The sequence below is a fragment of the Achromobacter sp. genome, from assembly GCF_050285585.1.
Classification (GTDB): Bacteria; Pseudomonadota; Gammaproteobacteria; order Burkholderiales; family Burkholderiaceae_B; genus Achromobacter.
Genome location: NZ_JBLZXF010000021.1, coordinates 1 through 55977, shown reverse-complemented (window position 1 = coordinate 55977; position 55977 = coordinate 1). Strand labels below are relative to the sequence as shown.

The following is a 55977-nucleotide window of genomic DNA, read 5'->3' as shown; positions in this document are numbered from 1 at the left end:
TGATGGCGCGCACGAACAGGCCCAGGCGGGTGTGGTTCAACAGCGCCCAGACGAGGAACACGACGAAGAGCGCGAAGCCGATGATCACGAGGCGGTTGTAGGTCAGCACCAGGCCGTCCAGCACCGTGATGCCGCCGGACATCCAGCCGGGGTTGCCCACTTCCACGTTCTGCGCGCCAAACAGCGTGCGCACGCCCTGCATCAGCATCAGGCTGATTCCCCAGGTGGCCAGCAGCGTTTCCAGCGGCCGGCCGTAGAGCCAGCGGATGACGGTGCGCTCCAGCGCCATGCCCACCAGCGCGGTGACGATGAAGGCCAGCGGCAGCGCGGCCAGCACGTACCAGTCCATCCAGCCCGGCAGCCAGGCGCGGAACAGCGCCTGCGCCACATAGGTCACGTAGGCGCCGATCATCAGCAGTTCGCCGTGCGCCATGTTGATGACGCCCATCAGGCCGAACGTGATGGCCAGGCCGAGGGCGGCAAGCAGCAGGACGCTGCCCAGGCTGATGCCGTAGAAGAGATTTCCGGCCCACGCTATCGTCGCCAGGTGGCGGTCGATCCGCCGCAGCGCGTGGGTCGCTGCCTCGCGCACTGCCGCGTCCGGTTCGGCCTGGGGACCGTCGGATTGCCGCGCGATCGCGGCCAGCGTCGGGCGGAAGGCGGGGTTGCCGGTGCGGCCCAGCAGTTCGACCGCGTGGCGGCGCACCGCGGGGTCGGCGCTCTTGAGTTCCAGGTTGGCGACCGCGATCTCCAGCGCGGCGCGCACCTCGTCGTGCTTTTCGGCCGCCAGCGCCTTTTCCAGCATCGGCAGGCGCGCGGGGTCGCCCGCCTGCTGCAGCCTGCGGGCGGCGGCCAGGCGTTCGCGGGCATCGGCGGAGTACAGGCGCAAACCCGCCAGCGCCGCTTCGATGGCCCGCCGCAGCCGGTTGTTGATGCCGATGGCGCCCGCGTCCGCGGGCAGATCGACGGCGGCGCCCGTGGCGGGGTCGGTGGCGCGCGCGCCGTCGCCGATCAGCACGCGGCCGTCGGCCGTTGCGTAGAGCTGCTCATTGCCCAGCGCCTGCAAGACCGCCGCGCCGCCGGGGTCGGGCAGCAGGCCCAGCGCGGCAATCGCCCGCAGCTTGGCGTCCGTGTCGTCGCCGGCCAGCGGCGCGAGCAGCGCCGGGTCGATGCCGGCCGCAGGCGCCGGCGCGCTCAGCAGCGGCATGGCCAGCAGCCAGCCCAGCAGGAAACGGCGCAGGAAGTGTGCGATTGCCGCGATGCGCATGGCTACAGGCCCTGTTTGCTTTCGTTGCCGGCGATATACGGACTCCAGGGCTGGGCGCGGATCGGGCCCTTGCTCTTCCACACCACGTTGAACTGGCCGTCCGCCCGGATCTCGCCGATGTAGACCGGCTTGTGCAAGTGGTGATTGGTTTTGTCCATTTCGATGGTGTAGCCGTCGGGCGCGTCGAACTTCTGTCCGCCCATGCTGGCGATCACCTTGTCGACGTCGGTGCTCTTGGCCTGTTCGACTGCCTGTTTCCACATATGGATGCCGATGTAGGTGGCTTCCATGGGGTCGTTGGTCACGACCGTGCCGGCATTGGGGAGGTTCTTGGCCTGGGCGTAGGCCTTCCACTTCTTGATGAAGTCCTGGTTCACGGGGTTCTTGATCGATTCGAAATAGTTCCACGCGGCCAGGTGCCCCACCAGCGGCTTGGTGTCGACGCCGCGCAGCTCTTCCTCGCCGACCGAGAACGCCACCACCGGCACGTCGGTGGCCTTCAGGCCGGCATTGCCCAGTTCTTTGTAGAAGGGCACATTGGAATCGCCATTGATGGTGGATACCACCGCCGTCTTGCCGCCCGTGGCGAACTTCTTGATGTTGGCCACGATGGTCTGGTAGTCCGAATGGCCGAAGGGCGTATAGACCTCGTCGATGTCGCTGTCCTTCACGCCCTTGGCGTGCAGGAAGGCGCGCAGGATCTTGTTGGTGGTTCGCGGGTAGACGTAGTCCGTGCCCAGCAGCACGAAGCGCTTCGCGCCGCCGCCGTCCTCGCTCATCAGGTATTCGACGGCGGGAATCGCTTGCTGGTTGGGCGCGGCGCCGGTATAGAACACGTTCTTCTCCAGCTCCTCGCCTTCGTATTGCACGGGATAGAAAAGCAGGCCGTTCAGCTCCTTGAACACGGGCAGCACGGACTTGCGCGATACCGAGGTCCAGCAGCCGAAGACCACCGCGACCTTGTCCTGGGACAGGAGCTGTCGCGATTTTTCGGCGAACAGCGGCCAGTTCGAGGCAGGATCCACCACCACGGGTTCGAGCTTCTTGCCCAGCACGCCGCCGTTGGCGTTGATCTCTTCGATGGCCATCAGGGCAACGTCTTTCAGCGACGTCTCCGAGATGGCCATCGTGCCCGACAGGGAATGCAGGATGCCGACCTTGATGGTGTCTGCGGCGGCGTGTACCTGCGGCATCCAGCCGGACATGGCCAACAGGCTCACGGCGGTCAGTTGCTTGAGGGCTAGTCTGCGTTTCATGATGACTCCTGAATGGAATGCGCCGGCCCGGCCGGCGGGAACGATCTGAGCAACACTCGACAACGCAGGACTTCAAAGCAAAACCCGTGCCAACCGCGGCGCAACGCGCGGTCCACCATATAAAGGGGAGGCAGCGGGGCGCGGGCGGCCATGCGCCGCGCGGGCGGCGGCGAGGATCAAGCTGGTGCCGCACGCACAACATGGGTGCGGGGAATGCCCGCTGTCGGTGCGGGCGTCCGGCCCGCGCGCGGCACGCCGGCGGCGCGCGACGCGGGGTTCAGAGGGAGAGAAGGGGGCGCGGCGGACATGGCACGCCGATTGCTTGGGAATCCGTACTTGTATACAAGAAAGGATTCCAGCATGAACGCCGTGGCAACGCAGAAGGGCCCCAGGGGGTGGACGATCGCGCAGTGGCAGGCCGCCTATCGCGAAGAAGGCGCGACGCCCGAAACGCTATTGGCCGCATGGGCCGAGCGCGGCGACCCCTCGGACCATGCCTGGATCAGCCGCCTGGACGGCGCAGCGCTTGCGCGGCAGCTGGAGGCGCTGAGCGGCCGGCTCGCGTCCGTGGACGGCGACCTGGCGCGCCTGCCGCTGTATGGCGTTCCCTTCGCCATCAAGGACAACATCGATGCCGCCGGCTGGCCCACCACCGCTGCCTGCCCGGAATTCGCCTATGTGCCCGACGAGGACGCCACCGTCGTGCGCCGTCTGCGCGCGGCGGGCGCCATCCTGGTGGGCAAGACCAACCTGGACCAGTTCGCCACCGGGCTGGTGGGCACGCGTTCGCCGCTGGGCGCGGTGGCCAACGCCTTCAAGCCGGAGTACATCAGCGGCGGGTCCAGTTCCGGTTCCGCGTCCGTGGTGGCGCGCGGCCTGGCGGCGTTCTCGCTGGGCACGGATACCGCGGGCTCGGGCCGCGTGCCGGCCGGTTTCAACAATATCGTCGGCCTGAAGCCCACCCGGGGCTGGCTGAGCACGGCGGGCGTGGTGCCGGCATGCCGCACGCTGGATTGCGTGTCGGTATTCGCGCTGACGGTGGACGACGCCGAGCTCGTGGCGGGCATCGCGGGCGGCTACGACGAGCGCGATCCCTATTCGCGGCCGCGGCCGGCCGACGCCGCGCGTCGCTGGCCCGAGGCCCCCAGGCTGGCCGTCCCCGCGCAACTGGAATTCTTCGGCGATGCGCAAGCGGCGGCCGCTTTTGAAGAGGCCGTGCGCGCCTTGCGCGAGGATGGCGCGACCGTGGAGGCGATCGATTTCGCGCCTTTCGGCGAGCTGGCCGCCTTGCTGTATTCGGGGCCCTGGGTGGCCGAGCGCTTCGCCGCGGTGGAAAGCTTGTGGAGCAGGATGCCGGACGCCATACACCCGGTAGTGCGCGGCATCGTCGAGCAGGCGTCGCGCTACAGCGCGCTGGACGCGTTCAAGGCCGAGTACCGGCGCGCGGAGCTGTCGCGGCGGATCCAGCGGTCGCTGGAGGGATTCGACGCGCTGGTCGTGCCGACCGCGCCATCCATCTACACCATCGCCCAATTGCAGGCCGATCCCGTCGAGCTGAACTCGCGGCTGGGCGTCTATACCAACTTCGCCAACCTGGCGGACCTGTCGGCGCTGGCCGTGCCCGCGGGCATGCGCGAGGACGGCCTGCCCGCGGGTATCACGCTGATCGGCCCGGCCTGGCAGGACGCCGCGCTGGCGCGGTTCGGGCGCCGGTGGCAGGCCCGCCGCGGCCTGCCGCTGGGCGCGACCGGCGCGCCCCTGCCCCCGCTGGGCTCCGGGCCTGACGGGACCTCGGATTCCGTGCGGGTGTCGGTCGTGGGCGCGCACCTCACCGGCATGCCGCTGAACCACCAGCTGACTTCGCGCGGCGCCGTGTTCGTCGAGAAGACGCGGACCGCGGGCGATTACCGGCTGTACGCGCTGGCCAATACCGCGCCGCCCAAGCCTGGGCTGGTGAAGTCGGCGGCGGGCGCGCCCATCGAGGTCGAGTTATGGGACGTGCCGCTGTCGGCCTTCGGCGCTTTCGTGGCCGAGATCCCCGCGCCGCTGGGCATAGGCACGCTGGAGCTGGAGGACGGCCGCCTGGTCAAGGGCTTCATCTGCGAACCGCGCGGCCTGGACGGCGCGCGCGACATCACCGCGTTCGGCGGCTGGCGGGCCTACCTGGCCAGCCTCGACGCCTCGCCCCGCTAATCCGCCAGACACCAGACACTCCAGGGAGCCGAACCGTGTTCGATACCGTTCTGATCGCCAACCGCGGCGAAATCGCCGTCCGCGCCATCCGCAGCCTCAAGCGCCTGGGCATCCGCAGCGTGGCCGTCTATTCCGATCCGGACCGCAACGCGGCGCACGTGCGCGCGGCGGACGTGGCCGTGGCGCTGGGCGGCGAAAAAGCGGCCGACAGCTATCTGCGCATGGACCTGCTGCTGGCCGCTGCGCGCGAGCACGGCGCCCAGGCCATCTATCCCGGCTACGGCTTTCTGTCCGAGAGCGCCGAATTCGCCCAGGCGTGCGAGGCGGCGGGCATCGCGTTCGTGGGTCCCACGCCTCTCCAGATCCGCGAATTCGGATTGAAGCACCGTGCCCGCGAACTGGCCGCCGCGGCCGGCGTGCCGATGACGCCCGGCACCGGCCTGCTGTCCAGCCTGGGCGAGGCCCTGTCGCAGGCCGAGCGCATCGGCTATCCGGTGATGCTCAAGAGCACGGCGGGCGGCGGAGGCATAGGTCTGTCGCGCTGCGATAACGAGGCCGAACTGACGGTGGCTTTCGACAGCGTGCAGCGCATGGGCGAGCACTTTTTCCATGATGGCGGCGCCTTCCTGGAACGCTATGTGGACAACGCCCGCCACGTCGAGGTGCAGATCTTCGGCGACGGCGCCGGCCGCGTGCTGGCGCTGGGCGAACGGGACTGCTCGGTGCAGCGACGCAACCAGAAAGTCATCGAGGAAACGCCCGCGCCGTTGCTGCCCGCCGCCACGCGCGCGGCGCTGCACGCGGCGGCCGTGCAGCTGGGAGCTTCGGTCAACTACCGCTCGGCCGGCACGGTGGAGTTCATCTACGACCCCGCGCGCGATAGTTTCTACTTCCTGGAGGTGAACACCCGCCTGCAGGTCGAGCATCCGGTGACGGAGGAAGTCACCGGCCTGGACCTGGTGGAATGCATGCTGCGCGTGGCCGCGGGCGAGCCGCTGGACTTCGCCGCCATGTCGCGCGCGCCGCAGGGCGCTTCGATCGAAGTGCGGCTGTATGCCGAAGATCCGCTGCGCCAGTTCCAGCCGTCGCCGGGTGTGCTGACGGAGGTTTGCTTTCCGGATGGCGTGCGGGTGGACGGCTGGGTCGAGACCGGGACCGAAGTGCCGGCCTTCTACGACCCGCTGCTGGCCAAGCTGATCGTGCGCGCGGACACGCGCGAGGCCGCGCTGGACAAGCTGTCCGACGCGCTGGCCAGGACGCGCTTGCACGGTATCGCCACCAACCTGGACTATCTGCGGCAGATCGCGGCCGACGCGCGTTTTCGCGCCGGCGAGATTTCCACGCGCTTCCTGGAAGGCTTCGCCTATCGGCCTTTGGCGATCGAGGTGCTGGAGGCCGGCACCTATACCAGCGTGCAGGATTATCCGGGGCGCACCGGGTACTGGGACATCGGCGTGCCGCCATCCGGGCCCATGGACGACTATGCGTTCCGCATGGCCAACCGCATCGTCGGCAACGCGCCCGACGCGGCGGGAATCGAGACGACCCTGGCGGGGCCCACCCTGCGTTTCCATGGAGACGCCGTGGTGGCGCTGACGGGCGCGGTATGCGCGGCTACGTTAGACGGCGAACCGGTGCCGATGTGGCAGCCGGTTGCCGTGCGCTCCGGCCAGGTGCTCGCCACCGGCCGGGCGCTGTCGGGCTGCCGCAGCTACCTGGCCGTGCGCAACGGTCTGGACGTGCCCGTCTACCTCGGCAGCCGCTCGACGTTCGCGCTGGGCCAGTTCGGCGGTCATGCAGGCCGCACGCTGCGCGTGGGCGACATGCTGCCCCTGGTGCGCCCGGAGCTGCCGGACGCGAACGCGGCCCCGCCCGCCACGGCGCCGCGGGCCGCGCCGGCGGCGCTGATTCCCGCCTACGGCGACACCTGGGAAATCGGTGTGCTTTACGGACCGCATGGGGCGCCGGACTTCTTCCGGCCCGAAGCCATGGATGCCTTCTTCGCCGCCGATTGGGAAGTGCACTACAACTCCAACCGGCTGGGCGTGCGGTTGATCGGCCCCAAACCCCAATGGGCGCGCGAGGACGGCGGCGAGGCCGGCTTGCATCCGTCCAATATCCACGACTGCGAATACGCCATCGGCAGCATCAACTTTACGGGCGACAGCCCCGTCATCCTGACGCGCGACGGCCCCAGTCTGGGCGGCTTCGTCTGCCCCGCGACCATTGCGCGCGCGGAGCTGTGGAAGGTCGGCCAGGTCAAGCCCGGCGACCGCATCCGTTTCGTGCGCATCGACTACGCGCGGGCCGTGGCGATGGAGCAGGCGCAGGAGCGCAGCGTGGCGGAACTGGCGGCCGTGACGCCCGCGACGACCGGCGCGTCACCGGCGCCCGCGACCGTGTCCGAGGCCATCGTGGCGGCCTTGCCGGCCGAGGGCGGCCGTCCGTCGGTGTCGTACCGGCAAGCGGGCGACGGCTACCTGCTGCTGGAGTACGGAGAGAATGTGCTGGACCTGGCGCTGCGCATGCGCATCCACCTGCTGATGGAGGCGCTGCATGCCGATCCGGTGGCCGGCGTGCTGGAGCTGTCGCCGGGCGTGCGTTCGCTGCAGATCCGCTACGACAGTAGCGTCATCGCCCAGGACCGCCTGATCGGCCGCCTGCTGGAGATCGAGGCGGGCCTGGCCGACGTGGCCAACCTGAAGGTGCCCACGCGGGTCGTGCACCTGCCCATGGCTTTCGAGGATTCGGCCACGTTGGGCGCCGTGCGGCGTTACCAGGAGACCGTGCGCGCGAGCGCGCCCTGGCTGCCGAATAACGTGGACTTCATCCGGCGCATCAACGGCCTGGCCCGGCGCGAGGACGTGCGCCGCATCGTCTTCGACGCCAGCTATCTCGTTATGGGCCTGGGCGACGTCTACCTGGGCGCGCCTTGCGCGGTGCCCATCGATCCGCGCCATCGCCTGCTGACCTCCAAGTACAACCCTGCGCGCACCTACACGGCGGAGGGCACGGTGGGCATAGGCGGGGTCTACATGTGCATCTATGGCATGGATTCTCCCGGCGGCTATCAACTGGTCGGCCGCACCTTGCCGATCTGGAACAAGTTCCTGAAGAATCCGGCATTCCAGGACGGCAAGCCCTGGCTGCTGCGCTTTTTCGATCAGGTGCGCTTCTATCCGGTCGCCGAGGCCGAACTGGAGCGCCTGCGCGAGGATTTCCGCGCGGGCCGCGCCACCGTGCGCATAGAGGAGGAAGTGTTCGACTTCGCGGCCCACCGGCGCTTCCTGGAGGAGCAGGCGGACAGCATTGCCGCGTTCCAGACGCGCCAGAAGTCCGCCTTCGACGCCGAGGCCGCGCTATGGAAAACCGAGGCGCCCGCTGTGGAACCCGAGGCTCCGATGTCAGAGACGGACGCCGAACTGCGCGACGGCGAGCGCCTGATCAGCGCCGATATGTGCGGCAATATCTGGAAGATTCCGGTGCGGGTCGGGCAGAGCGTTTCGGCCGGCGATACGCTGGTGGTCGTCGAGGCCATGAAGATGGAGCTGTCTGTCATCGCGCCCGCGTCGGGCATCGTCACCGCGATCCGCTGCACGCCCGGCAAGCCGGTGAACGCCGGCGATCCATTGATCGTGCTGGCCGAAGACGCTGCCTGCGCCGTGGCCGGATGATGGCCCGGGAATCTGCGCGGATCGGCCCGTCCATCCGGCAGGCGCCGGTCCTCGCCGGCTCGCTGGCGGACCAGGTCTACCTGCGCATGAAGGACGACCTGTTCGATTTCCGCATGCTGCCGGGCGAACGTTTCACCGAGGCTGACCTGGCGGCGCGGCTGGGGGTCAGCCGCACGCCGGTCCGGGTAGGGCTGGCGCGGCTGGAACGCGAGGGCTTCGTGCTGGCGCAGTCGCGCAGCGGCTGGCAGGTGCGGCCCTTCGACCTCGAGCGTTTCGAGGCGTTGTACGACGTGCGCGTGGTGCTGGAGCAGGCGGCCGTGGAAAAGCTGTGCGCGCGCGAGCGGATGGACGAGGTGGGCATGCTGGGCGCGCTCGCGGATGTGTGGCTGGCGCCGCCCGCGCAGCGCATCCTGGACGGCCGCCTGGTGGCGCAATTGGACGAGGCCTTCCATTGCTCGCTCGTCGCCGCCGCGGGCAACCCCGAGATGGCGCAGATCCACCGCGACGTGACCGAGAAAATCCGCATCGTGCGGCGCCTGGATTTCACCAAGGATTTCCGCGTGGACGCCACCTACGAAGAGCACGCGGCCATCCTGCGCGCGGTGCTGGCGCGCCGGGCCGGCGAGGCCTCGCGCATGCTGCGCTCCCACATCGGCATGAGCAAGGCCGAGGTCCGCAGGATCACGCTGCACATGCTGCACGAGGCGAAGGAGCGGGGCAGGCTCCTCCCCCCAACTCACCCCTGCAACTGCCGGTAGACTTCCTGCGAGACGCGCTGCAATTCCTCCCGGCTGACCGCGCCGGACAGCGCGTAGCCGAACGTTCCCTCGACCCAATAGAAGACGCGGACGGGCCCTTCCTGGGTGAACTGGAACGCCGTCTGTTCGCCCGCCGCCTCGCGCGTGACGTACAGCGTCAGCCGCTGTCCGTCGGCGGCGCCATACATGAAGAGCGCGACCGGCCCCGCTCCGCCGGGCAGCAGGCGGCCGCCCATCAGTTCGTAGCCGGCCTGGGACAGGGAAGGCGCGCGCACGGGCGCGCCCATGCGCTTGGTCAGCCAGGTCACCAGGCCTTTTTCGTTGTCGACCCCGACTTCCACGGGGCGGCCCATGTCGGGCGCGTAGACCGCGTGCGCGATGGCGGCGCGCTGCGCATAGCCGCCCGCCGCGCGGTCCGGCGCGGCGGTGGCCAGCACCGCCTGCAGATGGCGCGCGTCCATCGCGCCGCGGACGGTCCAGGCCAGGCTCGCGCTGGCTGCCGCGACCGCCACGCCGGCGGCCAGGGCGCGCCAGGGCCAGCGGCGCGCGGGCGGCGCCAGCGGCAGCCGCAGGGGCAGCGGCTCGTCCAGCACCGGGTCCAGCAGGGCGTGCAGCGCGCGCCGCTGTTCCTTCCAGGCGTCCACGCGTGTCTGGTCATGCGGATGGGAGGCGAGAAATGCCTCGACTTCGGCGTGGCGCGCCGGCGGCAACTGGCCGTCGGCGTAGCCATGCAGGTCGGCTTCGGTAATGGGGGTGCCCGTGGCGGGCGCCGGGTGGAGGCGTATGTCGTTCATGTCATTTCACGCGGTGGAGCCGGTTGCCGGCATCGCGCCCCTGCATCAGCGCGCCCAGTTTTTCGCGGGCGCGCGACAGGCGCGACATAACCGTGCCCATCGGCACGTCCAGTATCTGGGCGGTTTCCTGATAGGACAGGTCTTCCACGCACACCAGCAGCAGGACTTCCCGCTGCTCGGCGGGCAGGGCTTGCAGGCAGCGGTCCAGGTCACGCACCTCCAGGTGGTCCGCCTGGGTGGCGCGAACCGGCACGTCGGGCAGTTCGCCCGCGGCGGTCTGGTCCGCCCGCCGGTTGGCGGAGCGCATCCCGTCGATGAAATGGTTGTGCATGATGCCGAACATCCAGGCGCGCAGTTCTCCGCGCCGCTGCCAGCGCGAATAACGGCTCCATGCGCGCTCCAGCGTGTCCTGTACCAGGTCGTCGGCCCGATGGGGGTCGCCCGTCAGCCCGCGGGCATAGCGCCGCAGGCTGGGGATGCAGGCCAGTATCAGGGCTTCGTCTTCGGCGCGCATGGTGTACGGCGTGGGCGGAGCCGGATCAGGGCTTGGCCACGTGCCAGACTTCCTTGAAGTTGTCGCCGGTCTTGTCGCCAGCCTTGGCGTCCTTGGCATACGTGTACAGCGGCTTGCCCTTGCTGGCCCATTGCTTGGAGCCGTCGTCGCGGGTGATGACGGTCATGTCGCCCATGGGCTTGGCGTCGGCGCCGGCCATGACGGGCGGCCAGATCTTGGCGCACTGGTCGTTGCAGGCGCTCTTGCCGCCCGAGTCCTTGTCGAAGGTATAGAGCGTCATGCCGGCGCTGTTGACCAGGATGCCATTCTGGGTCTTGACTGCCTGGGCGTGGACGCCGGCCGAGAACAGGGCGGCGGAGCTTAGGGCCAGGGCTGCGGCGATGTGTTTGCGCATGGTGTGCCTCGCGGATAGGGAAAGTTTGGGGGACTGCCTCCAACAGACGCTGCCGGCCCTTGAGTTATTCCCGTTCCACGGCAAAAAATTCCGAAGGCGGGAAAACGCCCGGTCAGGCGGCCGGCGGGGCCATGCCGGGCCGGTAACGCATTTCGGTTTCCTGTTCCTTTTCCTCGACGGGGGTGAAACCCAGGGATTCGTAGAGCCGGCGGGCGGGATTGCCCTGCAGCACGCTCAGGGTGACGGACGCTCCCCGCGCGTCGGCTTGCTCCAGCAACGCGGACAGCAGGCGCCGCCCCAGGCCTTGGCCCTGGAAGGCGGGGGCGATCTGGATCTGCACGACGCGCCAGTCGGCGGCCTCCCGCGACGCCTTGAACAGCCCCGCAGGACGGCCATCCGCCCAGACGATGTGCGCGTCCTCGAAGCGGTGACGGATCCGCGCCAGGTGGTGTTCATCGTCGTCCCGCGCGCCGGCGCGCCGCAGGTGTTCGGTCATGGTGGCCTTGCGCAGGGCAAGCAGGAAGGGAAGGTCGTCCTCGGTGGCGGGCCGCAGCGTCAGGGCAGGAGATGTCATGGAAGCATTGCCGGTGGATGGTCGGCGGACGGTCGGATCCGTCCGTCGATCAAGTTTATAGAACCGGCGGGCGGAAGTCGCAAAGGGGGAACATCGCCATTGGCGGTCTTGCCAGGCGCGATAGGTGGAATGGGGCCAGTCCTCCGGCCGATCTGCGTAGCCGTGCTTGACCGGATTGAAGTGGACATAGTTGATGCAGGCGGCCAGTTCTGCTTCGCCGCGCACGGCATGTTCCCAATACCGTCTTTGCCAGATTCCGCGTTCGCCGCGACCCGCCCGGCCGGCGGCCGCAAAGGGCCCGAGCCGGGGTAGCGCGCGCGAGAACCGGGTCTTGATGCGGCGCCAGCGGTTCGGGTAGTCGCTATCGCCTTCCGGCAAGCGCCAGACCATGTGGAGATGGTCCGGCATGATGACGGCGGCCAGAATGGAAAACGGCGCGAGCCGCTGCTCGGCGCGCACGCAGGCCTTCAGCAGCGCGGCGCGCTGCACCAAATGCTGGCTTCCGCGCTCGTGCACCGCCACGGTAAAAAATAAGTGCCGCCTGGCAGGTAAAGGCGCCTGTACGCAGTCATCCCGACTCCTCCATGAATCAGGCAGCATAGGTTTCCGCGCGCGACGTCGGTACCGGCTGATGACGCAAAGGTCCACCGTGGATGACCGAGGGGATTGATGGGTTACGCGCGCTTGGGGGTTGGGTGCTTCTTTAGCGTGTCTCGCGCTGCACCCATCCTACGGTTCGTCGGGTACTGCGCGGAAACAGGGTGGCAAGAATCGCGGCGTCGAATGTGCGTAAGCCATCATGTCTTTCGCGATTCCTGACATGGCTGCATTGCCAGATGGGTTGCGCGCGCTTGGGGGTTGGGTGCTTCTTTAGCGTGTCTCGCGCTGCACCCATCCTACGGTTCGTCGGGTACTGCGCGGAAACAGGGTGGCAAGAATCGCGGCGTCGAATGTGCGTAAGCCATCATGTCTTTCGCGATTCCTGACATGGCTGCATTGCCAGATGGGTTACGCGCGCTTGGGGGCTGGGTGCTTCTTTAGCGTGTCTTGCGCCATATCCATCCCACGATCTGTAGGATGGGTGTAGCGCGAAAAGATCGTGGCAAGAACCAGCCGTCGAACGCGCGCAACCCATCAGCCCTCGAACAAGGCCAGCGGTTCAGGGCCGAAATGCTTGAGGTTGGGGAAGACCAGGGCCAGGTCGCTGCGGCTGGCGCCGAACCAACCGCCCAGCGCCGCGCCGAGCTGGTCCACGGCAAGCGTGGGCAGCAGCCGCCCGTTGTCGACGAAGCCGGGACCGTCCCGGGCGATCTCGGGATGCTGGCCGTAATAGCGGCCGCCCTTGACCGCGCCGCCCAGTACGAAATGATGCGAGCCCCAGCCGTGATCGGACCCGTTTCCGTTCGATCCGAGCGTGCGGCCGAATTCCGACGCGGTGAATGTCGTGACGCGGTCCGCCACGCCCATCGCGGACAGCGCATGCTGGAAGGCGGCCAGCGACTGGCCCAGTTCGCGCAGCAGCGCCGGGTGGGTGTCGTTCAGGCCGGCGTGGTTGTCGTAGCCGTTCTGCGAGACGAAGAACACCTGGCGCCGCGCCCCGAGCGCCTGCCGGGCGCCGATGATGCGGGCCACGATCTTCAGTTGCTGGGCCAGGGGCGACGAAAAGTCCCCGGGCACCGCCACGTCGGCCAGGGCGGCCCGCAGCTTCGCGTCGGCGTCGATGGACTGCGCGGCGATGCGCGACAGCTCGCGCTCCATCAGGTGCTCGCGCGGCTGGGTGATCAGCTTGCGCAGCAGCGCGGTGCAGTCGCTGGAGCCATACATATCGCGCGTCAGCAGTTCCATGCGGGTCGACCCGTGGATGCCGACGCGGTAGCCCGCGACCTGGCGGCCGGCGAGCAGCACGGTGCTGCCGCCCGCCGTGATGCCCGTGAACGTGCGTTGCGCATTGGCGCTGGCGAACAGATCCGTCAGCCGGCCCGCCCAGCCGGATGACGCGCCCTCCGGCGCCAGCGCCTGCCAGTACGATTGCTGGTCGTTGTGCGAGAACAGCTTGGGTGGCAGGGGCACGCGGGCGCCGATGTATTCGGCCTTCGTCGTCGGCACGACCAGCGGGCCGATATTCAGCAGCACCGCCATGTCGCCGGCCTCGTACAGGGGCTTGAGCGGCGCCAGGGACGGCGCCAGCGCGAATTGCGCTCCGCCCGCGGCGGCCTCCTTGCCGCGCAGGACCGTCGCCTGCAAGGCATCGCGCGCGAGCGCGATGTCGCCGCGCGCCTGGGCATAGGCCCGGTACGCCGCGGCATCGTAGGGGACCACGGAGTTGTAGGGATCGTTGCCGCCATACAGGAACACGCAGACCAGCGCCTTGTAGTCGCCCGGCGCGGACTGCGCCGCCGCGGCGCCCAGCGCCGCCAGGTTCAGCGCCAGCGGCGCAGCCGCGTGGCTCGCGCCCAGCGCGCACGCGCGCAGCAGGAATTCGCGACGGGAGGAGCCTTTCATCGTCGGGCCGCGGTTCATTTCTGCACCAGGTATTCGGGGCTGGCGGCGACCAGCGTGATGGCGGCGCGCACCCGGTCGCGGGGGCGTTCGGGCGGGATCGAGGACACGGCTTGGGCGATCGCGGCGGCGGTCTGGCCGGAGAACGCGTCGCCCGCCAACAGCAGCGCAACCCGCGCCACCAGCGCCGCCGGGTCGCGCGCCAGGGCGATCTCGGCCGTATACGGGGTCTGCAGGTCTTCCCAGCCGCGGTCGACATAGATCGCCAGGAAGTTCAGGTAGCCGGCAACGCTGGTTTCGTCGGTGATCTGCAGTTCGGGCGCCACCAGGTTCCGGCGCGCCAGCTCCGTCACCGGGGGCACGTAGCGCGGACGGAAGAAGTTGAAGACGCTGGCCGAGCGCATGGGGCTCTGGGCCAGCCGTATCGTGTTGTCGGTGGTGTCGGGCATGGCCCAGGCGCCGTTGACGGACCGGGCGCCGAAAGCCCTGGCCCATCCCGAAAAGCGCAGGATGGGCTCGCGCACCTTGCCCCAGTCCGGCGCGGCCAGGTCCGGATTGCGCGCCTCGGGATCCAGCAGGATGGCGCGCACCACGGCCTTCAGGTTGCCGCGCCTGCCCGCGCCGTCGTCGTCGAAGGCGGCCGCTACGCGTCCGACGTAGGCAGGGCTGGGGTTGCTGGTGACGAGCCGCTGGATCAGTTGCGTGCCGATGAAGGGCCCCACGTTCGGATGCGCGCTGATGACTTCGACGGCGCGCTTGAGCGAGAGGTGGCCGTCGGTACCCGCGGGAATGACGGCGCCCAGGAAGCGCTTCTCGGCCATCGAGTGCAGCGCGTTGTTCAGCGCCATCGGCCGGCGATGGAACTCCACATCCGTTTCCGGGCCGTTGATGTCCCAGCCGGTGAAGACCTTGGCCAGCCCCTGCACGTCCGCGTTGGAATAGGTTTCCACGGGCGCGCCGTTGACCATCCTGACCGAGCCGTCCGGCTCCAGCTCCAGCAGGCCGATGCTGAACAGCTGCATGATTTCGCGGGCGTAGTTCTCGTCGGGATGGCGGCCCGTCTTGGGGTCTTCCTTGCGATTGCCGCGGTAGGTCAGCATGCAGCCCATGGACAGGTTCTGGCTGACCGCCGCCAGCAACTCCTCGTAGTTGCCCAGGGCGTGCTCGGCCAGCAGGTCCATGAATCCCGCCGCGCCGAAAAGCGGCCACGATGCGGTGATCGAGGACACCCCCACCACGAAGATCTCCGACAGCGAGAACGCCACCCGCGTGCGCACCTGGTCCGGGGCGCTGATGAACTTGCGCCACAGGGTGGATTCCAGCGGCGCGTTGATGCCGTTGCCCTTGAACTCCTCGGTGTTCTTCCCTTGCTGCAGCAGCCAGTCGAAGTGCGTCTGCGACGGCGCGAGCGCCAGCTGCGCGTCCAGCCATGCCGCGTATCCGTCGCGCACCACGGCGTCGATGTCGGCGGGCGTGGGGCCGAAGGTCGCCTGCGCCAGGAAGCGCGAGGCCTGGCCCGGGGTGGGGCGGCCTAAGGTGGAAGCAGAAGGAGCAGCGGACTGCGGCGCAGCCGCTGACGGCGTAGCGGACATGCGCAGGCACCTCGTCGAATGCGAAAACCTACGGTACTGAAGCCCCGGGCGGGCTTCAATACCGTCATTCGGATGAGGGACTAGTCCGAAAGCGTGAGCGTCAGACCGAGCGCGTGATGCCGCCGTCGATGCGGATGTTCTGGCCGGTGATGTAGGAAGAGGCGTCGGACGCCAGGAAGGCGATCAGATCCGCGACTTCCTCGGCCGTGCCGTAGCGGCCCATCGGGATCCGGACGCGGCGGTCCTCCTTTTCGGGCAGGCTGTCGATGAAGCCCGGCAGCACGTTGTTGATCCGCACATTGTGTTCGGCGTACTCGTCCGCGAAGACTTTCGTGAAGGCGGCCAGCCCGGCGCGGAACACGCCCGAGGTGGGGAACAGCGCCTCGGGCTCGAAGGTGGCGTAGGTGGAAATATTGACGATGGCGCCGTGCTTCTGCTGCTTCATGACCGGCGCCACCAGGCGCGCGATGCGCACGACGTTCAGCAGGTAGAACTCCATGCCCAGGTGCCAATCGTCGTCGCTGATGTCGAGCAGCGGACCCTTGGGGCCGTGGCCGGCGCTGTTGACCACCGCGTCCACGCGGCCCCATTTCTGCAGGGTGGCGTCCACCAGCCGGGACAGGTCGTCGGGAGAGCGGTTGGAGCCCGTGATGCCCAACCCGCCCAGCTCCCGGGCCAGGGCCTCGCCCTTGCCGGAGGACGACAATATGGCCACGTGGAAGCCGTCGGCCGCCAGCTTGCGCGCCGCCGCCGCACCCATGCCGCTGCCGCCAGCGGTGACGATCGCCACTTTTTCCGTGCTCATGCTCGCTCCTGTGTCTGATGCTCTGGATCGGCCATTGTAGGGGCGCGTCCCGAGCGCGGCGGCGGTTCCCGAGCCGCAGGCAGGGCTTCCGGAGGGGGACTAGGGCGCGGCGCCGACGCGCCAGACCACGTTGCCCACGTCGTCGGCCACCAGCAGGCCGCCCTGGCGGTCGATGGCCACGCCGACCGGCCGGCCCTGGGCCTCCCCGCTTTCGTTCAGGAAGCCCGTCAGCACGTCGCGCGCGGGGCCGTTGGGAGCCTCCTTGCCGAAGGGCACGAAGATGACCTTGTAGCCGCTGCGCGGATCGCGGTTCCAGGAGCCGTGCTGGCCCACGAACATGCCGTGGACGAAGGGCTCGGGCAGCTTGGCGCCGTCCGACCAGGCCAGCCCCAGCGACGCGGTATGCGGCCCCAGCGCGTAATCGGGCACGATGGCGCGCGCCACGAGGTCGGGCCGTTGCGGCTTGACGCGCGTATCGACGTGCTGGCCGAAGTAGCTGTAGGGCCAGCCGTAGAAACCGCCGTCGCGCACCGACGTCATGTAGTCGGGCACGAGGTCGCTGCCCAGTTCGTCGCGCTCGTTCACCGCGGTCCAGAGCGTTTTGCCGTCCGGCGCCCAGGCCATGCCCACGGGATTGCGCAGCCCCGTTGCGTACAGCCGCTTGGCGCCGGTGGATACGTCGATTTCCCAGATGGCGGCCCGGCCTTCTTCGATCTCCATGCCGTTTTCGGCCACGTTGCTGTTGGATCCCACGGACACGTACAACTTGCCGCCGTCCGGGCTGGCAAGCAGGTTCTTGGTCCAATGGTGGTTGATGCCGGCGGGCAGGTCCGTGACCTTCTCGCCGGGCGAGTCGATGCGGGTCTGCCCGGCTTCATAGGGGAAGCGCAGCACGGCGTCCGCATTGGCCACATAAAGGCGGTTGCCGATGAGCGCCATGCCGAAGGGCGAATTCAGGCCGTCCAGCAGCACGTGGCGGGTTTCCGCGACGCCGTCGTGATCGGCGTCGCGCAGCAGCGTAATTCGGTTCGCGCTGGCCGTCCTGGCGCCGGCCCGCTTCATCGCCAGGCCGGCGACCCATGCCTTCAGCCCGCCCGAGGCCGATTCCGGCTTGGGCGGCGCATTCGTCTCGGCCACCAGCACGTCGCCATTGGGCAGCACGTACAGCCAGCGCGGGTGATCCAGGCCGGCGGCAAACGCGGTCACCTCCATGCCGCCAGCGGCCACCGGGTGAGCGCCGGCGGGCCAGCCGACCGCCTTGGCAGTCTTGACGGTGGGGATCAGGGTGGGGGTGGGAGCGGGGATCTGCGGCGAGGGGCCCATGCCCGCCTCGACGGGCAGCCTGGCCATTTCGCCGCAGGCGCTGAGCGTGGCCAGCGCAAGGCCGGCCGCGGCCGCGATACGTAGGATCTGCATGATGCGACTCCGGGACGATGTCCCATCATACCTACTCACGCGGGCCGGAGCCCGTCCGGGCTCAATCGTCGAAGCGGCTGCGGGTCACGGCGCCGGTTTGCGGGTCGACGTAAAGCTTGACGCGCTGGCCTTGCGGATCGTAGGCCTTGACCTCGTAGCCATGCTTGCTGGAACGTTCGATCTCGGAGATGTTGCGGTAGCCGGCCGCTTCCATCTTGTCGTAGACCTGGCGGATCGTCAGCATCGGGGCGGCGGGGGCAGTGGCGGCAGGAGCCGGGGCCTGGGGCGCCGTGGCCTGCGCGAAGGCCGGAGCGCCCATGGCCAGGGCCGAGCCGCCGACCGCCAGGATTGCCAGGGTTTTCTGAATGCGCGTCATCATGGATATCTCCTAGGGTTTGACTGAGTGGACAAGGCCGCTTTCACGACCCTGGGGCCATTATTGGGGCCGGCGCATGAACTGATTCTGAAGCCGCCGTTCATGCCGGGTTCATCCGTTGCGCGGTATAAAACGTGTTCGATCCATCCCCGTTTAAAGAGAGGCCCGGCCTTGCGCGACCGTGGAAAACGAATATCTTGGCATGGGCGGCGCGGCTTCATCCTGCCGGCCTGCGCGCTGGCGTTCGCGCTGGCAGCGGGGCCGGTGGCCGGCCTGGCCGGCGAAAGCGACCACGAGCGCGCGCGCCAGGCGCTAGAGGCGGGCAAGGTGCTGCCGCTGGGGGCGGTGCTGGATATCGTCGAGCGCGATTTCCCCGGCCAGGTGGTCAAAGTCGAATTCGAAGAGGATGACGACGAGTTCATCTACGAGATCCGGGTGCTGCAAAGCGGCGGCAGCATCCTCAAGCTGAAGATAGACGCGCGCGACGGCACGTTGCTGGGGATCAAGGGCCGCGACATCAAATTCAAGGGCAAGCCCTGATGCGCATACTCGTGGTTGAAGACGAACCCACGCTGGCCGGCCAGCTCGCCGAGGCGCTGCGCGCCGCCGGCTACACCGTGGACGCCGCCGCCGACGGCGAATCGGCGCGATACCTGGGGGATGTGGAAACGTTCGACGCGGTGGTGCTGGACCTGGGCCTGCCCGTGATGGACGGCCTGACCGTCCTGAAGGCCTGGCGGGCCGGCGGGCGCAACATGCCCGTGCTGATTCTCACCGCGCGCGACAACTGGCACGAGAAGGTGGCGGGCATCGACGCCGGCGCGGACGATTACCTGACCAAGCCGTTCCACATGGAAGAGCTGTTGGCGCGGGTGCGCGCGCTGTTGCGCCGCAGCACCGCGCACGCCAGCGCCGAGTGGCGTTGCGGCCCGCTGGTGCTGGATACGCGCCAGGCCAGGGCCAGCGTCGACGGGCGGCCGCTAGCGCTGACCAGCCATGAGTTCAAAGTGCTGGCGGTGCTCATGCAGCGCGCCGGCGAGGTCGTGTCGCGCAGCGAGCTCACCGAGCACATCTACGCGCAGGATTTCGACCGCGACTCCAACACCATCGAAGTCTTCATCGGCCGCCTGCGCAAGAAGTTGCCGCCGGACACGATCGAGACCGTGCGCGGCCTGGGCTACCGCCTGGCGGCCCGCGGGTGACGCCGATGCGGCGCGCGGCGGGTTCGTTGCGGCTGCGGCTGCTGGCCGGCACGCTGGCCTGGATCCTCGCGTCGGTGGCGCTGGCGGGCTGGGGGCTGGCCAGCCTGTTCCGGCAGCACATCACCCAGCAGCTGCAGGCGGAACTGACGCTGCACCTGAACCAGCTCACCGCGGCGGTCAACATCGGCCCGGACGGGCGGCCCGCGGTCGCCCCGCCCTTGAGTGATCCACGGCTGGAGCAGCCCTTGTCCGGCCTGTACTGGCAGATCGACCGGCTGCCCGAGAACGGGCGGCCGGCGGCGTTCGGCGTGGCGCGCTCGCGGTCCCTGTGGGACCAGACGCTGGAGGCGCCGCTGCCGTCGGAAAGCGAGGGCGACCAGGTCCACGACATCGCCGGGCCGGCCGGGCGCAAGCTGGCCGTGCTGGCGCGCGTGCTGAAGCCGGCGGAAGAGAACGCGGCGCCGCTGCGCCTGCTGGTGGCCGCCGACCGCGCCGTGCTGGCCGAACCCATCGGGCGTTTCAACCATATGCTGGCGATCGCGCTGGGGGCGCTGGCGGCCGGCCTGACGCTTGCCGCCGTGGTGCAGGTGCTGATCGGCCTGCGGCCGCTGGCCCGCCTGCGGCGGCAGCTGGCGGCGCAGAACGCGGGCGACAGCAGCCGCATCGAGGGCAGGTTTCCCAGTGAAATCCAGCCGCTGGTCGATGACTTCAACAAGGTGCTGGCGATGAACGCCGAGATCGTGCAGCGGGCGCGCACGCAGGCCGGCAACCTGGCGCACGCGGTGAAGACCCCGCTGGCCATCCTGTCCAATGCCGCCGCGCGCGAGGAAGGTCCGCTTGCGGGCCTGGTGCGCGAGCAGGTCGGCATGGCGAACCGCCAGATCGACTACCACCTGGCGCGCGCCCGGGCCGCCGCGTCCTCCGGCGCCGCGGACGGGCGCACGCCCCTGGCGGAAACGGCGCAAGGGTTGTTGCGGGTGGTCCGGCGCCTGTATGCCCAGCGCGATCTGCGCATCGGCGGCGCGGATATCGCGCCCGGCCTGGTGTTCCGAGGCGAACAGCAGGATCTGCAGGAAATGCTGGGCAATCTGCTGGACAATGCCTGCAAATGGGCGGCCGGACAAGTGCAGGTCACGGCGGAGCAGGACGGGCCGGGGCGCTTGCTGATCCATGTCGATGACGACGGGCCGGGCATCGAAGATCACGAGCGCGAACGTATCTTTCTGCGCGGCGTGCGCATGGACGAGCAGCGTCCGGGTTCGGGCCTGGGGCTGGACATCGTGCGCGACCTGGCCGGCACGTATGGCGGCGAGGTGCGCGCGGCGCGTTCCCCGCTGGGCGGGCTCCGGGTGTCGTTGCGGCTGCCGGCCGCCTAGGCGGCCCCGCCTGGGCGGCCCCGCCTTACTTCACCAGGGTGACCGGCACCTCGGCGAGTTGCAGCACCTGGTTGGCGGCGGAGCCGATCAGGATGTTCGCCAGCGAACCGTTGCCGCGCGTGCCCATGACGATGCGCGCGCAGCCGTGGTCGCGCGCATAGCCGGCGATTTCGGTCGCCACGTGGCCGAGGGCGACGTGGCTGGCGTAGTCGGTGCCGGTCACGTCGAGCAGCTTGCGCGCCTCTTCCGTGGCTTCCCGGCCTTCGCGGATGTAGAAATCATCGATCATGTCCTGCGTGATCAGCCGGGACAGGCCGGCCCGGCCCTGCACGGGCGTCTGGACGTTCAGGATGTGGACGCGCGCGGATCCGGCGCCCTGGGCAAGCTGGCGCGCATACAGGACGGCGCGGTTGGCATTGTCGGAGCCGTCGACGGGGACCAGGATGTTCAGCATGGTTGCTCCTCGATGCGTTACTTGACCAGGGTGACGGGCAATTCCGTCAGGTGCAGGACGCGGGTCGCGACGGAGCCCAGGAACCAGGACGATACGGAACCCAGGCCGCGCGAGCCCATGTAGATCTCGTCCGCCTCGCATTCATTGGCGACCCGGACGATGGTGTCCGCCGCCGCCCCCACTTCGACGCGGGCCTGGAAGGGCACGCCGGCCTCGGTCAGCAGGGCGCTGGCGGCCTGGAGGGCGGCCTGGCCTTCTTCCTGGTGATAGGCGTCGATTTCCGCCTGGGACAGGCCGCGGCCTATCTTGCCCGCTTGCAGGGGGATCTGGACGGTCAGGAGCTCCACGCGCTCGACCGGATCGTAGCGGCGGGCGTCGAGCAGGGCTTTGACGGCATGGGTGGACTGCTGAGAGCCGTCCACGGGGATCAGGATGCGTTTCACGAGCGTCTCCTTGGGCGCGCCGCGGAAGCGGCGTTGTCCACTGTATCCCAATTATTCGCCGAATCCGGCCAGCGCGAAATGCGCAGAATCAAATCCGCGGCCTGTCAGCGCCAGCGTTCGGCCAGGATCTCCGCGTGCAGGGGGCGGCCGAGCAGGCGGCTGGCCTGGCGGGCCAGGGCATCGGCGGCGCCGCTGGTCTCCAGCCGCAGCTGGCCGGGGCCGTCGGCGCGCAGCAGCCCGCGCTCCTGCAATTGGTGGCGCAGCCGGCGCGCCACGGGAACGCCGATTTCCAGCAGCGGCACGCCGGGGCCGGCCGCCGCCTGGATCGCGTCGCGCAGGAAGGGAAAATGCGTGCATCCCAGCACCAGCACGTCCGCGCCGGCTTCCCGCAGTTCCGAGACGGGGGCGCGCACGGCGGCCTCGGCTTCGGGGCCGTCCAGCACGCCCTGTTCCACCAGCCTCACCCACTCGGGGCAGGGCTTGAACAGGATGCGGACCTCCGGGGCCTCGCGCCGGACCAGGGCGGCGAACTTGGGGCTGGCCAGGGTGCCCGTGGTGGCGAACACGCCCACCACGCCGCTGTGGGTCAGGTGCGCCGCCGGCTTGATGGCGGGCTCCACCCCGATGATGGCCAGTCCGGGATGGCGCTGGCGCAGCTGCGCGATGGCCGCGGCGGTTGCCGTGTTGCAGGCCACCACCATGGCCTTGGCCCCGCGCGACACGAAATAGTCGGCCAGCACGCAGGCGCGGCGCTCCACGTAATCCCGCGTCTTTTCGCCATAGGGCACATGGGCGGAATCGGCCACGTAGAGCAGGGATTCGCGGGGCAGGGCGTCGCCGATGGCGCGCAGCACGCTCAGGCCGCCGACGCCGGAGTCGTAGATGCCTATGGGGGATTCGGAAAGCATGGAAGGAATGCGGATTGCGGGTGTCCGGCAGTGTAGCGCCAGGGCGGCGGGCGCCGCTCAACCCTGGGCCAGCGATTCCTGCCGGTGCTGGCGGGCTTCCTCGATCAGCCTGCGTGCCGCCCCGGACAGGGGCGCGTCGCGCCAGATCAGGTTCAGGGGAGCCCGCAGCTCCGTGGGCTGGCTCACGCTGACGTAGACCACGCCCTCGATATTTACGCGGCGCAGCGACGCCGGCACCAGGGATACGCCCAGGCCCGCCGCCACCAGGCTCAGCGTGGACAGCATGCGCGGCGCCTCCTGGGCGACGCGCGGGCTGAAGCCGGCGGCGCCGCAGGCGGTGATGATGGCGTCGTAGAGGCCGGGGCCGCTGTGGCGGCGGTAGAGGATCAGGGATTCGTCCGCGAGTTCGGCCAGCGCGATGCGTTTGCGCGCGCGCCCCTTGACGGCCGGATGGTCGGCGGGAAACGCGGCCAGCATGGTTTCCTCCAGCACCGTTTCGACCACCACGCCGCGGTCGGGGCCGTAGGCGCCGCGGATGAAGGCCACGTCCACCCGGCCCTCGCTGACGTCTTCCATCAATTCGCCGGTGCTGCTTTCCTCCAGCACCAGGCGCACGTTCGGCGCGCTTTCGCGGAAGCGCCGGATCACGGAAGGCACGAAGGGATGGAAGGCGGCCGATCCCGTGAATCCGACGGTCAGGCGCCCGGCCTCGCCCAGCGATACGCGGCGCACGCCTTCCACCGCCTGTTCCGTCAGCGCGATGATGTTGCGCGCGTCGTCCAGCAGCGCGCGGCCGCTTTCGGTCAGTTCCATGCCGCGCGGCAGGCGGTGGAACAGCGTGACCCCCAATTCCTGCTCCAGCACGCGGATCTGCTGGGAAAGCGGCGGCTGGCGGATGCCCAGCCGCGCTGCCGCCTTGGTCAGGTGGGATTCCTCGGCCACGGCCACGAAGTAGCGCAGCAGGCGCAAGTCTACGGATGCCATATGTAATCGATATGGTTTATGAATAGGCCATATATTAGACATTATCTTGGTGGAGGAGTAGCCTGCAATCTCTTTGTCCACCCCCGAATACCCCCAACGTGTCCGCTCCCACGCGCCGGCCCCGCCGGCGGCACAAGACGCCCGCGCCGCTTCCGGACGCGGGTCGCCCGGGGACGGCGCGGCCATAAAAACGATGAACGCAGTACCTTCCTCCCCCGAGGCCGGGCTCCGGCCTCCGCCCACTTGCGGGCAATTGTTCTACGGCTTTCTCATGCTGGGCCTGACCGCCTTCGGCGGCGCGCTGCCGCTGGCGCGCCGCATGGTCGTCGAAAAGCACCGCTGGCTCAGCGGCCCGGAGTTCACCGACCTGCTGGGACTGTGCCAGTTCCTGCCCGGCGGCAACATCATCAACCTGTCGGTGGCGCTGGGCATGAAGTTCCGCGGCCCGCGGGGCGCCTTCGCGGCGCTGATGGGCCTGATCCTGGCGCCATCGGCCATCGTGGTCCTGCTGGGCATGGTGTACGACCGGTTCCAGAACGATCCGCACATCCAGCACCTGTTCGCCGGCCTGGCGGCCGCGGCGGCGGGGCTGCTGATCTCGATGGCGGTGAAGATCGGCGCCCCGGTGCTCAAGCGCCGCGACTGGCTGGCGGGCGTGGTGGCCACGGTCTGTTTCATCGCCATTGCAGTGCTGCGGATCCCGCTGCTGCCCACCATGGCCGTGCTGACGCCCCTGAGCATCCTGGCGGTCTGGAGGCAACGCCGATGATCCATACCCTGATTGCCCTGGCCCTGATCTTCTCCGAGCTGTCCGTGCTGGCCTTCGGCGGCGGCAACACGATCCTGCCCGAGATGCAGCGCCAGGTGGTGGAGGTGCACGGCTGGATGACGGCGGCGGATTTCTCCGCGCTGTTCGCCCTGGGGCAGGCCGCTCCGGGTCCCAACCTCATGGTGGTCACGCTGGTCGGCTGGCATGTGGCCGGCGGCCTGGGCATGCTGGTCACCACCATCGCGAAGTTCGGCCCGTCCTCGGTCATCACGGTCATTGCCCTGGGGCTGTGGGAGCGTTTCAAGGACCGCCCGTGGCGCAGCGTCATCCAGGCCGGCATCTTCCCGATGACGGTGGGGCTGGTGGCCGCCAGCGCGGCGCTCATTACCGAGGCGTCGGTGCATACCTGGCTGCTGGGCGCCATTACCGCCGTGGTCGCGCTGCTGGGCAGCGCCACCCGCATCCATCCCCTGTGGCTGTTGTTCGGCGGCGCGCTGGCCGGTTTGCTCGGCATCGGTTAGGGTAGGGCCTTCAACCCGGAAAAGAGCCTCGCGGGCGCAATGCCCGGGGGGCGCCGAGCGCAGGAGCCCCCCATGCCGCCGCTCAAGGACTTCGAGCCCGAGACCTCCGCCCCATCCGCCGGCAGCCTGCCGTTCTTCCACGCGCATCGGCGCCTCGTGCTGTGCGCGGGCCTGCTGCTCGTCACCGCCGCCGGCCTGTACGCGGCCGGGTTGCCGCTGATGCTGGCGCTGCTGCTGGGATTCGACGCGGGCGCGCTCGTCTTCCTGGTGGCGACGGCCCGCGTATTCGGCCGGACCAGCGCCGAGTCCATGCGCCGCCATGCGCAGGAGCAGGACGTCGGGCGCTCCGGCGTGCTGTGGAGCAGCGTGGCGCTGTCCTGCATGGTGATGATGGCCTTGTGGGTCGAGCTGCGAGGCGAAGGCGGCGCGGGCAGCGCGATCGCCATGCTGGCCGCGGCCGCGACCATCATCCTGTCGTGGCTCTACATGAACATGATCTTCGCGCTGCATTACGCCCATGGCTATTACGGCCACCGCAACGCCATGCACAAGGGGCTGGACTTCCCGGGCACGGAAGAGCCCGACTACTGGGATTTCGCCTATTTCGCGCTGGTGCTGGGCATGACGTTCCAGGTATCGGACGTGCAGATCGTGAACCGCCGGCTGCGCCGCACCGCCCTGACCCACAGCGTCATCGCTTTCTTCTTCAACGTGTTCATCATCGCCATCAGCGTAAACGTGGCGGCGGGAAGGGTGTAGCCGGGCGCGGGCGGGAAGCCCGCGCCGGGGCTACGCGGCAGCCAGGCGCCAGAGCGACGTGACTTCTTTCGAGCGCGCCGCGTACAGCGGGTCGGAAGAATCCTTGGCGCGTCCGTGCGTGGGGCGGGTATCGAGCCGGTCCACCACGCGCAGGCCTGCCTGGCGGAACATTTCCAGGAGTTGTTCGCGGCTGCGCAGGCCCAGATGCTCGGCCAGGTCGGACAGAATCAGCCAGCCTTCGCCTGCGGGCGCGAGATGCGCGGCAAGCCCGCCGAGAAAGCCGCGCAGCATGCGGCTGTCGGGGTCGTAGACGGCATGTTCCACCGGCGAGCTGGGGCGCGCCGGAAGCCAGGGCGGATTGCAGACGATCAGCGATGCCCGGCCTTGCGGATACAGGTCGGCCTGCGCAAGCTCCACCTTGTCTTCGAGGCCGAGGCGTTCCAGGTTGTCCCGGGCGCAGGCCAGCGCGCGGGCATCCTGGTCCGTGCCCACGACCCGCTTGAGGCCGCGCCGCGCCAGCACGGCCGCCAGCACGCCGGTACCCGTGCCGATATCGAAGGCGGTGTCCCCGGGCGGCAGCGGCGCGCGCGCCACCAGCTCCACGTATTCGCCGCGCACAGGCGAGAACACGCCGTAATGGGGATGGATCCGGGCGCTCAGCGCCGGAATCTCCACGCCCTTCTTGCGCCATTCGAAGGCGCCGATCAGGCCCAGGAGCTCCCGCAGGGACGCCACATACGGCTCGGGGGCGGGGCCGTGGGCCGCTTCGCAGGCCTGCCGCGCGTCGGGCGCGCGGCGCAGGGGGATGCCGTGGCCGGCGTCGAAGGGGATCAGCAGCATGCCGAGGATGCGCGCGCGCTGCGACTGGATCTGGCGGTGCTGGTTGAAGGCGTCCAGCAGCGTGGCCACGGGCTTGCGGGGCCGTTTGTCGACGCGGCGCGTCATGGCCTGCAGCAGCTGCCGCGCATTCTGGAAGTCGCCGCGCCACAGCAGCCCGACGCCTTCGCAGGCCTGGCGGTACGCCATGTCCGCGGTGAGGGTGTCGTCCGCGAGCACGACGCGCTTGGGCGGCGCGGCGCCGCTTTCGGAGCGCCAGCGCGCGGCGCGCGGGGTCTGGTTTTCTTCCCAGCGGATCTCAGGAAGGGTCAACGTGTCGCTCCGGTTCGGGGCGCGCGGGGCAGGGAATTCATTCGGGAGGCAAGGAAAAAGGGCGCGGGTTGCCAATGTAGCAGTTTCGCCTTTTTCCGCGCCGTGTCGGCTACTGCGCCCGGGCGAGCGGCGTGAGGCGCTGGCGGTTCTGCGTGACCGCTTCCAGGACCAGGGGGTGCAGGCATTCCTCGCCGGCGTCGCCATCGGGCCGCTGCGCCAGGAAACCGAGCAGCTCGTTGCGCATGCGCGGCTCCCAGAACTTGTGGATGTGGTTGGCCACGCCTTCCAGCGCTTCCTGCCGGTCGGGCATCGCTTCGAAGAACTGGCCGATGCGATTGGCCATGCGGATGAGATTGCCGATTTCCATGCTTGCGTGAGATCCGGTTCAGGTAGTGATGCGTTCAGGGTGGGAGTACAGCGTGGCGTCGTCCCCGCGCAGGAAGCCGAGCAGGGTCACGTTGGCCTCGTTCGCCAGGCGGATCGCCAGCGAGGTGGGCGCGGACACCGCGGCAAGCACCCTGATCCCGGCCGACGCCGTTTTCTGCACCATCTCGAAACTGGCCCGGCTGGACACGGCGACGATGCCGTCGCCCGCGCGCGCGCCTTGGCGCGCCAGCGCCCCGATGAGCTTGTCCAATGCATTGTGGCGGCCCACGTCCTCGCGCGCCAGCGTCATCGTTGCGTCGGTCCAGCCCGCGGCATGCGTGGCGCCGGTAAGGTCGTGCAGCGCCTGGAGCGCGCGGATGTCGCGCATGGCGGCCAGCACGGTCTGGAAGCCCACGGGAGCGTTGTTGGCGACGGGCGCCACGGGCCGCAGCACCTCGGGCAGCGTTTCCACGCCGCACAGGCCGCAACCCGTGCGGCCGGCCATGGCGCGCCGCCGCGATCTCAGCCGGACTTCGCAGGCGGTGGAGATTTCCACCTGGACCACGATGCCGCCGGGCTGCGGCAGCAGGTCGATGCCGCGCACGTCGCCGATGCCCGAGACAATGCCTTCGGACAGGGCGAAGCCCAGCGCGAAGTCCTCGAGATCGGCGGGCGTCGCCAGCATGGTGGCGTGGCTGATGCCGTTGAACTCGAGCGCCACCGGCGTTTCCAGGGCAACGTAATCGGCTTCGGAACCGGGCGCGATGGCTCCCGCGCGCAGGCGGGTTACCTGGACCTGCGCGCAGTCGGAGCGGGATGAAGGCGGTGGCGGGGGCATCGATGCGTCTTGGCGGTTTTGTCCGGCGGTCATTTCCCGGTGAGCGCCGCTTCGCTCTCGCGTTCCCGTTCACGCAGGAGCTTTTGCTGGATGTCGGCAAAGCGCGACCATTGGCGCTGCCATTCCGAGGGCTGGGAAACGCGCGTGACCTGTACGGCGGTCACCTTGTACTCGGGGCAGTTGGTCGCCCAGTCGGAACTGTCGGTGGTGACGACGTTGGCGCCGGATTCCGGGAAGTGGAACGTCGTGTATACCACGCCCGGCTGCACCCGGTCGGTCAGGGTTGCGCGCAGCACGGTCTCGCCCGCGCGGCTCTGCACGCCGACCCAGTCCCCGTCGCGCACGCCGCGGTCCTCGGCGTCCTGCGGATGCAGCTCCAGCAGATCCTCGCCATGCCACACCACGTTGGGCGTGCGCCGGGTCTGCGCGCCCACGTTGTATTGGGACAGGATGCGGCCCGTCGTCAGCAGCAGCGGGAAGCGGCGCGTGCTGCGCTCGTCGGTGGGCACGTACTTGGTGATCATGAACCTGCCTTTGCCGCGGACGAATTCGTCGATGTGCATGATGGGCGTGCCTTCCGGCGCTTCCTCGTTGCACGGCCATTGCAGGCTGCCCAGCCTGTCCAGCTTGTCGTAGCTGACGCCGGCGAAGGTCGGGGTCAGGCGGGCGATCTCGTCCATGATCTCGCTGGGGTGGCGGTAGTCCATGGGATAGCCCAGCGCGTTGGAAAGCGCCACCGTCACTTCCCAGTCGGACTTGCCGTTCTTGGGCTCCATCACCTTGCGCACGCGCGAGATGCGGCGCTCGGCGTTGGTGAAGGTGCCGTCCTTCTCCAGGAACGAGGAGCCGGGCAGGAACACGTGCGCGTACTTCGCCGTTTCGTTCAGGAACAGGTCCTGCACCACGATGCACTCCATGGCCGCCAGCGAGGCCGCCACGTGCTGGGTGTTGGGGTCGGACTGCACGATGTCCTCGCCCTGGCAGTACAGGCCCTTGAACGAGCCGGCCAGCGCGGCATCGAACATGTTGGGGATGCGCAGGCCGGGCTCGGGCTGCAGGGTCACGCCCCAGTCACGCTCGAACTGGCCGCGCACCGCGTCGTCGGAAATGTGGCGGTAGCCCGGCAGTTCGTGCGGGAAGGAACCCATGTCGCAGGAGCCCTGCACATTGTTCTGTCCGCGCAGCGGATTCACGCCCACGCCTTCGCGGCCGACGTTGCCGGTGGCCATCGCCAGGTTGGCGATGGCCATGACCGTGGTGGAGCCCTGGCTGTGCTCGGTCACGCCCAGGCCGTAATAGATGGAGCCATTTCCGCCGGTGGCATACAGGCGCGCCGCGCCGCGCACGGCCTGCGCGGGCACGCCGGTTATTTCCTCCATGGCTTCGGGCGAGTTCTCGGGCAGCGACACGAAGTCGCGCCATTGCCTGAACGACTTTGCTTCGCAGCGCCCGGCCACGAAGGCCTCGTCGATCAGGCCTTCGGTGGCGATCACGTGCGCCATCGAGGACAGCAGCGCGGTGTTGGTTCCCGGCCGCACCTGCAGGTGGAAATCGGCTTTGATGTGCGGCGAATTCACGAGTTCGATTCGGCGCGGATCGATCACGATCAGGCGGGCGCCCTGGCGCAGGCGGCGCTTCAGGCGCGAGGCGAACACCGGGTGGCCGCTACTGGGGTTGGCGCCCATCACGATGACCACGTCGGTGTGCATGACCGAATCGAACGTCTGCGTGCCGGCGGATTCGCCCAGCGTCTGCTTCAGACCGTAGCCGGTGGGCGAGTGGCAGACCCGCGCGCAGGTATCGACGTTGTTCGTGCCGAAGGCGGCGCGCACCAGCTTCTGCACCAGCCAGGTCTCTTCGTTGGTGCAGCGCGAGGACGTGATGCCGCCGACCGCGTCGCGGCCATGCCGGGCCTGGATGCGCCGGAATTCGGAAGCCGCGTAGCCGATGGCCTCGTCCCAGGACACTTCCTTCCACGGATCGGTGATGCGCTTGCGGATCATGGGTTTGAGCACGCGCTCTTTGTGCGTGGCGTAGCCCCAGGCGAAGCGGCCCTTCACGCAGGAGTGGCCGCGATTGGCCTGGCCGTCCTTCCAGGGCACCATGCGCACCACTTCCTGGCCCTTCATCTCCGCCTTGAAGCCGCAGCCCACGCCGCAATAGGCGCAGGTGGTCACGACCGAGTGCTCGGCCTGGCCCATCATGATGACGGTCTTTTCCTGCAGGGTGGACGTCGGGCAGGCCTGCACGCAGGCGCCGCAGGACACGCATTCGCTGTCCAGGAACGGCTGGTCCTGGCCTGCCGATACCCGTGATTCGAAGCCCTTGCCGGAGATCGTCAGCGCGAACGTCCCCTGGGTTTCCTCGCAGGCGCGCACGCAGCGGTTGCAGACGATGCACTTGGACGGGTCGTAGGTGAAGTAGGGGTTGGATTCGTCCTTGGCGTCCTGCAGATGGTTGGCGCCATCGTAACCGTAGCGCACGTTGCGCAGGCCCACCACGCCCGCCATGTCCTGCAGCTCGCAGTCGCCGTTGGCCGGACAGGTCAGGCAGTCCAGCGGATGATCGGAGATGTAGAGCTCCATGACGCCGCGGCGCAGGTCGCGCAGCTTCGGCGTCTCGGTGTGAACGATCATGCCGTCCTCGGCCGGGGTGGTGCACGAGGCGGGGTAGCCGCGCCGGCCGTCGATCTGCACCAGGCAGAGCCGGCACGAGCCGAAGGCTTCCAGGCTGTCCGTGGCGCACAGCTTGGGGATGTTGATGCCCGCTTCCGCGGCCGCGCGCATCAGCGAGGTGCCGGCCGGCACCGTGATGGCCTGGCCGTCTATGGTGAGGGTGACGGTCTCGGCGGACTCGCGCGCCGGTGTGCCCATGTCGCGATCGCGCTTGATGACGGTTTCTAGCATGGCGGTCTCGGGTTCAGGCCGCGTGCGCGGCAGGCTGGGAGGATTCGATGCCGAAATCCTGCGGAAAGTGGTTCAGCGCGGACAGCACGGGGTAGGGCGCCATGCCCCCCAGCGCGCACAGCGAACCGGCCATCATCGTGTCGCAGAGGTCGCGCAGCAGATGCACCTGCTGCGCGCGGGCGGGCCCGCCCGCGGCGATCTTGTCGATGGTTTCCACGCCGCGGGTGGATCCTATGCGGCAGGGCGTGCACTTGCCGCAGGATTCGATGGCGCAGAATTCCATCGCATAGCGCGCCATGCGCGCCATGTCGACCGTGTCGTCGAAGGCCACCAGCCCGCCGTGGCCGATCATGGCCGAGATCTGGACATAGGCTTCGTAGTCCAGCGGCACGTCCCATTGCGATTCCGGCAGGTAGGCGCCGAGCGGGCCGCCGACCTGCACCGCGCGCAGCGGGCGGCCCGAGGCGCTGCCGCCGCCGAAGCCGTACAGCAGGTCGCGCAGGGTCAGGCCGAACGCCTTTTCCACCAGCCCGCCGTGTTTGAGATTGCCGGCCAGCTGGAAGGGCAGGGTGCCGTGCGAACGGCCCACGCCGTAGTCGCGGTAGTAGGCGGCGCCCTTGGCCAGGATGATGGGCACGGTGGCCAGCGAAATCACGTTGTTGATGACCGTGGGTTTGCCGAACAGGCCCGAGACGGCGGGCAGCGGGGGCTTGGCGCGGACCACGCCGCGCCTGCCCTCGATGCTCCCCAGCAGGGATGTTTCCTCGCCGCAGATATACGCGCCCGCGCCTACGCGCACCTCCAGGTCGAAGCGGCGGCCGCTGCCGTGCACGTCGCCGCCAAGCCAGCCCACGCTGCGGGCCCGCACGATGGCGGCCTCCAGCGTGTCGATGGCCTGCGGGTACTCCGAGCGCACGTAGATGTAGCCGTAGGTCGCGCCCACCGCCAGGCCGGCGATGGTCATGCCTTCGATCAGCACGTAGGGGTCGCCTTCCATCAGCAAGCGGTCGGCGAACGTGCCCGAGTCGCCCTCGTCCGCGTTGCAGACGATGTACTTCCGGCTGGCGGAAGCCGCGGCCACGGTCTTCCACTTGATGCCGGTCGGGAACGCCGCGCCGCCGCGGCCGCGCAGGCCGGAGGTCACCAGTTCGTCGATGATCTGGCCGGGCTCCATGGCCAGCGCCCGCTTGAGCCCCTGCAGGCCGCCGTGCGCGGCATAGTCCTGCAGCGACAGCGGGTCGGTCACGCCGACGCGCGCGAAGGTCAGGCGTTCCTGGTGCTTCAGGTAGGGGATTTCCTCGGTCGGGCCCAGGCGCAGCGGATGCGCGCCGTCCGCCAGCCAGCCGGCGTCGAACAGCCCGGCGAGGTCCTCGGGCTGCACGGGCCCGTAGGCGATGCGGCCCTGCGGCGTGCCGATTTCCACCAGGGGCTCCAGCCAGAGCAGGCCGCGCGATCCATTGCGCACGATCTGCACGGGCAGGCCGCGCTCGTCGGCGATGCGCTCGATATCGCGAGCCACCGTGTCCGCGTCCATGGCCAGGGCCGCGGCGTCGCGCGGCACGTAGATGACGATGGGGGGGCTCATGACGTGCCCTCCAGCGCGCGGGCCAGCAGGCGGTCCAGCTTTTCGGGCGTGACGCGGGCCACGGGGCGGCCGTCCAGCATGACGGCGGGCGACTGGGCGCACAGGCCCAGGCAGTACACCGGCTCCAGCGAGAAATTGCCGTCGGCCGAATGGGCATGGAAATCGCAGCCCAGCGCCGCGCGCGCGTGGTCGGCCAGGCGTTCGCCGCCCATGGCCTGGCAGGATTCCGCGCGGCAGACCTCCAGCTTGTGCGACGCCGGCGGTTCGCTGCGGAAATGCGGATAGAAGGTGATGACGCCGTGGACCTCGGCGCGGGACAGGTTCAGGGCCTCGGCGATCGTCTGGACCGCCGAGGCCGGGATACAGCCCAATTCGTGCTGCACGGCGTGCAGCACGGGAAGCAGCGGCCCCGGCAGGTCTTTCAGCCGGGACAGAATGCGGGCGGTCGCGGCGATGGCCGGTGCGGGGGACGCCTGGGCCGCGTCCAGGGCCATCTGGCCGCCCCGGGCGCCGCCGCTGGACGCCAGATCGGATGTTGCCTCGCGCGGTTGCACGTCGGTCTCCTCCTGTAGTGCTGGTGTGCGGGCCGGGGTGCTGTTTTGAATTTATATGTTTTTAAAAGCATATAAATCACCTGGCTTCCGTGTGATTTGTGTACTCTATATAGCTAAGTGAACGTCTTCAATAAGAAATAAATGACATATAAGTTCCGCATCGGTCTGCGTCCGCAATGGATGCTGGGCGGGGACGGCCCGGCGGCCGTGCCCCTGCAGGACATGCTGGCGCTGCTGGCGGCCATCGACGCCACGGGCAATATCGCCGGCGCCTGCCGGGCCTGCGGGCTGTCCTACCGGCATGCCTGGGGCGTGCTGCGGCGGTTCGAGGGCATCTTCGGCACGCAGCTGCTCATCACCAACCGCCGCCAGGGCACCCAGCTGGCGCCGTTCGCGCAGCGCCTGCTGTGGGCCAACCGGCGCATCGAGGCGCGCCTCATGCCCACCCTGGAAAGCATGGCCTCGGAGTTGCAGGAAGAGCTCGAGCGCCTGTTGCCCGAGAGCGGTCCGCACCTGCGGCTGCATGCCAGCCACGGTTTCGCGGTGGAATCGCTGATGCAGCACATGGGCAGCCGCAAGCCCGGCCTGGAGCTGCGCTACCGCACCGCCAGCGAGGCGCTGGCCTCTCTCGAGCGCCGCGAATGCGACCTGGCGGGCTTCCAGGTGCCGCTGGGCGATTTCGAGTCGCCCATCATGGAGCGCTACGCGCAATGGCTGCATGCGGACGAAAACGTGCTCATCCACCTGGCGGTGCGCAACACCGGCCTGTTCGTCACCGCCGGCAACCCCAAGGGCATACGGGGCATGGCGGACCTGGCGCGCCCCGACGTGCGCTTCGTCAATCGCCAGATCGGTTCCAGCACCCGCCACCTGGTCGAGCTGATGCTGGACCGCGCGGGGGTGTCGACCGGCGAGGTCCAGGGCTACGACACCAACGAATTCACCCATATGGCCATCGCCGCGCACATCGCCAGCGGCATGGCGGACACGGGGATGGGCGTGGAGACGGCCGCCTGCCGGTTCGGGCTGGACTTCATTGCGCTCGTGCGCGAGCGCTATTTCTTCGCCATCCGCAAGTCGGCGCTCGAAACTCCCGCCATGCGCGACCTGCTGTCCATCATGCGCAGTCCGGACTACGTCGGCTATGTCGGGCAACTGGCGGGTTACGACGCCCGCGACACCGGGCGCCTGCAAACCCTCGAAGAAGCCTTCCCATCGGCGGCGGGCGCCGGGATATGATGTTCCCATGAGCAAAGTGATACTCCTTGCCGATCACCGGGCCGGCCGCCCGGCCCCCGCCGCGCCCGGGGAATTGCCGCCCGAGGGCCAGCCCGCGCTGGACCTGCGCGCGCGGCCCCTGCGCGACCTGCGGATATCGGTCACGGACCGCTGCAATTTCCGCTGCACGTATTGCATGCCGCGCGAAGTGTTCGACAGCAGCTATACCTTCATGCCGCATTCGGCGCTGCTCTCGTTCGAGGAGATCAGCCGCCTGGCGGGCATCTTCACCCGTCTCGGCGTGGAAAAGATCCGCCTCACCGGCGGCGAGCCGCTGCTGCGCAAGCACCTGGAGAACCTGGTGGGCCTGCTGGCCGGCTTGCGCACGCCGCAGGGCCGTCCGCTGGATCTCACCCTGACCACCAACGGCAGCGTGCTGGCCCGCAAGGCCGCCGACCTCGCGCGGGCGGGGCTCACGCGGGTCACGGTCAGCCTGGACGCGCTGGATCCCGCCATGTTCCAGGGCATGAGCGACAGCGGCTTCACGCCGGACGACGTGCTGCGCGGCATCGACGCCGCGGCCGAGGCCGGCCTGGCACCGGTGAAGGTGAACATGGTGGTGCGCCGCGGCCTGAACGACGGCCAGATCCTGCCCATGGCCGCGCGCTTCCGCAACACCGACCACATCCTGCGCTTCATCGAATACATGGACGTGGGCAATACCAACGGCTGGAACCTGGCCGAAGTGGTGCCCAGCCAGGAAGTGCTGGACCGCGTCGGCGCGGCCTATCCGATCGAGCCCATCGCGGACGGCGAGATGGGGCGCGTGGCCGAACGCTGGCGCTACACGGACGGCGGCGGCGAAATCGGCGTCATTTCCAGCGTCACGCACGCATTCTGCGGCGGCTGTACGCGCGCGCGCCTGTCGCCCGAGGGCAAGCTTTTCCTGTGCCTGTTCGCGCACGAAGGGTACGACCTGCGGGCGCCGCTGCGCGAGGGCGCCAGCGACGACGAACTGGCGCGCATCCTGGCGGGCATCTGGGGCGGGCGCGGCGACAACTACTCCGAACAGCGCGGCCGCAACATGGCGGACCCGTCGCGCAAGATCGAAATGAGCTACATCGGCGGCTGACGCCGCCTGCGCGGCCGATCCGGGCGCTCGCGGGCCCGGCGGCCGAACGCTACGCCAGCCAGTGGCGCAGGTCGTAGTAGGGAACCCGGTCGTTGTCGTGCACCGGCACGCCCGCCGGAAGGCGGGCCAGCCCGGTTGCCCAGGGCAGCGAGCTGATCACGCCCGATCCCTGGTGGACATACGGCACCAGCTCGGCGCCGCCATCCTCCGCCGGGCGGCGCTGCACGCGCAGGAATTCCTCGCGAGCGTCCTGGCGAGGCTGTTCGGTGCGCAGCGGCAGGTGGCTGATCGGCGGAAACAGCGTTTCGCGGCCCTGCATGCGCCGCACCAGCGGCGACACCAGCATGGCGAACACCGCGTAGGCGGAGACCGGATTGCCAGGCAGGCTGACCACGGGCTTGCCGTCGATCTTCGCCAGCGCCACCGGCTTGCCCGGCTTCATGCGCACCTTCCACAACGACAGCTCGCCGCCCAGCGCGGCCAGGGCGGGCTTGACCAGATCGCGTTCGCCGACCGACACGCCGCCCACGGTCAGCACCAGGTCGCAGTCCGCCAGGAGCGTCTTGAAGGCCGCCAACAGGTCTTCCTCGGTGTCGCGCGCATGCAGCACGTGCACGGGCAGGGCGCCCATGCCGCGCGCGAGCACGGCCAGCATCGGCCCGTTGGAATTGTAGATCTGCTCCGTCGCGCGAGGCTGGCCGGGCAGGACCAGTTCGTCGCCGGTGGTCAGGATGCCCATGCGCAATTGCCCGAACACCGGCACGCTGGCCAGGCCCTGCGAGGCCAGCAGCGCCACGTGCGCGGCCTCCAGCAGCGTGCCCGCGGCCAGCAGCGGCGAGCCGGCCATGGTGTCTTCGCCGCGGCGGCGGATGTACAGGTCGGATTCGGGCTGGCGGGAGATTTCCACGTGGCCGTCGGCTTCCACGGCGTCTTCCTGCATGACGACGGTGTCCGCGCCCGCGGGAATCAGGCTGCCCGTGAACAGCCGGATGGCATGACCCGGCTTGAGCGGTTCCGGCATGTCGCCGGCATAGCAGCGTTGCTGGATGGGCAGGCGGACGCCGGGCCCCCAGTCGGCCATGCGCAGCGCGTAGCCGTCCATCGAGCTGTTGTCGGCCGGAGGGATATCCACGGTCGCCTGGAGATCGGCGGCCAGCACGCGGCCGGCGGCGTCGGCCAGGCGGACTTCCTCGCTGCGTTGCAGCGGACCCGCGGCGTTGGCCAGCAGGGTCTGGGCTTGATCGAAATCCAGCATGGGTCAGTTGCCTTCTTCGCGGTTCTTGAATTGCGTGGCGAAATTGCAGGGGCGGTGGCGGCTGTCCAGCTGTTCGCGGAGAATCTGTTCCCAGGCCGTTTCGCAGGCGTTGTTGGAGCCGGGCAGGCAAAAGACGAGCTTGCGGTTGGCCGAGCCCGCGAAGGCGCCCGACTGGATGGCCGAGCTGCCGATCTCCGCGTGGGAGAGCTGGCGGAACAGTTCGCCGAAACCGGGGACTTCGTAATCCAGCAGGGGCAGGATCGCCGCCTGCGTCTGGTCGCGGGGAGCGAAGCCGGTGCCGCCGGTCGTGATGATGACCTGGACCTCCGGGTCGGCGATCCATTCGCTCAGGATGCGGCGGATCTGGTAGAGATCGTGCTTGACGATGTCGCGCCGCACGCATTGGTGGCCCGCGCGCGCCAGGTTCTGGGCGAGCAGGTTGCCGGAGGTGTCGTCGCCCGCGCTGCGGGTGTCGCTGACCGTCAGCACTGCGCAGGCCAGCGAAACGGGGCTTTCGTCGCTCATGGATGCTCCTTCTTTGCCGTGGAGGATTTTTTGCCGCTGGGCCGCCCCGAGGCAAGAACGGCGCCCTCGGGGGGCAGCACGCGCGTCGCGCGCGGCGTGGGGGCCTTTTCATCCCAGGACTGCGTGCGGTCCTGGTCGGATTGGCGTTGTTCCACCCAGAAGCTGTCGCCGCCCGCGAGGGTCTCGCGCTTCCAGAAGGGGGCCCGGGTCTTGAGCGCGTCGATGATGTATTCGCAGCCGCGGAAAGCGTCGCCCCGATGGGCGCTGGCCGCCGCCACGAAGACGATCTGGGCGTTGCGGGGCAGCGCGCCCACGCGGTGCACGATCACCGTGCCGTCGAGATTCCAGCGGGCGCGGGCGGTCGCGGCGATCTCTTCGAGCTCGCGTTCGCACATGCCGGGATAGTGTTCGAGAAAGAGCGTGTCGGTGGGGGTGTCGGGCGAGTAGTCGCGCACATAGCCCACGAACGTGACGATGCCGCCCACGCCCGGCCCGGCGCTTTCCCGCAGCGCGGCCGTGAGCGCGGCGCCGTCGAAATCGGCTTCCTGGACGCTGATCATGGCGTTCACCCTCCGGTGACGGGTTCGAATACCGCGACCTCGTCGCCCGCGCGGATGGGGGCGGACGGCTTGGCGTGGGTCTGGTTGATGGCCAGCTTCAGGCGCGCGGCGGGAGCCAGCTGGGGATAGCGTTCGCCCAGGGCGGCAAGCAGCTGCGCGCCCGTGGAATCTTCTTCCAGGGGCCAGGCCTCGGAGCGCTTGCCGACCAATTCGGCCACGCGCGCGAAATAGAGAAGATTAATCGTTGCGCCACTCACCGCTTTTTCCTCCCGCCTTGTACTTGAGGCGAACTTGCTCGATCACGATGCCCTTGTCGGCAGCCTTGCACATATCGTAGATGGTCAGCGCGGCCACGCTGCAGGCCGTCATGGCTTCCATTTCCACGCCCGTTTTATAGCTGGTGCGGCAGGTGGCCAGGATGTCGATCCGGTGGGCGGCGTCGTCCAGCGCGAACTCGATGCCGACGAAGGACAGCGGCAGGCTATGGCACAGCGGGATCAGCTCCGCGCAGCGCTTGGCGGCCAATATGGCGGCCACGCGCGCGGTGTTGAGGACCTCGCCTTTGCCCTGGCCCGGCTGGGTCAGCAGGCCGTAGGCCACGGCGTTCATGCGTATCCCGGCGGTGGCGATCGCCACGCGTTCGGTGTCCGACTTGGCGATGACGTCGACCATGCGGACCTGGCCGGCTTCATCCAGGTGGCTCAAGGTGGGGGTGGACGTGGACATGGGAATCAGGAGCGAGAATTGTTAATGTTTGAAAAGAGCGGCCCCGGCTGGCCGGGCAAGGCCGCTGATACGCCTATGATAGACGAGCGGTGCAGGGGGCGCGATAATCGCGCCTGTAGTCATTAGAAGGACGGGATCGCACGGCCTTCAATTCGTATCAGGAGACGTGCAATGCCCTTGCGGATGCCTAAGCTTCGGTTGACACGCCGGGTCGGCAAAATTCTTCTGGGCATTGCGGCATTCATACTGGTCCTCTTCGGCGTCGCTGCCTGGCAAGTCCCCAAGATACTGGGCAACGTCCTGACCCAGGACGTCTCCAAAATGATCGGCCGCGACGTCTCCGTCGGCAAGATCACCTTCAATCCGTTCACGCTGACCATCCGCGCGCGCGACCTGGCCGTGGCCCAGCCCGGCTCGCAGACGCCGCTGCTCACATTGGCCGAACTGGATGCCAGCGCCGCCTGGACCTCGCTGTTCTGGTTTGCGCCCGTCGTCGACCGCCTGACGCTGCGCGAGCCTAACATCGCCATCGTGCGCGAGGACGTCACCCGCTTCAATTTCTCTGATATTGAGCAACGCGTGGCCGAATTGGCGGCCGCCAAGCCCGAGGAGCCGCCCAAGCCGGACGAAGGGCTGCCCCGCTTCTCGCTGAACAACATGGTGATCGAGAACGGCTCCATCACGCTGGACGACAAGGTCACCGGCCGCAAGCAGGTCGTGGACGAGCTCGGCGTGGGCGTGCCCTTCATTTCGACCTTCGGCTACGCCACCGACATCGACGTGCAGCCTCGCCTGCATCTGCGCATCAACGGCAGCCCCTTCGACCTGACCGGCGTGGCCCGTCCTTTCGACGTGGTGCCTTCGTCCACGTTGCAGGTCGCGTTCGACGGCCTGCAGCTCGAGAAATGGGCGGACGTCTGGCCCATGCCCCTGCCGTTCAAGCTCGAAAGCGCGCTGCTGGATTCCAATCTGCAGGTCGTGTTCGAGCAGCCCAAGGATGCGCCGCCCAAGATCCGGGTCGTCGGCGACCTGGGGCTGCGCCGTTTCGACCTGCGCGACACCTCCGGACAGGGCCTGGCCGCATGGAGCGCGCTGACCGTCACCCGGCTGGAGCTCGAACCGATAGCGCGCCGCGTCTACGTGGGCGAGGTGGGCCTCTGGGCGCCGCAGATCCACGTGCGGCGCTACGCCAACGAGCATCTGAACTGGCAGGACGTGGTCGCGCAGCTGAAGCAGCTGGGCGGCGTCGAACCCACCGCCACGCCCGTGGCGGACAAGCTCCGCAAGGCCAGCGGCCTGGATCCCAGGAAGGCGACGGACCAGGCGGCTGTCGCGGGCGCCGCGCCGGCCTCCGCGCAGGCCGGCGCGGCGGACCCTGCGGCCGCTCCCGCCGGCGGGGCCGCTCCTGTTCCTGCTCCGGCGGATCCCGCGGCGGGCGCCGGCGCTCCCGCGGCGCCCGCCGAGCCCGCTCCCGCCGCCGCGCCCGAGGACTGGAAAGTGGCGCTGGACGCCTTCAACCTGCACGAGGGCGAGGTCTACGTCACCGATGCGATCAGCAAGCTGGACTACGTCATGACCGGCCTGGCCGCCACGGTCGAAGGCGTGGCCCTGCCGCAGGTGAAGGACGAGCCCATCAATCTGTGGCTGACCATGGACAACAGCACCGACGGGGGCTGGCTGCGCGCCAAGGGCCCGCTGGTCCTGAAGCCGCTGTCGCTGGAATTGGGCGTGCGCCTGGGCAACATCGCGCTGGCGCCCCTGGCTCCGGCCGTGCGCAGCGCGGCGCCGATCTCGCTGCTCGATGGCCGGCTGGGCGCGACGGCGCAAGTGCATGTGCGCGAGGCCAAGGGCGCCGTGGACGCGTCCGCGACCGCGGTCCAGGCAGACCTGACCCAGTTCAAGGCGCGCGATGAATCCCTCAAGCCCGCGCTGGACATCGCGCTGCAAAGCCTGCGCGTGACCGCCGACCGCCTTGCCATGGGGCCGGGGCAGAGCAACTTCACCCTGGCGGCGGCGGGCATCCAGGGCAACGGCAAGCTGGACCTCAAGGGCGCCTTCACGCCGCAGCCGCTGACGGTGAAGACGTCCGTGGACCTGTCCGAGCTGAACGTCGCCTCTTTCGCGCCGTACGCGGCCTCCAGCCTGAACGCCACGGTGCGCGCCGTGACGCTGGGCGCCAAAGGCAATGCGGAGTTCGCGGCCGCGGCCGGCAACGCGCCGATGAAGGCCAGCTGGAAGGGCGGCGTCGAGGTCACGGGCGTGGACCTCCAGGACCGCGTCAACAACGACGACTTCCTGAACTGGAAACGGCTGGGCTTCTCGGGCATGGACATCTCGGTGGCGGGCGACAAGATCGGCGCCAGGCTGGGCGACATCGCGCTGGAAGACTTCTACGGCCGCGTGCTGCTCAATGCCCAAGGTCGCCTGAACGTCATGGACCTGGTGGCGGCGCCGGGCCAGGCGGGCGGCTCCATCACGCAGGACACGCAGACGCCGGGCCGCCGCAGCGCGCCGCCCGCGGAGCCCGCCGCCAAGAGCGGATCCAGCGCCATGCCGGACATCGCGGTCAACAGCGTCACCCTGAAGCGCGGCCGCATGACCTTCACCGATCGCTTCGTGAAGCCCAACTACGTGGCGGAACTGTCCAGCGTCGAGGGTTCGATCACGGCGGTCTCGTCCACCAATCCCCAGCCCGCCAAGGTTAAGGTCACGGGCCGCGTCTACACGACGGCGCCCCTGTCGATCAGCGGCATCGTGCAGCCGTTCGCCAAGTACCTGTCGCTGGACCTGAAGGCCTCGGCCAAGGGCGTGGACCTGCCGCGCTTCAATACCTATTCCGCCAAGTACGTGGGCTATCCCATCAAGCGCGGCAAGCTGTCGGTCGATCTGGAATACAAGATCAAGGACCGGGCGCTGCAGGCCTCCAACCACGTCGTGCTCAACCAGCTGACCTTCGGCGACAAGACGAACAGCCCCGACGCGACCAAGCTGCCCGTGCTGCTGGCGGTGGCCCTGCTGAAGGATTCGCGCGGCAATATCGACATCAATCTGCCGATTTCCGGATCGCTGGACGACCCGGAGTTCTCGGTGGGCGGTATCGTGGTCCGCGTGCTGATGAATCTGGTGGTCAAGGCCGTGACCTCGCCTTTCAGCCTGCTGGCCTCGGCCTTCGGCGGCGGCGAGGAACTGTCCTACGTCGAATTCGCGCCCGGCAGCGCGGCCTTGACGGAAGACAGCGTGCAGCGCATCGACACGCTGACCAAGGCCCTTCTGGACCGTCCCGCGCTGAAGATGGACATCAGCGGCCGCGCCGATCCCAAGACCGACATGGAAGGCCTGCGCCAGGCCTGGGTCGACAACCAGATCCGCGCCGCCAAGGCGGCCGACACCGCCCCGCGGGGCAAGAAGCCGAATCCGGCCGGGGTCCAGGTATCGGCCGCCGAGCGCGCCAAGTACCTGGAAGAGGTCTACGACGATACGGACATCAAGGACAAGCCGCGCAATTTCATCGGCATGGCCAAGTCCGTGCCGGCGGAGCAGATGGAGGAGATGCTGCGCAGCGTGGCGCCCGTCGGCGAAGAGCAGTTGCGGCAATTGGCGGATGCCCGCGCGCAGGCGGTTTATGAGAAGCTGCAAGCCCAGGAAGGACTCGCGGAACGGGTGTTCATCGTTGCGCCGCAACTGGACGCGGATGGCATCAAGGACGAGGGGCAGCCCTCGCGCGTGGACTTCTCCCTGAAGTGAACCAGGCTGGCCGCGGGGGCGTTCGGACGCCCCTGGCCGGCCTTTGCCAGGAGACGCTCGATGAAAGACCAGGACGCGCAGTTCGACAGCCTGCTTCCGCCCCTGAAGCTGGACCGGCGGGGCTTCATTGCCACTTCGGTGGCGGCCGGATTTTCGCTGGCGGCCGGCCAGGCCGTGGCGCAGACGGCCATTTCCACGAATGCCGACGGCCTCGTGGCCGGCAAGATCGACATCCCCGCCCCGGACGGCAAGATCCCCGCCTACCGCGCGGCGCCGCAGGGCAAGAAGAACCTGCCCACGCTGCTGGTGGTGTCGGAGATATTCGGAGTGCATGAATATATCCAGGACGTATGCCGGCGGCTGGCCCACCTGGGCTATCTGGCCGTTGCGCCCGAACTGTTCGCCCGCCAGGGCGATCCCTCCCAATACACCGATATTCCCAAGCTCCAGGCGGAAATCATCGGCAAGGTGCCCGACGCCCAGGTCCAGGGCGATCTGGACGCCACCGCGGCGTGGGCCGCCGCCAACGGCGGGGACCCCGGCAAGCTGGGCATACTGGGTTTCTGCTGGGGCGGCCGCCAGGTCTGGCTATACGCCGCGCACAATCCCAAGCTGAAAGCGGGCGCGGCCTGGTACGGCCAACTGGCCGGCGAGCCGAGCGAACTGAAGCCCAAGTCCGTGCTCAGCCTGGTGAACGAGCTGAAGGCTCCCGTGCTGGGGGCCTATGGCGGCAAGGACGCGGGCATCTCGCAGGCCGATGTCGATCGCATGCGGATCGCGCTTGCCCAGGGGCCCGCAGCGGCCAAGGCGTCCCGGATCGATGTCTATCCGGACGCGCCGCATGCGTTCCATGCGGATTACCGGCCGTCGTACCGCAAGGCGGAGGCGGAACAGGCCTGGACCCGCATGCTCGACTGGTTCAAGCAGAAGGGCTTGTAGGAGCGGGGCTTTGCGTGCGGCCCGGCGCCTGGCGTTGCAAGACTCGGCGCCAGGCTAGTTGGCATCCTCTCCGGGCAAGCCGTCATTGACCTCCGCCAACGCCTTTTTCATGTCCTCGTAATCCATCACGCGTTCGTTCTGGAAGCCGCCCAGGACGCCCCGGCAGCCGTCCACGCCGGAGCGCTTCATCTCGTCCATCATCGTCTTGCCCTCGGCCTGCCCCTTCTTGAACAGCGCGTCATAGCCGCCCGCGGCAAATCCGTATTCCCGGGCGTACTGGAGCAGGTTCTTGCGGGCAGTGGCCTGATGTTGGGCGAGGTCGGGCTCGGAGGCGCCGCAGGCGCGGGCCGCGCCATTGGACGCGCCCGCGGCCGTGACGAAGGAGTCGTACTGGATCTGTTCGCTGGCATCGGGGGCCGCCCAGGCTGGAGCGGCTGCGCCCAGCATCCAGGCCAGGCCGGTCAGTATCTTGCGCATCGGTGAATCTCCGCTTGGCGCCCGCGCCCCTGTCGGCGGCGTCCGCGGGCAAGGATTTCCAACCCAAGATTATGGCAACCTGCCGTTTCGAGGCCATGAGAGGGCGGTGTGGAGTCGTTTCAGACTGTGCATCTTCTTTTCCCGGCTCCCGTCCCGCAGCAGGGCGGCCGCGCAGGAACTATGATGGAGCCTGTGGGGCCATCCTGCCCCAATGCATTGCCCCTCACACCCTGGAGATTCACATGACGATCAAAGTCGGCGACCGCGTGCCGGACGGCACCCTGACCGAATTCATCGAAACCGAAACCGCCGGCTGCTCGCTGGGCCCCAATGCGTTCCAGGTCGCCGACCTGGCCCGTGGCAAGACCATCGCGCTGTTTGCCGTGCCCGGCGCCTTCACGCCCACCTGCTCGGCCAAGCATCTGCCGGGCTACGTGGAGCAGGCCGCGGCCCTGAAGGCCAAGGGCGTCGATGAAATCTGGTGCGTGTCCGTCAATGATGCGTTCGTCATGGGCGCGTGGGGCCGTGAACAGAAGACCGACGGCAAGGTCCGCATGCTGGCCGACGGCTCCGCGCTGTGGACCCAGGCGCTGGGCCTGGAGCTGGACCTGGTCCAGCGCGGCATGGGCGTGCGTTCGCAGCGCTACTCGGCGCTGATCGTCGACGGCGTGGTCAAGCAGCTGAACGTCGAAGCGCCTGGCAAGTTCGAAGTCAGCGACGCCGCCACGATGCTGTCGCAAGTCTGATTCCACGCAGTTCCTGTTTTACCGCTCAGCGCTGCGGGCCGCCATGGCGGCCCGCAGCGCTGCCGCCAGCAGCGGTTGCCGACGCCATGCTTGCCACGCTCTCTTCATTCTCCTCGCTGTATTTCGCGACCCTGCTGATGCTGATCGGCACGGGTCTTTTCAATACCTATATGGGGCTCCGGCTGACGGCGCAGTCCGTCAGCGAAGTGTGGATCGGCGCGCTGATCGCCGGCTACTACCTCGGCCTCGTGTGCGGCGCGCGCCTCGGCCACCGGCTGATCATCCGCGTGGGCCACATCCGTGCATTCGTGGCCTGCGCCGCCATCGCCACCAGCATGATCCTGGCCCAGACGCTGGTCGAATCGATGCCGCTGTGGCTGGTGTTCCGCGTCATTTCCGGCATCGTCATGGTGACCGAGTTCATGGTGATCGAGAGCTGGCTCAACGAGCAGACCGAAAACCACCAGCGCGGACGCGTCTTCTCCGTCTACATGGTCGTGTCCGGCCTGGGCACGGTGCTGGGGCAGCTTGCCCTGACCGCGTACGCCACGCTGGACCTGCGTCCGTTGACGCTGGTGGCGATGTGCCTGGTGCTGTGCCTGGTGCCCATCGCCGTCACGGCGCGTTCCCACCCGCCCACGCCGCTGCCGGCGCCGCTGGACATCCGTTTCTTCATGCGGCGGGTGCCGCTGTCGATGACGGTGCTGTTCGTGGCGGGCAATCTTTCAGGCGCGTTCTATGGCCTGGCCGCCGTGTATGCCGCCAAGCACGGCCTGTCCACCTCGCAGGCGGCCATCTTCGTGGCCGCCGCCGTGACGGCCGGCCTGCTGTCGCAGTGGCCCATGGGCTGGCTGTCCGACCGCATCAACCGGGCCGGCCTGATCCGCTTCAATGCCTTGCTGCTGGTGCTGCTGCCTGCCGTCATGTGGGGCTGGATCGCGTTGCCGTACTGGGCCCTGGTCGCCATGTCCTGCGTCTTCGGCGTGCTGCAGTTCACGCTATATCCGCTGGGGGCGGCGTTCGCCAATGACCACGTCGAATCCGAGCGCCGCGTCAGCCTGTCGGCCGTGCTGCTCATGACCTACGGCGTGGGCGCCTGCGTGGGCCCCATGATCGCGGGCGTGCTGATGTCGCTGGCCGGTCCCAGCATGTACTACGTGTTCACCTCGGCCTGCGCCGTGATCCTGGTCTGGCACGTGCGTCCCACCCGCGTTACCGGCGCGCACCAGGTGGAAGAGGCGCCGACGCACTTCGTGCCCATGCCCGACACCCTGCAAAGCTCGCCCGCCGCGGCGGTGCTGGATCCCCGCGTGGATCCCGAGAACGACATCGCCATGGAAATGGCGCAGCCCGATCCCGCGAGCGTCGCCCCGGTTGCCGAAACCGTGCCCGCGCAGGCCGCCGAGAACGAAGACGAGGCCGACGCGGGGCGCGAGGCCCGCACCGGCACCTGAGCCGCCGGTGGCGCCTTTACCAGGGCGCCATCAGCACTATGGCGGCCAGGGCCAGCGCGATGCCCAGCGCGTTCAGGCGCGACAACGGTTCGCGGAAGGCCAGCGCGCCGACCAGCGTGCCCAGCGTGATCACTCCCATGTTCATCGATGCGAATACCAGCGCGGGATGTTCGGGCAGCGATTGGTGGGCGCGGATATAGGTCAGGATATTGCCGAAGTTCGCCAGCCCCAGCGCCACGCCGGCGGCCAGGTGCCTGGGTTGGCATCGCACCCGGCGCAGCAGCAGGTAGGCCAGCATCAGCAGTCCCGCGAGGACGAACGCCAGGAGCAGACCGCCCGCGAACGCCGTGCCCGCGCGCGCCACTTGCTTGAACAGAATGTCGATGAGGCCGTAGCCCAGCCAGACCGCCAGCGGCCAGGCCCAGGCCGCGCGGCCGCCGCCGGCCTCGCCGCCCACAGTGGACGAAGCCGCCGGGGCGGCGCGGCGCAGCAGGCAATACAGCGCGCCGGCGGCCAGCGCGGTCGCGGCCAGCTTGCGGCCGCTGGGCGGCTCGCCGAACAGCAGGAACGCCGCCAACAGCGGAATGAACAGCGACAGGCGCTGCGCGGCGTCGCTGCGCACGATGCCGGCATGGCGCACGGCCGCCGCCATGGCCAGGAACACGCTGGGCAGCAGGACGCCCAGCGCGGCCAGAACCATCCAGGGTGTCCTCGGCGCGAGCAGGCCGCCCGGATCCGGCCGCAGCACGGCCCAGCAGAGGAGGGCGGCCACCAGGTAGTTCATGGCGATGGCCTGCCGCACGTCGACCTGCCAGCGCCGGGCCAGCTTCAGCAGCACGGCCACCGTGACGCTGCAGGCGACGCTGGCAAGCAGGTAGAGCAGGCCGGGGGTCAGCGGCACGTCGCGGCATCCGTCACGTGTTGCGCGGCGTCGATCCGCATGCCCAGGCGCGCCAGCAGGCGCTGGTCGGCTTCCATCTGCGGATTGGCGGTGGTGAGCAATGCGTCGCCGTAGAACATGGAATTGGCGCCCGCCATGAAGCACAGGGCCTGCAGCGCGTCGTCCATGGCCTCGCGGCCGGCCGACAGCCGCACCGCGGCGCGCGGCATGGCGATCCGGGCGACCGCGATCGTGCGCACGAATTCGAAGGGGTCCAGCGCTTCCACGCCGGCCAGCGGCGTGCCTTCCACCTGGACGAGATTGTTGATCGGCACGGATTCGGGGTAGGGCTCCATGCTGGCCAGCTGGGCGATCAGGCCCGCGCGCTCGCGCCGCGATTCGCCCATGCCGACGATGCCGCCGCAGCACACGCTGATGCCCGCGTCGCGCACGCGGTCCAGCGTGTCCAGGCGATCCTGGTAGGTGCGGGTGGAAATGATCTTGCCGTAGAACTCGGGCGAGGTGTCCAGGTTGTGGTTGTAGTAGTCCAGGCCGGCCTCTTTGAGCTGTTCGGCCTGCCCGTCGCGCAGCATGCCCAGGGTGACGCAGGTTTCCAGGCCCAGCGCCTTGACGGCGCTGACCATCTCGGCCACGGCATCCAGATGATGCGGCTTGGGGCTGCGCCAGGCGGCGCCCATGCAGAAGCGCTGCGCGCCGCCGGCCTGCGCGGCGCGCGCCGCCGCCACCACGTCTTCCAGCGGCATGAGCTTGTCCGCGTCCAGGCCGGTGTCGTAGTGCGAGGACTGCGGGCAGTAGGCGCAATCCTCGGGACAGCCCCCGGTCTTGATCGACAGCAGGCTGGACAGCTGGATGGCGTTCGGATCGAAATGGGCGCGGTGCGTCTGCTGGGCGCGGAAAACCAGGTCCATGAACGGCATCTCGTAGAGCGCCATGATGTCGGCGGCGGTCCAGGCGGGCGCGGCCGCCGGTTTGGCGGGCGTCGGAACGGGGATGTAGGCGGTCTGCATGAACGGGCTCCTGTCGGTCTTGCGGAATCGAGCGGCTTGCTGGGCAAGGGCTGGATCGGCGGATCGTAAGAAGCTGCGCGCGGTTTGTGCAATGCAGGTGGTATTGCGGAATTTGGAGCTATGTAGCCGTGTGTTTCGCCGAACTTGGTGAATTTTAGCGTCCACCGATCGCTAACTCGGCCTTATCTTCGGCGACGCCGCTGGCCTGGATATTTTGAATCAAATTGTAAAAATCCGGGTTCAGCCGGGATGGCTCTTTTCGCCCTTGCGGGCGGCCTCGCGGCCGGTTATGCCGCGATCGCGCGCCCAGACGATGGCGGCGCTGCGGCGGTGCACGCCGATCTTGCTGTAGATCGTGGCCACGTGATTGCGCACGGTGTTGCGCGAGAGTTTCAGGTGCCGGGCGATGCCGTCGTCGTCGTGGCCCTGGCACATCAGCCCCAGGACTTCGCGTTCGCGCGAGGTGAGCTGGGCGAGTTCCGCGGCGTCGAGCGTGGCCGGCGCGGGCTGGCGCAATTGCGCCAGCTTTTCGATGATGCCGCGGCTGAACCAGGAGGTGTCCTGCATGACGGCCTCGATGGCCGTCAGCAGCTCGGTCTCGGAGCGCTTGCGCTCGGTGATGTCCTGCATCACCACCAGCGCTCGAGGCAGGCCGCCGATCGTGATCGAGGCGGCCGATACCAGGCAATCCAATTGTCCGCCGTCGCGCGTGATCAGCGCAGCCTCCCGGTTGCGGACGCTTTCCCCGCGTTTCAGGCTCGCGGCGATGTCTTCGCCGGCAGGCAGGCCCAGTTCCGGCAGGGGCAGTCCGGCGCAGGCCTCGACGCTGGCGCCGATGGCCGCCGCGAAGGCGTCGTTGGCTTCCTGCACATGAAGATCGTCGGCTTCGCACAGCGCCATCGGCGCGGGCGCCTGGCGAAAGGCCTTCGAGAAGCGTTCTTCGCTGTCCCGCAAGGCCAGCTCGGCCCGCCTGCGCGCGTCCATGTCGATGAAGGTGAACAGCATGCAGGGCACGCCGTCCAGGTCGACCGGCTGTCCTGACGCGACCACGCATTTTTCGCCGCCGCGCGCGAGTCTCACCACGCCCTCGCGCGGGGGAATGGCCAATCCCTGGTTGAGGCGGGCGATCGCGAGCTCCTTGTCGTCGCCGCCGCCAAGCAGGTCGAGTTCGCGGGCGGATCTGCCCAGCACGGCCTCGCGCGTCCAGCCGGTCATTTCCAGGAAACCGGCGTTCGCTCTCATGCAGCGCAGATCGTGCAGCCGGCACAGCAAGGCGGGGACGGGGTTGGCATCGAAGGCGCGTTCGATGCCTTCGCCGGGATCGGCGCGCCCGGTCTGGTCGTGCAGGATCAGCACCCGGTAGCCCGCGCCGTCGCCGCTTTGCAGGCTCAGGCCGCTCGCGCGCACGCGCCGCACGAATTCCTTGTCGTCCTTGCGCGCCAGGTCCAGCAGCAGGTCTTCGAACGGTTCGGCCGCCGCCAGGCGGTCCAGCGGATATTGGCGGGCGGGCACCCGGTGGTGGTTGCGATGGGAGAGGGTGTAGCGCTTGCGGTAGCCCGAAGGCGTGTCACCAAGGTCTTCCAGCTTGTCGGTGCCGTGGAGGCCGAGAGCGCTGGCATTGGCCCAGGCGATGGTGCCATCCGCTTCCAGCAGGATGATGCCTTCGTTCAAGCCGGCGACGATGCTTTGCAGGTGCGGGTGGCGTGCATGGGGGGCGGTGGCGTTCTCGGTCACGTAGTCCTCTTCATTTCGCAGGCACGAACGCAAAGAATGAAGGCGGGCTGTTCCGCTGTCCAGATGGCGAAACGGACGAGTCTGAGCGTAGGGGGGCTCGCATCCTGCTGCGGTCCGGGTCCGACAATGGGATAGTCTTGTTGCGGCCCTAGGCGAGGAGGTCCGGAATTTAATATACTTAAAAAATATTAACGATCGCTGCGGGGAGCTTCCCAGCTTCCGCGAGGCGCGCTCGACTCTCGCAGGATCCCGGTCACTATCTCCATGAATCACTCCCCTCCCATCGTCAAGACGCGCGCGACCGAAGCCGCCTACGACGCGATCGAGCAAATGATCGCCACGCTCAAGCTCGAGCCCAATCAGCCTATCGTGGAAAGCGACCTGATCCAGCTCACCGGCCTGGGCCGCACGCCGATCCGCGAGGCGTTGATGCGTCTGGTCGCCAGCGGTCTGATCGAACAGCAGCCGCGTCGCGGCCTGCGCGTGAGCGAGATCCGCATCGCAGAGCACCTGATCCTGATCGAAACCCGCCGGGTGCTGGAGCGCCTGATCGCCATGTCCTCGGCGCGCCGCGCCACGCCGGAGCAGCGCGCCAAGCTGCTTCAGCATGCGCACGACATGGTCGACGCGGCCGGGCGCGGAGACCTGGCCGGCTACATGCACGCCGACCAGGCCCTGGACAGGGTCAATCACGAAGCCAGCCGCAATCCCTACGCGGTGCAGGCGATCATTCCCATGATCATCCAGTGCCGGCGTTTCTGGTATGCCTTCCAGCACGAAGGCGATCTGGAGCGCGGCGCGCAGTGCCACCTGATGGAGGCCGAAGGCATCCACGCCAATGACCCCGAGCGGGCCATGGCGGGCGCGGATGCATTGATGAGCTACCTGACGGAATTCACCCACACGGTAATCGAGGGGTGAGGGGCGGCGCGGGCCTGCCGGGCCCGCGCCGCGCGAAGCTCAGTTCACATACCAGATGGTCTTGACCTGCTGGTATTGATCCAGCGCTTCCAGCCCGTTGTCGCGGCCGCCGAAGCCCGACTGCTTGTAGCCGCCGAACGGCGTGCTGATGTCGCCCTCCGAGAAGCCGTTGACCGACACGGTGCCGGCCTGGATGGCCCGCGCCACGCGTTGCGCGCGGCGCACGTCTCGGGTGTACAGCGAGGCCGCCAGGCCATACTGGCTGTTGTTGGCCAGTTCGATGGCCTCGGCCTCGGTCTCGAACGGCGTCACCGCCAGGATCGGGCCGAAGACCTCTTCCTGGAACAGCCGCGAGTCCGCCGTCACGGCGTCGAAGATCGTCGGTTCGACGTACCAGCCGCTGCCGAGTTCCGCGTGGATGCGTCCGCCGTGCGCCAGGCGGGCGCCGTCGGCGGCCGCGCCTTCGAGGAAACCGCGCACTTTGTCGAAATGCGCGCGCTCGATCATCGGGCCGATCTTCACGTCGGCCTCGGTGGGCAGGCCCACTTTCCATTCCGACAGGCGCTGGCGAAGGCGGTCGAGCAGGGCGTCCTTGATCCCTGCCTGGACGATCAGGCGCGAACCGCAACTGCAGTTCTCGCCCATGTTCCAGAAGGCCGCGGCGAGCACGTGATCGACCAGGCCGTCCAGGTCGGCGTCGTCGAAAATCACCTGGGGGCTCTTGCCGCCGCATTCCAGCACGATTTCCTTGAGATTGCTCTCGGCCGAATACTTGAGGAAATATCGCCCCACCTCGGTCGAACCCGTGAACGACACCACGTCCACCCCCATGTGGCGGCCGATGGCCTGGCCGACGGTTTCGCCCAAGCCGGTGACCAATATCAGGGCGCCCGCCGGGATGCCGGCCTGATGGGCGAGCTGGGTCATGCGGTAGGCGCTCAGGGAGGTCAGCTCGGCCGGCTTGACGATGACCGAGTTGCCCGCGGCCAGCGCCGGGGCCACCTTCCAGGCATACATCTGCGCGGGGAAATTCCACGGCAGCACGGCGCCCACCACGCCTATGGGTTCCTTCACGATCAGGCCCAGCGCGTCGGGACCGGTCGGCGATATGCGTCCGAAGCACTTGTCCACGGCTTCCGCGTACCAGCGGAACGTGTCCAGCGTGGCCGGCATGTCGGTATTCAGGCACTCGGTGATGGGCTTGCCGGCGTCCACGCAATCCAGCGCCGCCAGTTCCTCGGCATGCTCGGCCAGCAGGTCCGCCCAGGCCAGCATGATGCGCTTGCGTTCGGCCGGCGCCAGGCCCGACCACTCGCCCGATTTGAAGCTCGCGCGAGCGGCCTGCACGGCGCGGTCCACGTCGGCCGCCGTGCCGGCTTCGATCGAACCGATCGCGCTATTGTCGATGGGCGTCGTGTTTTCGAGGCGGGCGCCCGGCGACGCATGGCCGGGAATCAGGTGGCCCGCCCACAGCCGCCCGGCGCGGGCTTGCTCGAATATCTGCTCTTTGGCTTGCGGCATGACGATTCCCCTATCCCTGGTAGGCATCGAGCATGGCCAGGAAGGCGCGCTCGTCCTCGGCCGACAAGGGCGCCAGCGGCAGGCGCACCGTCCCTGCGTCGACGCCATGCCTGCGGCAGCCGAGCTTGGCCTTCTGGTTGTAGTCGCCGGATTCCATCGCCTGGATCACCGGGTACATGCCGCTCATCAGCGCGCGGACGTCATCCCAGCGTTGTTCGGCGGCCGCCTTGACCATCGCCGCCTGCTCTGCGGGGAACACATTGGCCCCGCCGCTGATCCAGCTGCGCACGCCCCAGAACAGGAAATCGGCGGCCATGTCGTCGGAGCCGCTGATGATCTGGAAATCCGGAATGCGGGCCTGGATCAGCGCGAGCGCGCGGTTGAAGTTGCCGCTGCTTTCCTTGATGCCGATGATGTTCGGGATGCGGGCCAGTTCGGCCACCGTTTCCACCGCGATCTGCACGCCGATGCGGGCCGGGAAGTCGTACAGGATGATGGGCAGGGGCGTGGCGGCCGCCACGGTGCGGAAATGCTGCAGGATGCCGGCCTGCTCGGGCAGGCTGTACGGCGGGGCGGTCAGCATCAGGCCTTCATAGCCCAGCTCCCGGGCCTGATGGGCGTTGCGGATCGCCTCGGGCGTGGAAAGCGCGTTGATGCCGGCGATCAGCGTGATGCGTCCGCTTGCGGCTTGCGCCACCGTGCGCAGCACCAGTTCGCGCTCGGCGTCGTCAAGGGCGTAGAACTCGCCGGTCGTGCCGCAGGCCACGATGCCGGCCACGCCCGCCTCCACAAAGCGTTCCACCAGGCGCCGCAGGGCGTCGGCATTCACGCGGCCGTCCGCGCCGAACGGCGTCACGATGGGTACCAGGACTCCTTCGATATTCATACGTCTTCCTATTGCAGAAAAAGCGCCCGTGTCACCGGGCAAAAGCGAGGCCGCGCGGGCCCGCAAACCAGGTCGTTCAGAACCCTACGATGCGCTGCGGCAGCCAGGTGGCCAGGGCGGGGAACAGCGCCACGATCGCCAGCGTCACGAACTGCACCAGGATGAAGGGCACCACGCCCCGGCATACCTGGCCGTACTTCATGTCCGGCGGGGCGATCGATAGCAGGTAGAAAATCGACGAAGCCATGGGCGGCGTCAGGTAGCTGGTCTGGATCACGATGATCACCAGCGTGCCGAACCAGATCGGATCGACGCCCGCGGCCGTCAGGACGGGCAGGAACAGCGGCACGCAGATCAGCACGTTGGCGGTCCAGTCCAGGACGAAGCCCAGGAGGAAAACGATGCACAGGAACAGGACCAGGGTGCCGTTCACGCCCAGGCCCAGGTCCGACGTCAGGCCCTGGATCAGGCGCGACCCGCCATTGGCGGCGAAGATGCCGGTGAACATGATGCCGCCGGCGACGATCAGCAGGATCATGGCTGAAATGCGGACCGTGATCGCCAGCGATTCGCGCATCATCGACAGGCTGAACTGGCCGTAGCAGATGCACAGGATCAAGGCGCCGACGGCGCCCACGGCGGCGGCTTCGGTCGGCGAGGCGATACCGGCCATCAGCGAGCCCAGCACGGCGAAGATCAGCAGCATCGTGGGCACGAGCCCGCTCAGCGTGATGCGCAGTTTGGCCGCCAGCGGCAATCGCATGTCCTCGGCGTCGGCGGGCGGGCCTTTCCTGGGGTTCAGCACGCAGACGCCGATGATGTACAGGACGAACAGCCCCACCATGATCAGGCCGGGGAACAGCATGGCGGCGAACAGTTCGCCGACCGAGACCTGCGCCAGCGAGGCATACACCACTGCCACCACGGACGGCGGAATCATCGTGCCCAGCGAGCCGCCGGCGCAGATGGTTCCCGCGATCAGCGAGTTGTCGTAGCGAAAGCGCTGCATCGCCGGGATGGCCATCAGCCCCACCATGACCTCGACCGCGCCGACCACGCCGGCGGCCGCCGCAAAGGTCGCGCCCATGGCGATGGTCGCCACGGCCAGGCCGCCCGGCAGGCGCCCCAGCCAGAGCTGCATGGTGCGGAACAGGCGCGCCGCGATGCCCGAGCGCTCCAGGATCGCGCCCATCAGCACGAACATGGGGATCGCGGACAGGATGTAATTGGTGGCGGCAGAGTAAAGCCCGCCATAGAGCTGGTTGAAGACGTTCCCGCCGAAGGCGAACCAGCCGCCGATGAGGGCGGGAATGATCAGGGAAAGGGAAACCGGGATGCCCAGGAAGATCAGCAGGAACATCCCCGGGAACATCAGGGCTGCGACAGTCGGATTCATCAATGTTCCTTCGCGGCGGGGGAGGGCCGGCCGGCAAAGGCGCGCAGGCCCTCGGCCGCGAGTTGCAGGGTCATCGCGATCAGGCCGATCGCGATCAGCAGGTAGAAAGGCCACATCAGCGGCGCCCAGGGGCTGACCGTCTCGACCTCGTGGCGCACCCAGGCGCGCCAGGTGTGCGCGACGGCGATCGAGGACAGCACGCCGAACAGCGGCGCCAGGACCAGCAGGTAGGCGATGCCCTGGACCGCGTTGTTGAAGCGGGCGGGCAGGCGGTTGCGCAGCACATCGATGCGGATGTGGGCGTCTTCCCGCAGGACATAGGCCATGCCCAGCAGGAACACCGCGCCGTTGCTCATATAGGCGATGTCGAACGCCCACACCGTCGGCGCATCGAACACGTAGCGCGCGAAGACTTCGTACACCATCGCCAGGGTCAGCACTGCCGCCGATGCGCTGGCCAGCAGGGAAGCGAATCGGGACACACCGTTGGCAAACCGGGCCAGGACATCGAGCATGATCGCCTTCCTCGCCGCGCGTCAGTTGCGAACCAGGTAGCCGCTCTCGGCCTTCCAGCGCTCGTGATAGGCCTGGTAGTCAGCCAGCACCTCGGCCATGTCCGGCTTGCCGGCGGCCTTTTGCGCTGCGGCCGTCTTGCGCATCCAATCGTTGCCCGCATCGGAAAGCTGCTTCACGAATTCGGGGCCGAGCGTGATGATCTCGTTGCGGCCGCTGCGGTACTTCGCCATGGCCTTCATGTCGGCGTCGTAGAAGTAGTCCAGCCCTTGTTGCGTCGTGAGTTCCGCGGCGGCCTCGATCAGCGGCTTCAGGTCGGCGGGCACCTTGTCCCAGGTCTCCTTCTTCACCACCACTTCCCACATGAACGTGGGCTGGTGCACGCCCGGGACCACGATGTACTTGGCTGCCTGGTGGAAGCCTTCGGGCATGTTGGCCGAAGGCGGCGCCCATTCCACGGCGTCCACGCCCTTGCGCTGCAGCAGGGTGTAGGTTTCGCCCGGCGGCACCACGGTCGGCACCGCGCCGAAGTAGTCGCGCATCACCTCCGCCCAAGGGCCGGAAGTGCGGTATTTGAGGTTCTTCAGGTCTTCGGCGTTGCGGATCGGCTTGTTGGCGTGCGCCATGATCTCGGACGAACCGATGCCCACGATCATGGTCTTCAGGCCCTGGCCGGCGCGCAGCTTTTCAAGCCGCTGCTTGCCGCCGCCTTCGTAGAGCCAGGCCTTGTAGGCATCGGGGCCCATGCCGCCGGGGAAGCCCGAGAAGATGGCGTTTTCCGGGTTCTGGTTGACCAGGTAACTGGAGGTGGAATGGCCGGCCTCGACCACGCCGTCCTGCACCGCATCGAACACTTTCAGCGCCGGCACGATCACGCCCGCGCCAAACGGCTGGATCTCCACCCGTCCGCCGCTCAGCGTCTTGGCGTTGGCGGCAAAGCGCTCGAGGAAATTCTTGTAGAAGGGCGATCCTTCCGGAACCGATGTCGGGACTCGCCAGGTGACCTCCGCCGCGGCGGCGGAGCTGGCGGCGCATGCCGAGATGACAGTGGCGGCCAATACGCGGATCAATGTTTTCATGTTTTCCCCTTGTGGATGTGGAAATCGAACCGGTCTTTGCGGCGACAGTCTAATATCCATTAAATATATTAACAACATATTTAAGGGTAAGCCCTAGGCGTGGGCAAAGGGGGGCTTGCGGAAAGGGGGGGATTGCGCGGGGCGTGGCCGCGCGGGAAGGCGGCGGGCGGGCGGCCTGCGCGGGGCAGGGCCAGAAATGACAAAAGCCCTGTAAGCAATGGCTCACAAGGCTTCCTATGATCTTTGGCGGAGCGGACGGGGCTCGAACCCGCGACCCCCGGCGTGACAGGCCGGTATTCTAACCAACTGAACTACCG

At 68.5% G+C, this 55977-nt stretch carries 50 protein-coding genes and 2 pseudogenes (1 of these 52 only partly in view); 16 read left to right on the top strand and 36 right to left on the bottom strand.

Going from position 1 to position 55977, the window contains the following annotated elements; all coding sequences use genetic code 11:
* Together urtB and urtA are read right to left on the bottom strand one after the other, a co-directional pair.
* Positions 1-1267, bottom strand: the 5' portion of a protein-coding gene (gene urtB, locus ACN6PJ_RS22415) for an urea ABC transporter permease subunit UrtB (RefSeq protein ID WP_427998009.1). Its footprint begins 362 nt before the window's first position; 1267 of the gene's 1629 nt are visible here — the first part of the coding sequence; it begins with the start codon at positions 1265-1267; the stop codon falls past the left edge of the window.
* 2 nt (positions 1268-1269) lie between these two features.
* Positions 1270-2523: an urea ABC transporter substrate-binding protein gene (urtA, locus tag ACN6PJ_RS22410; RefSeq protein WP_427998008.1), complete on the bottom strand. Its 1254-nt coding sequence runs from the start codon at positions 2521-2523 to the stop codon at positions 1270-1272.
* Between the two features lie 360 nt (positions 2524-2883).
* On the opposite strand from urtA, the gene atzF reads away from it, so the two are divergent.
* From atzF to ACN6PJ_RS22395, 3 genes are read left to right on the top strand one after another with little or no spacing between them, the layout of a single operon-like run.
* Complete coding sequence (gene atzF / locus ACN6PJ_RS22405; protein ID WP_427998007.1) at positions 2884-4716, top strand: allophanate hydrolase; 1833 nt, start codon at positions 2884-2886, stop codon at positions 4714-4716.
* Positions 4717-4751: 35 nt separating this feature from the next.
* Positions 4752-8390, top strand: a complete 3639-nt coding sequence (uca, locus tag ACN6PJ_RS22400) for an urea carboxylase (RefSeq protein WP_427998006.1) — start codon at positions 4752-4754, stop codon at positions 8388-8390.
* Entirely contained in the window at positions 8387-9148 is a 762-nt protein-coding gene (locus ACN6PJ_RS22395; protein ID WP_427998005.1) for a GntR family transcriptional regulator, read from the top strand. The genes uca and ACN6PJ_RS22395 overlap by 4 nt, the downstream gene beginning before the upstream one ends.
* On the opposite strand, the gene ACN6PJ_RS22390 is transcribed toward ACN6PJ_RS22395, so the two are convergent.
* The 10 genes and pseudogenes from ACN6PJ_RS22390 to ACN6PJ_RS22345 all read right to left on the bottom strand — a co-directional run bounded on the left by ACN6PJ_RS22390 (position 9127) and on the right by ACN6PJ_RS22345 (position 18112).
* Positions 9127-9942 carry an anti-sigma factor family protein gene (locus ACN6PJ_RS22390; protein ID WP_427998004.1) on the bottom strand — a complete coding sequence of 272 codons (816 nt, stop codon included), beginning with the start codon at positions 9940-9942 and terminating at the stop codon, positions 9127-9129. The genes ACN6PJ_RS22395 and ACN6PJ_RS22390 overlap by 22 nt on opposite strands.
* Position 9943: 1 nt before the next feature.
* Positions 9944-10456 carry an RNA polymerase sigma factor gene (locus ACN6PJ_RS22385; protein WP_427998003.1) on the bottom strand — a complete coding sequence of 171 codons (513 nt, stop codon included), beginning with the start codon at positions 10454-10456 and terminating at the stop codon, positions 9944-9946.
* A gap of 25 nt (positions 10457-10481) precedes the next feature.
* A complete protein-coding gene (locus tag ACN6PJ_RS22380; RefSeq protein WP_427998002.1) occupies positions 10482-10850 on the bottom strand; it encodes a COG4315 family predicted lipoprotein in 369 nt (122 codons plus the stop codon).
* A 112-nt stretch (positions 10851-10962) separates the two neighbouring features.
* Positions 10963-11424, bottom strand: coding sequence for an N-acetyltransferase family protein (locus tag ACN6PJ_RS22375; RefSeq protein ID WP_427998049.1), 462 nt, complete (start codon positions 11422-11424; stop codon positions 10963-10965).
* Between the two features lie 186 nt (positions 11425-11610).
* Positions 11611-12024, bottom strand: a pseudogene (locus ACN6PJ_RS22370) (REP-associated tyrosine transposase); the annotation flags it as partial.
* A gap of 534 nt (positions 12025-12558) precedes the next feature.
* Positions 12559-13926, bottom strand: coding sequence for a DUF1501 domain-containing protein (locus ACN6PJ_RS22365; protein WP_427998001.1), 1368 nt, complete (start codon positions 13924-13926; stop codon positions 12559-12561).
* Between the two features lie 14 nt (positions 13927-13940).
* A complete protein-coding gene (locus ACN6PJ_RS22360) occupies positions 13941-15515 on the bottom strand; it encodes a DUF1800 domain-containing protein (protein ID WP_427998000.1) in 1575 nt (524 codons plus the stop codon).
* 100 nt (positions 15516-15615) lie between these two features.
* Positions 15616-16320 carry an SDR family oxidoreductase gene (locus ACN6PJ_RS22355; RefSeq protein WP_427997999.1) on the bottom strand — a complete coding sequence of 235 codons (705 nt, stop codon included), beginning with the start codon at positions 16318-16320 and terminating at the stop codon, positions 15616-15618.
* A 99-nt stretch (positions 16321-16419) separates the two neighbouring features.
* Positions 16420-17736 carry a PQQ-dependent sugar dehydrogenase gene (locus ACN6PJ_RS22350; RefSeq protein ID WP_427997998.1) on the bottom strand — a complete coding sequence of 439 codons (1317 nt, stop codon included), beginning with the start codon at positions 17734-17736 and terminating at the stop codon, positions 16420-16422.
* A 61-nt stretch (positions 17737-17797) separates the two neighbouring features.
* Positions 17798-18112 (bottom strand): PepSY domain-containing protein, encoded by a 315-nt coding sequence (locus ACN6PJ_RS22345; protein ID WP_427998048.1) that lies wholly within the window; start codon positions 18110-18112, stop codon positions 17798-17800.
* Between the two features lie 192 nt (positions 18113-18304).
* On the opposite strand from ACN6PJ_RS22345, the gene ACN6PJ_RS22340 reads away from it, so the two are divergent.
* The 3 genes from ACN6PJ_RS22340 to ACN6PJ_RS22330 are packed head-to-tail and all read left to right on the top strand — an operon-like array spanning position 18305 to position 20690.
* Positions 18305-18652 carry a PepSY domain-containing protein gene (locus ACN6PJ_RS22340; protein ID WP_427998047.1) on the top strand — a complete coding sequence of 116 codons (348 nt, stop codon included), beginning with the start codon at positions 18305-18307 and terminating at the stop codon, positions 18650-18652.
* Entirely contained in the window at positions 18652-19314 is a 663-nt protein-coding gene (locus ACN6PJ_RS22335) for a response regulator transcription factor (RefSeq protein WP_427997997.1), read from the top strand. Before ACN6PJ_RS22340 ends, ACN6PJ_RS22335 begins: the two co-directional genes overlap by 1 nt.
* 5 nt (positions 19315-19319) lie before the next feature.
* Positions 19320-20690 carry a sensor histidine kinase gene (locus tag ACN6PJ_RS22330; RefSeq protein WP_427997996.1) on the top strand — a complete coding sequence of 457 codons (1371 nt, stop codon included), beginning with the start codon at positions 19320-19322 and terminating at the stop codon, positions 20688-20690.
* Between the two features lie 25 nt (positions 20691-20715).
* Here the strand turns inward: ACN6PJ_RS22330 and ACN6PJ_RS22325 are convergent, their stop codons facing one another.
* From ACN6PJ_RS22325 to ACN6PJ_RS22310, 4 genes are all read right to left on the bottom strand, one after another.
* On the bottom strand, positions 20716-21144 hold the full coding sequence (locus ACN6PJ_RS22325; protein ID WP_427997995.1) for a universal stress protein: 429 nt from the start codon (positions 21142-21144) through the stop codon (positions 20716-20718).
* Between the two features lie 17 nt (positions 21145-21161).
* Complete coding sequence (locus ACN6PJ_RS22320; RefSeq protein WP_427997994.1) at positions 21162-21587, bottom strand: universal stress protein; 426 nt, start codon at positions 21585-21587, stop codon at positions 21162-21164.
* Positions 21588-21691: 104 nt separating this feature from the next.
* Positions 21692-22495, bottom strand: a complete 804-nt coding sequence (gene murI / locus ACN6PJ_RS22315) for a glutamate racemase (protein ID WP_427997993.1) — start codon at positions 22493-22495, stop codon at positions 21692-21694.
* A 57-nt stretch (positions 22496-22552) separates the two neighbouring features.
* Positions 22553-23479, bottom strand: coding sequence for a LysR substrate-binding domain-containing protein (locus tag ACN6PJ_RS22310; protein ID WP_427997992.1), 927 nt, complete (start codon positions 23477-23479; stop codon positions 22553-22555).
* Positions 23480-23672: 193 nt separating this feature from the next.
* Between ACN6PJ_RS22310 and ACN6PJ_RS22305 the strand changes: the two genes are divergently transcribed.
* From ACN6PJ_RS22305 to ACN6PJ_RS22295, 3 genes are all read left to right on the top strand, one after another.
* Positions 23673-24248 (top strand): chromate transporter, encoded by a 576-nt coding sequence (locus ACN6PJ_RS22305; protein ID WP_427997991.1) that lies wholly within the window; start codon positions 23673-23675, stop codon positions 24246-24248.
* The gene (locus tag ACN6PJ_RS22300) at positions 24245-24769 is read left to right on the top strand and encodes a chromate transporter (protein ID WP_427997990.1); all 525 of its coding nucleotides are present in this window, start codon (positions 24245-24247) and stop codon (positions 24767-24769) included. Before ACN6PJ_RS22305 ends, ACN6PJ_RS22300 begins: the two co-directional genes overlap by 4 nt.
* A 72-nt stretch (positions 24770-24841) precedes the next feature.
* On the top strand, positions 24842-25528 hold the full coding sequence (locus ACN6PJ_RS22295; protein WP_427997989.1) for a DUF1345 domain-containing protein: 687 nt from the start codon (positions 24842-24844) through the stop codon (positions 25526-25528).
* Positions 25529-25558: 30 nt separating this feature from the next.
* Here ACN6PJ_RS22295 and ACN6PJ_RS22290 read toward each other — a convergent pair whose 3' ends face one another.
* The 6 genes from ACN6PJ_RS22290 to ACN6PJ_RS22265 all read right to left on the bottom strand — a co-directional run bounded on the left by ACN6PJ_RS22290 (position 25559) and on the right by ACN6PJ_RS22265 (position 32926).
* Positions 25559-26677 carry a methyltransferase gene (locus ACN6PJ_RS22290; RefSeq protein ID WP_427997988.1) on the bottom strand — a complete coding sequence of 373 codons (1119 nt, stop codon included), beginning with the start codon at positions 26675-26677 and terminating at the stop codon, positions 25559-25561.
* Between the two features lie 109 nt (positions 26678-26786).
* On the bottom strand, positions 26787-27044 hold the full coding sequence (locus ACN6PJ_RS22285; RefSeq protein ID WP_427997987.1) for a formate dehydrogenase subunit delta: 258 nt from the start codon (positions 27042-27044) through the stop codon (positions 26787-26789).
* An 18-nt stretch (positions 27045-27062) separates the two neighbouring features.
* Positions 27063-27881, bottom strand: a complete 819-nt coding sequence (fdhD, locus tag ACN6PJ_RS22280; protein WP_427997986.1) for a formate dehydrogenase accessory sulfurtransferase FdhD — start codon at positions 27879-27881, stop codon at positions 27063-27065.
* Positions 27882-27910: 29 nt separating this feature from the next.
* Positions 27911-30787, bottom strand: coding sequence for a formate dehydrogenase subunit alpha (gene fdhF / locus ACN6PJ_RS22275; protein ID WP_427997985.1), 2877 nt, complete (start codon positions 30785-30787; stop codon positions 27911-27913).
* A gap of 13 nt (positions 30788-30800) precedes the next feature.
* A complete protein-coding gene (locus ACN6PJ_RS22270; RefSeq protein ID WP_427997984.1) occupies positions 30801-32372 on the bottom strand; it encodes a formate dehydrogenase beta subunit in 1572 nt (523 codons plus the stop codon).
* On the bottom strand, positions 32369-32926 hold the full coding sequence (locus tag ACN6PJ_RS22265; protein WP_427997983.1) for a formate dehydrogenase subunit gamma: 558 nt from the start codon (positions 32924-32926) through the stop codon (positions 32369-32371). Before ACN6PJ_RS22265 ends, ACN6PJ_RS22270 begins: the two co-directional genes overlap by 4 nt.
* A gap of 141 nt (positions 32927-33067) precedes the next feature.
* Between ACN6PJ_RS22265 and ACN6PJ_RS22260 the strand changes: the two genes are divergently transcribed.
* Together ACN6PJ_RS22260 and moaA are read left to right on the top strand one after the other, a co-directional pair.
* Complete coding sequence (locus tag ACN6PJ_RS22260) at positions 33068-34165, top strand: substrate-binding domain-containing protein (protein WP_427997982.1); 1098 nt, start codon at positions 33068-33070, stop codon at positions 34163-34165.
* Positions 34166-34172: 7 nt separating this feature from the next.
* Positions 34173-35276 (top strand): GTP 3',8-cyclase MoaA, encoded by a 1104-nt coding sequence (gene moaA, locus ACN6PJ_RS22255; RefSeq protein ID WP_427997981.1) that lies wholly within the window; start codon positions 34173-34175, stop codon positions 35274-35276.
* Positions 35277-35325: 49 nt separating this feature from the next.
* Here the strand turns inward: moaA and ACN6PJ_RS22250 are convergent, their stop codons facing one another.
* The 5 genes and pseudogenes from ACN6PJ_RS22250 to moaC form a co-directional block, all read right to left on the bottom strand.
* Positions 35326-36531 carry a molybdopterin molybdotransferase MoeA gene (locus ACN6PJ_RS22250; RefSeq protein ID WP_427997980.1) on the bottom strand — a complete coding sequence of 402 codons (1206 nt, stop codon included), beginning with the start codon at positions 36529-36531 and terminating at the stop codon, positions 35326-35328.
* 3 nt (positions 36532-36534) lie between these two features.
* On the bottom strand, positions 36535-37056 hold the full coding sequence (gene moaB / locus ACN6PJ_RS22245; protein ID WP_427997979.1) for a molybdenum cofactor biosynthesis protein B: 522 nt from the start codon (positions 37054-37056) through the stop codon (positions 36535-36537).
* Positions 37057-37163: 107 nt separating this feature from the next.
* Positions 37164-37616, bottom strand: a pseudogene (locus tag ACN6PJ_RS22240) (molybdenum cofactor biosynthesis protein MoaE); the annotation flags it as partial.
* Positions 37617-37621: 5 nt separating this feature from the next.
* A complete protein-coding gene (locus ACN6PJ_RS22235; protein ID WP_043544415.1) occupies positions 37622-37873 on the bottom strand; it encodes a MoaD/ThiS family protein in 252 nt (83 codons plus the stop codon).
* On the bottom strand, positions 37854-38342 hold the full coding sequence (gene moaC / locus ACN6PJ_RS22230; RefSeq protein ID WP_427997978.1) for a cyclic pyranopterin monophosphate synthase MoaC: 489 nt from the start codon (positions 38340-38342) through the stop codon (positions 37854-37856). The genes ACN6PJ_RS22235 and moaC overlap by 20 nt, the downstream gene beginning before the upstream one ends.
* 171 nt (positions 38343-38513) lie before the next feature.
* Here moaC and ACN6PJ_RS22225 point away from each other — a divergent pair, with 171 nt between their 5' ends.
* Both ACN6PJ_RS22225 and ACN6PJ_RS22220 read left to right on the top strand, forming a co-directional pair.
* A complete protein-coding gene (locus tag ACN6PJ_RS22225; protein ID WP_427997977.1) occupies positions 38514-42086 on the top strand; it encodes a DUF748 domain-containing protein in 3573 nt (1190 codons plus the stop codon).
* A 60-nt stretch (positions 42087-42146) separates the two neighbouring features.
* Positions 42147-43025: a dienelactone hydrolase family protein gene (locus ACN6PJ_RS22220; RefSeq protein ID WP_427997976.1), complete on the top strand. Its 879-nt coding sequence runs from the start codon at positions 42147-42149 to the stop codon at positions 43023-43025.
* A 54-nt stretch (positions 43026-43079) separates the two neighbouring features.
* Here the strand turns inward: ACN6PJ_RS22220 and ACN6PJ_RS22215 are convergent, their stop codons facing one another.
* Entirely contained in the window at positions 43080-43502 is a 423-nt protein-coding gene (locus ACN6PJ_RS22215) for a hypothetical protein (RefSeq protein WP_427997975.1), read from the bottom strand.
* A 242-nt stretch (positions 43503-43744) separates the two neighbouring features.
* Between ACN6PJ_RS22215 and ACN6PJ_RS22210 the strand changes: the two genes are divergently transcribed.
* Positions 43745-44248 carry a peroxiredoxin gene (locus ACN6PJ_RS22210; protein ID WP_427997974.1) on the top strand — a complete coding sequence of 168 codons (504 nt, stop codon included), beginning with the start codon at positions 43745-43747 and terminating at the stop codon, positions 44246-44248.
* An 86-nt stretch (positions 44249-44334) separates the two neighbouring features.
* Positions 44335-45702: an MFS transporter gene (locus ACN6PJ_RS22205; RefSeq protein ID WP_427997973.1), complete on the top strand. Its 1368-nt coding sequence runs from the start codon at positions 44335-44337 to the stop codon at positions 45700-45702.
* Positions 45703-45718: 16 nt separating this feature from the next.
* Here the strand turns inward: ACN6PJ_RS22205 and ACN6PJ_RS22200 are convergent, their stop codons facing one another.
* The 3 genes from ACN6PJ_RS22200 to ACN6PJ_RS22190 form a co-directional block, all read right to left on the bottom strand.
* Positions 45719-46597 carry an EamA family transporter gene (locus tag ACN6PJ_RS22200; protein ID WP_427998046.1) on the bottom strand — a complete coding sequence of 293 codons (879 nt, stop codon included), beginning with the start codon at positions 46595-46597 and terminating at the stop codon, positions 45719-45721.
* Entirely contained in the window at positions 46594-47610 is a 1017-nt protein-coding gene (gene bioB / locus ACN6PJ_RS22195; RefSeq protein ID WP_427997972.1) for a biotin synthase BioB, read from the bottom strand. Before bioB ends, ACN6PJ_RS22200 begins: the two co-directional genes overlap by 4 nt.
* A gap of 240 nt (positions 47611-47850) precedes the next feature.
* Positions 47851-49344: a PAS domain S-box protein gene (locus ACN6PJ_RS22190; RefSeq protein ID WP_427997971.1), complete on the bottom strand. Its 1494-nt coding sequence runs from the start codon at positions 49342-49344 to the stop codon at positions 47851-47853.
* Positions 49345-49608: 264 nt separating this feature from the next.
* Here ACN6PJ_RS22190 and ACN6PJ_RS22185 point away from each other — a divergent pair, with 264 nt between their 5' ends.
* The gene (locus ACN6PJ_RS22185; RefSeq protein WP_043544406.1) at positions 49609-50265 is read left to right on the top strand and encodes a GntR family transcriptional regulator; all 657 of its coding nucleotides are present in this window, start codon (positions 49609-49611) and stop codon (positions 50263-50265) included.
* A gap of 39 nt (positions 50266-50304) precedes the next feature.
* Here the strand turns inward: ACN6PJ_RS22185 and ACN6PJ_RS22180 are convergent, their stop codons facing one another.
* From ACN6PJ_RS22180 to dctP, 5 genes are all read right to left on the bottom strand, one after another.
* Positions 50305-51786, bottom strand: coding sequence for an aldehyde dehydrogenase (locus ACN6PJ_RS22180; RefSeq protein WP_427997970.1), 1482 nt, complete (start codon positions 51784-51786; stop codon positions 50305-50307).
* 10 nt (positions 51787-51796) lie between these two features.
* Positions 51797-52672 (bottom strand): 4-hydroxy-tetrahydrodipicolinate synthase, encoded by an 876-nt coding sequence (dapA, locus tag ACN6PJ_RS22175; RefSeq protein WP_427997969.1) that lies wholly within the window; start codon positions 52670-52672, stop codon positions 51797-51799.
* Positions 52673-52748: 76 nt separating this feature from the next.
* Positions 52749-54068, bottom strand: coding sequence for a TRAP transporter large permease (locus ACN6PJ_RS22170; RefSeq protein ID WP_427997968.1), 1320 nt, complete (start codon positions 54066-54068; stop codon positions 52749-52751).
* Positions 54068-54583, bottom strand: a complete 516-nt coding sequence (locus tag ACN6PJ_RS22165) for a TRAP transporter small permease subunit (protein WP_427997967.1) — start codon at positions 54581-54583, stop codon at positions 54068-54070. The genes ACN6PJ_RS22170 and ACN6PJ_RS22165 overlap by 1 nt, the downstream gene beginning before the upstream one ends.
* A gap of 21 nt (positions 54584-54604) precedes the next feature.
* On the bottom strand, positions 54605-55660 hold the full coding sequence (dctP, locus tag ACN6PJ_RS22160) for a TRAP transporter substrate-binding protein DctP (RefSeq protein WP_427997966.1): 1056 nt from the start codon (positions 55658-55660) through the stop codon (positions 54605-54607).
* Positions 55661-55977 lie beyond the last annotated feature (317 nt).

Bases quoted from the DNA above. Each gene is read 5' to 3' on its own strand.
- urtA (WP_427998008.1), bottom strand. From the start codon at position 2,523: ATGAAACGCAGACTAGCCCTCAAGCAACTGACCGCCGTGAGCCTGTTG.
- bioB (WP_427997972.1), bottom strand. From the start codon at position 47,610: ATGCAGACCGCCTACATCCCCGTTCCGACGCCCGCCAAACCGGCGGCC.
- ACN6PJ_RS22350 (WP_427997998.1), bottom strand. From the start codon at position 17,736: ATGCAGATCCTACGTATCGCGGCCGCGGCCGGCCTTGCGCTGGCCACG.
- ACN6PJ_RS22360 (WP_427998000.1), bottom strand. From the start codon at position 15,515: ATGTCCGCTACGCCGTCAGCGGCTGCGCCGCAGTCCGCTGCTCCTTCT.
- ACN6PJ_RS22385 (WP_427998003.1), bottom strand. From the start codon at position 10,456: ATGCGCGCCGAAGACGAAGCCCTGATACTGGCCTGCATCCCCAGCCTG.
- murI (WP_427997993.1), bottom strand. From the start codon at position 22,495: ATGCTTTCCGAATCCCCCATAGGCATCTACGACTCCGGCGTCGGCGGC.
- ACN6PJ_RS22305 (WP_427997991.1), top strand. From the start codon at position 23,673: ATGAACGCAGTACCTTCCTCCCCCGAGGCCGGGCTCCGGCCTCCGCCC.
- ACN6PJ_RS22390 (WP_427998004.1), bottom strand. From the start codon at position 9,942: ATGAACGACATACGCCTCCACCCGGCGCCCGCCACGGGCACCCCCATT.
- ACN6PJ_RS22310 (WP_427997992.1), bottom strand. From the start codon at position 23,479: ATGGCATCCGTAGACTTGCGCCTGCTGCGCTACTTCGTGGCCGTGGCC.
- dctP (WP_427997966.1), bottom strand. From the start codon at position 55,660: ATGAAAACATTGATCCGCGTATTGGCCGCCACTGTCATCTCGGCATGC.
- ACN6PJ_RS22365 (WP_427998001.1), bottom strand. From the start codon at position 13,926: ATGAAAGGCTCCTCCCGTCGCGAATTCCTGCTGCGCGCGTGCGCGCTG.
- ACN6PJ_RS22325 (WP_427997995.1), bottom strand. From the start codon at position 21,144: ATGCTGAACATCCTGGTCCCCGTCGACGGCTCCGACAATGCCAACCGC.
- fdhF (WP_427997985.1), bottom strand. From the start codon at position 30,787: ATGCTAGAAACCGTCATCAAGCGCGATCGCGACATGGGCACACCGGCG.
- moaA (WP_427997981.1), top strand. From the start codon at position 34,173: ATGAGCAAAGTGATACTCCTTGCCGATCACCGGGCCGGCCGCCCGGCC.
- ACN6PJ_RS22345 (WP_427998048.1), bottom strand. From the start codon at position 18,112: ATGACGCGCATTCAGAAAACCCTGGCAATCCTGGCGGTCGGCGGCTCG.
- ACN6PJ_RS22250 (WP_427997980.1), bottom strand. From the start codon at position 36,531: ATGCTGGATTTCGATCAAGCCCAGACCCTGCTGGCCAACGCCGCGGGT.
- ACN6PJ_RS22335 (WP_427997997.1), top strand. From the start codon at position 18,652: ATGCGCATACTCGTGGTTGAAGACGAACCCACGCTGGCCGGCCAGCTC.
- ACN6PJ_RS22225 (WP_427997977.1), top strand. From the start codon at position 38,514: ATGCCCTTGCGGATGCCTAAGCTTCGGTTGACACGCCGGGTCGGCAAA.
- ACN6PJ_RS22205 (WP_427997973.1), top strand. From the start codon at position 44,335: ATGCTTGCCACGCTCTCTTCATTCTCCTCGCTGTATTTCGCGACCCTG.
- ACN6PJ_RS22180 (WP_427997970.1), bottom strand. From the start codon at position 51,786: ATGCCGCAAGCCAAAGAGCAGATATTCGAGCAAGCCCGCGCCGGGCGG.
- fdhD (WP_427997986.1), bottom strand. From the start codon at position 27,881: ATGCCCCCGCCACCGCCTTCATCCCGCTCCGACTGCGCGCAGGTCCAG.
- ACN6PJ_RS22260 (WP_427997982.1), top strand. From the start codon at position 33,068: ATGACATATAAGTTCCGCATCGGTCTGCGTCCGCAATGGATGCTGGGC.
- ACN6PJ_RS22270 (WP_427997984.1), bottom strand. From the start codon at position 32,372: ATGAGCCCCCCCATCGTCATCTACGTGCCGCGCGACGCCGCGGCCCTG.
- ACN6PJ_RS22300 (WP_427997990.1), top strand. From the start codon at position 24,245: ATGATCCATACCCTGATTGCCCTGGCCCTGATCTTCTCCGAGCTGTCC.
- ACN6PJ_RS22215 (WP_427997975.1), bottom strand. From the start codon at position 43,502: ATGCGCAAGATACTGACCGGCCTGGCCTGGATGCTGGGCGCAGCCGCT.
- ACN6PJ_RS22165 (WP_427997967.1), bottom strand. From the start codon at position 54,583: ATGCTCGATGTCCTGGCCCGGTTTGCCAACGGTGTGTCCCGATTCGCT.
- atzF (WP_427998007.1), top strand. From the start codon at position 2,884: ATGAACGCCGTGGCAACGCAGAAGGGCCCCAGGGGGTGGACGATCGCG.
- ACN6PJ_RS22220 (WP_427997976.1), top strand. From the start codon at position 42,147: ATGAAAGACCAGGACGCGCAGTTCGACAGCCTGCTTCCGCCCCTGAAG.
- ACN6PJ_RS22295 (WP_427997989.1), top strand. From the start codon at position 24,842: ATGCCGCCGCTCAAGGACTTCGAGCCCGAGACCTCCGCCCCATCCGCC.
- ACN6PJ_RS22355 (WP_427997999.1), bottom strand. From the start codon at position 16,320: ATGAGCACGGAAAAAGTGGCGATCGTCACCGCTGGCGGCAGCGGCATG.
- moaB (WP_427997979.1), bottom strand. From the start codon at position 37,056: ATGAGCGACGAAAGCCCCGTTTCGCTGGCCTGCGCAGTGCTGACGGTC.
- moaC (WP_427997978.1), bottom strand. From the start codon at position 38,342: ATGTCCACGTCCACCCCCACCTTGAGCCACCTGGATGAAGCCGGCCAG.
- ACN6PJ_RS22285 (WP_427997987.1), bottom strand. From the start codon at position 27,044: ATGGAAATCGGCAATCTCATCCGCATGGCCAATCGCATCGGCCAGTTC.
- ACN6PJ_RS22380 (WP_427998002.1), bottom strand. From the start codon at position 10,850: ATGCGCAAACACATCGCCGCAGCCCTGGCCCTAAGCTCCGCCGCCCTG.
- ACN6PJ_RS22375 (WP_427998049.1), bottom strand. From the start codon at position 11,424: ATGACATCTCCTGCCCTGACGCTGCGGCCCGCCACCGAGGACGACCTT.
- ACN6PJ_RS22210 (WP_427997974.1), top strand. From the start codon at position 43,745: ATGACGATCAAAGTCGGCGACCGCGTGCCGGACGGCACCCTGACCGAA.
- ACN6PJ_RS22330 (WP_427997996.1), top strand. From the start codon at position 19,320: ATGCGGCGCGCGGCGGGTTCGTTGCGGCTGCGGCTGCTGGCCGGCACG.
- ACN6PJ_RS22185 (WP_043544406.1), top strand. From the start codon at position 49,609: ATGAATCACTCCCCTCCCATCGTCAAGACGCGCGCGACCGAAGCCGCC.
- ACN6PJ_RS22395 (WP_427998005.1), top strand. From the start codon at position 8,387: ATGATGGCCCGGGAATCTGCGCGGATCGGCCCGTCCATCCGGCAGGCG.
- dapA (WP_427997969.1), bottom strand. From the start codon at position 52,672: ATGAATATCGAAGGAGTCCTGGTACCCATCGTGACGCCGTTCGGCGCG.
- ACN6PJ_RS22170 (WP_427997968.1), bottom strand. From the start codon at position 54,068: ATGAATCCGACTGTCGCAGCCCTGATGTTCCCGGGGATGTTCCTGCTG.